Genomic DNA, 54055 nt, shown 5'->3' on the forward strand with positions numbered 1-54055 from the left:
ACGCTACAACATTCACTCCCTGCCGCGTTTCGCTGTGTGCTTTACGCTGCAAGTGGCGCGCATTCTAGGGGTGCTTTGAGAAGTCGTCAACCCCTAGATATAAATTTATTTAAATCAATGACTTCGCCCTGCTTTACGCTGCCACGGAGGCCGCAGCGCGCCTGAGCCTTGACGATTATTTTCTGACGCACATACGCGACGCGGCCCAGTGCTGGCGGCACCTCAAGGCAAAATGCCAGCAATCCGCCCTGCTCAACTGCCAAACAGCTCTATCCGGGCAAAAGCGAAGCCACTACACTCAAACGGCAAACCTTCCTGTATGAGGCGTTAACGGTGACACCACTTCTGATCACCCTGCTTATAGTAGCGGGTATCGCACTCTTGATCGTGATTGGCTACCTGAACAATGTAGTCGAGAGCAACAAGCTGGAACGAGCCCGTCTCAAGATCGAGCTGGCCGACCGCTTGCGTCGTTGTGGCGAAATCACCGAAACCTTCCCCGGCCAGTTGATGACCCCGGCACTCAAGCTGCTGCTGACCCGCCTCGAACTGAACCTGAACCAGCGCCGCCTGGCCCTGGACAAGCATAACCGTGAAATCCAGGCACGCATCAGCGAGCTCCAGGGCCTGATTGCCCTGGGCGATGGCATACCGGTGAACAACCCTCCCGGCCCGATCCAGACCGAAGCCCGCGCCAAGGATGTACGCTTTCTGCTCGAAGCCCTGCACAGCCAGGTGGTGCGCGCCTCCCAGGAAGGCTTCCTGCCGACCAACGAAGCCAAGTACTGGGTAAAGGAAATTCGCCATATCCTGGTGCTGCTGCACATCGAGTTCTTCAACAACCTGGGGCAGCATGCGCTGCAGCAGAACCAGCCGGGGCAGGCCCGCCTGGCGTTCGAACGGGGCGTGCAGTACCTGCGCAAGCAACCTGATCCGGTGCTCTACCGCGAGCAGCTCGACTATATGGACAAACTGCTGGCACGCGCCAACGCCATGGTACTGAGCCAGAACCAGCCAACCGAAGACGAGGTCAACCCACTGACCGAAGGGCTGAAGTCCGACACCGAAGAAGACTGGAAGAAGAAAGTCATCTACGACTGATTGCAACACAACCCATTCGCCAGCAGCCCCCGACAGGAGCCTTGCTGGCGAATGAGCGCAACGCCTCTACCCGCCTCAGCAGTCCGTCGAATCCAGGAAAATCCGCGCCAGACGCTCCAGCCCGGCCTGATCCTGCTCACCAAAGCGTGCAAGTACAGGGCTGTCCAGGTCCAGCACGCCGATCAGCGCACCGTCCTTGACCAGGGGGATCACCAACTCGCTGTTGGAGGCGCTGTCACAGGCAATATGCCCCGGGAAGGCATGCACATCCTCGACACGCTGGGTCTGGCGTGTAGCCGCCGCAGCCCCGCACACTCCGCGCCCGAACGGGATACGTACACACGCAACCTGCCCCTGAAACGGCCCCAGCACCAGCTCTTCACCGCGCGCCAGGTAGAAACCTGCCCAATTCAGGTCTTCGACCTGGCTGTACAGAAAGGCGGAAAGCTGCGCAGCGTTGGCAATGAAATCCCGCTCCCCGTCCAGTAGTGCCTCCAGCTGCGCCGCCAGCAGGTCATAGCCGCACTGGCCGCCCCCCACTGCATTCAAATCGATCATTACTGTTGCTCCAGCAGTTTCAGGCCCACCCAATAGCGGGCAAATTGATAGGCGCACCGGCCATTGCGATTGCCGCGGCCGGTTGCCCAGCGGATCGCGGCCTTGTCCAGCTCTTCATCCCGCGCCCAGACCAGACCTGGCGCCAGCGCCAACTGGGTGATCCAGTGCTCGACCACATCAAGGAAGTGCTCCTGGGTGAACGGGTAGAACGACAGCCACAGACCAAAGCGGTCCGACAGGGCAATCTTGTCCTCGACGGCCTCACTGGGGTGCAGCTCGCCGTCGACCATCTTCCAGTTCTCGTTGTCGCTCTGCTTTTCCGGCACCAGGTGCCGACGGTTGGAGGTGGCATACAGCAGAACGTTGTCCGGCGCCTGCTCGAGGGAGCCGTCCAGCACGCTCTTGAGCACGCGGTAGTCGCCCTCCCCGGCCTCGAACGACAGGTCATCGCAGAACAGCACGAAACGCTGTGGCAGTTTGTGCAGTTGTTCCACCACCCGCGGCAGGTCCGCCAGGTGGTCACGCTCGATCTCGATCAGGCGCAGCCCCTGTGGGGCGTACTCTGCCAGCAAGGCACGCACCAGCGACGACTTGCCGGTGCCGCGCGAGCCCCACAGCAGCGCGTGGTTGGCCGGCATGCCGTCGATGAACTGGCGGGTATTGCGGCCCAGTTGTTCACGCTGCCTGTCGACACCGATCAGGTCGGTCAGGCGCATGTCCAGGCTGACCTCGAGCGGCAGCAGAAAACCGCTGCGCCCTTCGCGCTGCCAACGGGCAGCCAGGCACTGGGTCCAATCGATGCTGGGGCGCAATGCCGGCAGCAGCGGTTCCAGACGCGCCAATACCGATTCGGCGCGCTCCAGGAAAGCATTCAAGCGAGAGTCCACGTTATGTCCTCGACACAGATTCTTGGGAAAGCCTGAATGTGCGACAGTACCTGCCAGCTACCGGGGGTGATCGGCTATGCTTGCGCAGCGCACGGAAAGTGGAACTGGCTCGGGATACATGGATATCAAGTTCACCAATCGCCTGTCTTACAAGCAAGCCCGGCTGACGGTCCTGGTCGGTTTCATCCTGGGAACATTGCTCAGTCTCATCCAGATCGGCATCGATTATGCCAGCGAAGACGCCTCTATCAATCGCGAGATGCAGGCACTGCTGCAAATCAGCCACAACCCTGCCTCGCGCATTGCCTACAACCTCGATGCGGAACTGGCCAACGAACTGACCCTGGGCCTGCTCAAATCCCCCGCCATCACCCGTGCGCGCCTGATCGACAACACCGACAGCGTGTTGTCCGATGTGCAGCGCCCGCGCGAACAAAGCAGCTATCGGATGTTGAGTGATTTTCTCTTCGGCCAGAGCCGGCAGTTCCAGGATCGCCTGATGCTCGACCAGATGCCCAGCGAATACCTCGGCACCCTGTATCTTGAAGTCGACACCTTCGCCTTCGGCAGCCGCTTTCTGAAGCGGGCCGAAGTAACGCTGCTCAACGGGTTCGTGCGCAGCCTGGTGCTGACCGGCATCCTGCTGGCACTGTTCTATTTCATGCTGACCAAGCCGCTGGTGCGGGTGATCAGCGCCCTGAGCAACAGCAATGCACGCGCGCCCAACCAGAACAAGCTGGCCTTCCCGCCCGGTCACGAACAGGACGAGATCGGCGTGCTGGTCAAGGTCGCCAACCAGCAGTTCGTGAGCATGGCCACCGAGATCCAGCAGCGGCGCAACGCCGAAAACCGCCTGACCGACTACCTCAACGAGCTGGAAAACATCGTTTCGGCCCGTACCAACGAACTCAAGTCCAGCAACACCCGCCTGAGCCAGTCCAACGAGGAACTGGAGCAGGCGCGACGCCGAGCGCTGGACATGGCCCAGGCCCGTGCCGCATTCCTGGCCAACATGAGCCACGAGATCCGCACCCCGCTCAATGGTCTGCTGGGCATGATCGCGCTGTCGCTGGACAGCCCGCTCAACGCCGAACAACGCCAGCAGCTGTCCATCGCCCACGACTCGGGCAAGGTACTGGTGGAACTGCTCAACGATATTCTCGACCTGTCCAAGTTCGACGCCGGCCAGCTGGAGCTGGAGCGCATCCCCTTCGACCTCGGCGCCCTGGTGGAAGACACCGCCAACCTGCTGTCGCAGAACGCGGCGCCCAGCGTGGAGCTGACCTGCCTGATCGATCCGCAGTTTCCCAGCAGCGTGCTGGGTGACCCCACGCGGGTGCGCCAGATCGTCAGCAACCTGCTGTCCAACGCGCTCAAGTTCACCCGGTTCGGGCGTGTCGACGTTCGCCTGGGCACCTACCCCGGCGGCGTGCGCCTGGAGGTCTGCGACACGGGCATCGGCATCCCGCTGGAAGCCCAGGTCAGGATCTTTCAGCCTTTCACCCAGGCCGGTGCCGGCATTACCCGCCAGTATGGCGGCACCGGCCTGGGCCTGGCGCTGACCCGCAATCTTTGCGAAGCCATGCAGGGGCGCCTGAGCATTAGTTCGGAAGCTGGCTTCGGCAGCCAGTTCAGTGTCGAGCTGCCGCTGGCCTCCCACACCCCGGCGATTGCACCCGCCCCCCTGCGCGGCAAGGTGGTGGCGATCAGCAGCGCCAGCAGCGGCCTTGCCGAACTGCTGCAGAGCCTGCTGCCACGTTGGGGGCTGACGTACTCGCGCCATGACAGCATCGACAGCCTGGTCGACCTGGAGCCCGACCTGCTGGTCACCGACAACCTGGATGGCCTGTTCGGCCTGCGTCCGTCACTCAAGGCGCCAATCCTGCTGGTGACCGCCTATGGCAACTTCCTGCCGGGGGAAGAAGCCGCCCAGTTGGCACCGCTGCAGCAGCAGGCCCGCCCGCTGGCCCGCAACGCCCTGTACCAGACCTTGCAGCGCATTCTGCAGGGCAGTGACGATGCAGGCCCGGTCGCCCAGGCGGGCACCCAGACCAGCGAGCGTCGTGCCCGCATCCTGCTGGTGGAGGACAACCCGGTGAACCAGCTGGTCGCCAAGGGCATGCTGGGCAAGCTGGGCTGCGAGGTGATCGTGGCCGCCCACGGCGGGGAGGCCCTGGAGCAGTTGGAGCAAGCCGCCTTCGACCTGGTGCTGATGGACTGCAACATGCCGGTGATGGACGGCTACGAGGCCAGCCGGCGCATACGCCAGAGCGGACGCTGGCCCGACCTGCCCATCGTGGCACTTACCGCCAACGCCATGCCCGAGGAGCGCGAACGCTGCCGGGCGGCAGGCATGAACGACTACCTGGCCAAACCCTTTCGCCGCGAAGAGTTGCTGGCGCTGATCGATCACTGGGTGCCGCCAACAGCCCCTGAAACCTAGCGCAGCAGCTTTTCGATATCGCCCGCCAGCGCCTCGGGCTTGGTGCTGGGCGCATAACGGCTCACGGCACCCGACTGCGGATCGACCAGGAACTTGGTGAAATTCCACTTGATCGCCTGCGAACCGAACAGGCCGGGAGCCCTCTGCTTGAGCGCGGCGAACAGGGGATGCGCGCCCGCCCCATTGACCTCGACCTTTCTGAACAGGGGAAAGCTCACGCCAAAGTTGGCTTCACAGAACTGCGATATCGCCAGCTCATCGCCCGGCTCCTGCTTGCCGAACTGGTTGCAGGGAAAGCCCAACACCACCAGGCCGCGCTCGCGATAGCGCTGCCATAGCGACTCCAGGCCCTTGTACTGTGGCGTGAACCCGCACTGGCTGGCGGTATTGACCACCAGCACCGCCCTTGCCGGGTAATCCGCCAGGGTTTTCTGCTCGCCCCGCAGGGTGGTGCAGGGAATATTGAGCAAACTGTTGTCGGCCATGACCGCGTCTCCTGCGTTCGGGTGGGTTACTGTCGCGGCACCAGGTCAAGGCACACCGAGTTGATGCAGTAGCGCAGACCGGTGGGCGGCGGGCCGTCGGGAAACACATGGCCCAGATGGGCATCGCAAGTGGCGCAGGTGACTTCGGTGCGAATCATGCCATGTGAGGTATCGCGGATCTCGACCATCGCGTTGTCGGCGATAGGCTCGTAGAAGCTGGGCCAGCCGCAGCCGGAGTCGAACTTGGCTCTGGAATCGAACAGCGGCTTGTTGCAGCAGATGCAATGGTAGACGCCATCGGTGCGGGTGCTGTTGTACTTGCCGCTGAACGGGCGCTCGGTGCCCTTCAGGCGGCACACGTTGTACTGCTCGGGGTCGAGCATCGCACGCCATTCTTCCAGGGTTTTCTCGATCTTTTCCATCACCAGGCCTCGCTGAATTAAAAACCCCGCACTGCGTCTTTTCGACAACGCGGGTGGCACGTATTATTGCGCCTCATCAGACGTCAGTCTGGCACCCGCGTTACACGCATTTCAAACGTTTTCACAGCGCAATGCGCGGCGATCTTTTCTAATCGGGATCACATCATGCAGGTCAGCAAATCGAACAAGCTCGCCAATGTCTGCTACGACATTCGCGGCCCGGTGCTCAAGCACGCCAAACGCCTGGAGGAGGAAGGCCACCGCATCCTCAAGCTGAACATCGGCAACCCGGCGCCCTTTGGTTTCGAGGCGCCCGACGAGATCCTCCAGGATGTGATCCGCAACCTGCCCACCGCCCAGGGCTACAGCGACTCCAAGGGCCTGTTCAGCGCGCGCAAGGCGGTGATGCAGTACTACCAGCAGAAGCAGGTCGAAGGTGTCGGCATCGAGGACATCTACCTGGGCAACGGCGTGTCCGAGCTGATCGTGATGTCGATGCAGGCCCTGCTCAACAACGGCGACGAGGTGCTGATCCCGGCCCCGGACTACCCGCTGTGGACCGCTGCGGTGAGCCTGGCCGGCGGCAACCCGGTGCACTACCTGTGCGACGAGCAGGCCGACTGGTTCCCCGACCTTGCCGACATCAAGGCCAAGATCACCCCCAACACCAAGGCCATGGTGATCATCAACCCGAACAACCCCACTGGCGCGGTGTACTCGCGCGAGCTGCTGCTGGGCATGCTGGAAATCGCCCGCCAACACAACCTGGTGGTGTTCTCCGACGAGATCTACGACAAGATCCTGTACGACGATGCCGTGCACATCTGCACCGCCTCGCTGGCCCCCGACCTGCTCTGCCTGACCTTCAACGGCCTGTCCAAGTCGTACCGGGTGGCGGGCTTCCGCTCCGGCTGGCTGGCGTTGTCCGGGCCCAAGCAGCACGCCCAGAGCTATATCGAAGGCATCGACATGCTGGCCAACATGCGCCTGTGCGCCAACGTGCCGAGCCAGCACGCCATCCAGACCGCACTGGGCGGCTACCAGAGCATCAATGACCTGGTGCTGCCGCCAGGTCGCCTGCTGGAGCAGCGCAACCGCACCTGGGAGCTGCTCAACGACATTCCAGGGGTCAGCTGCGTCAAGCCGATGGGCGCCCTGTATGCCTTCCCGCGCATCGACCCGAAGGTCTGCCCGATCTTCAACGACGAAAAGTTCGCCCTCGACCTGCTGCTGTCGGAAAAACTGCTGATCGTGCAAGGCACCGCCTTCAACTGGCCGTGGCCCGACCACTTCCGCGTCGTGACCCTGCCACGTGTCGATGACCTGGAGCAGGCGATCGGTCGCATCGGCAATTTCCTCAAGACCTACCAGCAGTAAGCCCGAATGCCTGCCTGCGCCAGCCCTGGCGCAGGCCACGGGCCAACCTCAAGCCTGCCGCTCTGGCTCGCGCACCTGGCATTCTCCGCGCCTGCCCGCACAAGTACACAGTTTGAAATAGTCGCCCGGTTGAATACACGGAGCGCGCACCTTATATACCCCGCATACGCAAGCTTTCTATCCGTCAGGAGAACGTAACAACCATGATGCGCATTTTGCTGTTTGTGGCCACCAACCTTGCGGTCGTGCTGATTGCCAGCATCACCCTGAGCCTGTTCGGCTTCAACGGGTTCATGGCGGCAAACGGGGTTGACCTCAAGCTCGACCAGTTGCTGATTTTCTGCGCTGTGTTCGGCTTTGCCGGCTCGCTGATCTCGCTGTTCATCTCCAAGTGGATGGCGAAGATGAGCACCGGTACCCAGATCATCACCCAGCCGCGCACCCACCATGAGCAATGGCTGCTGCAGACCGTCGAAGAGCTTTCCCGCCAGGCAGGCATCAAGATGCCCGAGGTGGGTGTCTTCCCGGCCTACGAGGCCAACGCCTTCGCTACCGGCTGGAATCGCAACGATGCGCTGGTCGCGGTCAGCCAGGGCCTGCTCGAGCGTTTCTCGCGTGATGAAGTACGCGCCGTGCTGGCCCACGAGATCGGCCACGTCGCCAACGGCGACATGGTGACCCTCGCGCTGGTACAGGGTGTGGTCAACACCTTCGTGATGTTCTTCGCACGCATCATCGGCAACTTCGTCGACAAGGTGATCTTCAAGAACGAAGAAGGCCAGGGCATTGCCTACTACATCGCGACCATCGTTGCCGAACTGGTCCTGGGTATCCTGGCCAGCATCATCGTCATGTGGTTCTCGCGCAAACGCGAGTTCCGCGCCGACGAAGCCGGCGCCCGCCTGGCCGGCACCAACGCGATGATCGGCGCGCTGCAGCGCCTGCGTTCTGAACAGGGCGTGCCTGTGCACATGCCTGACACCCTGAATGCCTTCGGCATCAATGGTGGCCTGAAGCAGGGCCTGGCAGGCCTGCTGATGAGCCACCCGCCGCTGGAAGATCGTATCGAAGCCCTGCGTCGTCGCGGCTAAGCGAGCAGCAGGCAAACAGGAAGGGCGACCCACGGGTCGCCCTTTTTCATTTCAGCGTTGCAGACGGTACACCCGCTCCACCAGCCGATCAGCACCCGCCTTGATGAACCTGGGGCTCTGCGCCAACACGTCGTCCTGCGCGGCGATCGCCAACTGCCAATGCTCGCCGAACAGGCACTCGACCTCTTCATCGGGCACGGCAAAGGGCGGACCGTCAGTGACCGCCTGATCGTAGTCCAGAGTGATCAACAGGCCCTTGCAAGGCGACGGCAGGAGCTGCTGCAGATGCGCCACATACCGCTCGCGCATGGCAGGCGGCAAGGCGATGATCGCGGCACGGTCGTAAAGGCCCGTACAGCCCCGCACGTCACCCGCGGTCAGTGCGAAGAAATCGCCACACCACAACTCGATGCCCTCGCTGCGGTAGACCGTGAAGGCCCCCTGCTGCGAAACCTGCGGCTCCCGCTCATGCTCGGAAAAAAAGTCCTTCACCGCCCGCTCGGACAACTCCACCCCCAGCACGTCGTGGCCTTGCGCGGCCAGCCACGCCATGTCCAGGCTCTTGCCGCACAGCGGCACCAGTACACGGGCACCAGGCGCAATGCCCAGTGCGGGCCAATGCTGCTGCAGATACGGGTTGACCTGCTGCTGGTGAAAGCCGATCAGATCGTTCTCCCAGCGGTTGTGCCAGAACGCGGGCTGCATAACCTTACCTCGATAAATTCGATTAAATACCGCAAAAACTTATATTAGATTTAGATCAATGATCTGCCTGAAGATGGCTGCATATTAACCTTCAGGACCACCCCGATGCTGCCCAGCCTGTTTATCTCCCACGGCTCTCCCATGCTGGCACTGGAACCGGGTGCCAGCGGCCCGGCACTTGCGCGCCTGGCGGCGCAACTGCCGCGCCCCAGAGCGATCGTCGTGATGTCTGCGCACTGGGAAACCACCGAACTGCGCGTGACAAGCAACCCGCACCCACCCACCTGGCACGACTTCGGCGGCTTTCCGGCCGCCTTGTATGCCGTGCAGTACCCTGCCCCCGGCGACCCACAGCTCGCCGAACAGGTAAGGCAACGGCTCAATGAAGCCGGGCTGCCCACAACACTCGACGCCAAGCGGCCTTTCGACCATGGCGCGTGGGTGCCCCTGTCGCTGATGTACCCGGCGGCGGACATACCGGTGGTGCAGGTATCACTGCCCAGCCAGCACGGCCCGGCGTACCAGCAACAGGTAGGCCAGGCACTGGCGGCCCTGCGCGAGGAAGGCGTGCTGCTGATCGGCTCCGGCAGCATTACCCACAACCTGCGCGAACTCGACTGGCATGCCGGCCCCGAGAGCGTAGAGCCCTGGGCACTGGCGTTTCGCGACTGGATGATCGACAAGCTGGCTGCGGGCGACACGCCGGCCCTGCATGACTATCGCCGGCAGGCGCCGTTTGCGGTGCGCAACCACCCGAGCGACGAGCACCTGCTGCCGCTGTACTTTGCCCGCGGCGCGGGCGAGCGGTTCGCGATCGAGCACCAGGGCTTTACCCTGGGAGCACTGGGAATGGATATCTATCGGTTCGACTGAGGCGGCAGCCCTTTCCCCGGCAAGGCCGGCCCTACAGGCGGAACAGGTCGCCCAGGCAAAAAAAATCCCCGAACCAGTCGGGGATTTTTCATTTCACTCGAAGATCAATCTTCGCGATAACGACGCAGCTTCAGCTGCTTGCCGGCAACGCGAGTGTCCTTGAGCTTGGTCAGCAGCTTCTCGAGGCCATCTTCCGGCAGCTCGACCAAGCTGAAGCTGTCGCGCACCTGGATGCGACCGATCGCTTCGCGGGCCAGGCCGCCTTCGTTGAGGATCGCACCCAGCAGGTTCTTGGCCGCGATACCGTCACGCGCACCCAGCGCGGTACGGCAACGTGCACGACCTTCACCCAGTGGCATCGGCGCGCGACGCTCACGCTCGCCACGCTCGGAGCGCTCACCGGCAGGACGATCACCACGCGGGGCCGAAGTCGGCACCAGCGGCTGCTCTTTCTCGACGGCTTCCAGGGTCAGCGCCTGGCCATTGGTGGCCTTGCGCAGCAGGGCCGCGGCCAGGGCACGCGGGCTGCAACCGATGTCGGCAGTCAGGCGGTCGAGCAGATCACCGTGGGTAGCTTCTGCATCGGCAACCAGCGGCGCGAGGCTGTTGGTGAGCTTCTTGATGCGCGCGTCCAGTACGGCCTGGGCGTTGGGCAGACGAACTTCGGCAACCTTCTGGCCAGTCACACGCTCGATCACCTGCAGCATGCGGCGCTCACGCGGGGTGACCAGCAGCAGTGCACGACCTTCGCGACCGGCACGGCCGGTACGGCCGATACGGTGAACGTAGGACTCCGGATCGTACGGCATGTCGACGTTGAACACGTGGGTGATGCGCGGTACGTCCAGACCACGGGCAGCGACGTCGGTAGCGACGACGATGTCCAGGCGACCATCCTTGAGCGAGTCGATGACGCGCTCACGCTGGTTCTGGGCGATGTCACCGTTGAGCGCGGCAGCCTTGTAGCCTTTGGCTTCCAGGGCGCTGGCCAGGTCCAGGGTGGCTTGCTTGGTACGTACGAAGGCGATCAGTGCATCGAACTCTTCGACTTCCAGCAGGCGCAGTACCGCCGAGACCTTCTGGTCGGCGTGGACCATCAGGTGTGCCTGCTCGATGGCAGTCACGGTCTGGGTCTTGGTCTGGATCTTGACGTGTTTCGGGTCACGCAGGTGACGCTCGGCGATCGCACGGATCGACTGCGGCAGGGTGGCCGAGAACAGTACGGTCTGGCGGGTTTCCGGCATGGCCTTGAAGATGACTTCCAGGTCGTCCATGAAGCCCAGCTTGAGCATTTCGTCAGCTTCGTCGAGCACCAGGTGATTGACGGTAGCCAGCACCTTCTCGTCGCGACGCAGGTGGTCGCACAGACGGCCAGGGGTAGCGACGACGATCTGCGCGCCGTTACGGATTGCTTTGAGTTGTGGGCCCATCGGGGCACCACCGTATACCGCTACCACGGTAACGCCCGGCATCTGCTTGGCGTAGGTTTCGAATGCGGTAGCTACTTGCAGCGCCAACTCACGGGTTGGCGCCAGGATCAGGGCTTGCGGCTCGCGCTTGCTCGGGTCGATGCGGTGCAGGATTGGCAGAGCGAAGGCAGCGGTTTTACCGGTACCTGTCTGCGCCTGACCGATCATGTCATGACCGGCAAGAATAATCGGGATCGATTGCTGCTGAATGGCCGATGGCTCTTCGTAGCCAGTGGCGATAACGGCGGCAACAATACTTGGATGAAGATCGAGAGCGGCGAAGCCGCCGGTTTCCTGGGTCATGGGTCTGCCTCTAAGTGCATCCGCAAAGACCCATGCTCCAAAGCTGCACATGCCTTGTAAGACCCGAAGGTCACCCTGGCAGCTTTGTCGGCGGGGATTTGCGAAAACGATTGAAGAAAAAAAGGAACGTCAAGGCAGAGTCCGCGGTGCGGACGCGCAGCCGAAGCTGGCTTCGGGGAATTGCACTACCTGAACGAGGTCCGGTAAAAGACCGGCGCGTACTATACCTGATTTCCTGCATCGCGTGAGACTTTTTTACAGGGAAGAGAAGCCCGGAGGCCTCGAATCGACAGCCCTTGCCGATGATCGAGGCCCACGCGTCTGTTGGCGGCGCGGCCGGAGCTGAAACGTTTTATTCAAGATGCCGGTCGGATCACCTCGATCAGGCGCTGCAGGGAGTAACCCAGGCGCGGTTCAAGAGCCCGGGCGCGCGCGGTGAGCGCCTCCCGGTCGAGGGTCTGGTCGAGGTCGGCGGGCACCAGCAGGATGACGTTGCCCTCCTTCACCGGCAGCTCCCAGTAATGGCGGTGATACAGCCCGCGCAACAGCGCAGCGCCCAGCGGCTTGCCGTCATCGGTGGCCCACTGGTTGATGACCAGCCAGCCGCCGGGGTTAAGGCGCTTCTGGCAGTCTTCGAGAAACTTCCAGGCCAGGTGGCCGACGCCGGGCCCGTGGTCGGTGTAGAGGTCGACGAAGATCAGGTCGGCAGGCTCGGCCGTCTCCAGCAGCTCGACCGCATCACCCACGCGGATGTAAAGGCGCGGATCATCGTCCAGCCCCAGGTACTCGATGGCCAGGCGCGGCACCTCGGGACGCAGCTCGATGGCCTCCACGTCCTCCAGGGGCAGGAACTTCAGGCAGGCCTGGGTCAGGGTACCGGCACCCAGGCCGAGAAACAGCGCACTTTCAGGCTCGCAGTGGCACAGCGCGCCCACCAGCATGGCGCGGGTATAGTCGTACTCCAGCCAGCTCGGGTCGGCAGTGAATACGCAGCTCTGCTCGATGGCCTCGCCAAACTCGAGAAAGCGGTAGTCCTCGACTTCCAGCACGCTGATGGTGCCGAACTCGTCGTGCACCTGCGCCAGCAGCCGCTCTACCCGTTCCTCTGTCATGCTCTCTCCCGACACCTGCATGTGCCCAAGCAAAAACGACCATTGTCCGTCAATACAGGCGATGCAACAAGGCAGGGTCCAGGTGTTAGCATGTTCACAGCCCTTTTCCGATAGAAACCGAGCCTGTGATGAGCCAACCCTGGAGTCCCGATAGCTGGCGTGCCCTGCCGATCCAGCAGCAACCGCACTACCCCGATGCAGCGCACCTGCTCAAGGTCGAGCAGACCCTGGCCAGCTACCCGCCGCTGGTGTTCGCCGGCGAGGCGCGCGAGCTGCGCCGCCAGTTCGCCGAAGTGACCGAAGGCCGTGCCTTCCTGCTGCAGGGCGGCGATTGCGCCGAAAGCTTTGCCGAGTTCTCGGCAGCGAAAATCCGCGACACCTTCAAGGTGCTGCTGCAGATGGCCATCGTCATGACCTTTGCCGCCGGCTGCCCGGTGGTCAAGGTGGGGCGCATGGCCGGGCAGTTCGCCAAGCCGCGCTCGTCCAATGACGAAACCATCGGCGAGGTGACCCTGCCGGCCTACCGGGGCGACATCGTCAACGGCATCGGCTTCGACCCTGCCAGCCGCGTGCCCGACCCGGAGCGCCTGCTGCAGGCCTATCACCAGTCCACCGCCAGCCTCAACCTGCTGCGCGCCTTCGCCCAGGGTGGTTTCGCCGACCTGCACCAGGTGCACAAGTGGAACCTGGACTTCATCGCCAACTCGGCGCTGGCCGAAAAGTACAGCCAGCTGGCCGACCGCATCGACGAAACCCTGGCCTTCATGCGCGCCTGCGGCATGGACAGCTCGCCGCAACTGCGCGAAACCAGCTTTTTCACCGCGCACGAGGCGTTGCTGCTCAACTACGAGGAAGCCTTCGTGCGGCGCGACAGCCTGACCGGCGACTACTTCGACTGCTCGGCGCACATGCTCTGGATCGGTGATCGCACCCGTCAGCTGGACGGCGCCCACGTGGAGTTCCTGCGCGGGGTGAACAACCCGATCGGGGTCAAGGTGGGCCCGAGCATGAACACCGAGGAGCTGATCCGCCTGATCGACATCCTCAATCCGGCCAACGACCCGGGCCGGCTCAACCTGATCGTGCGCATGGGGGCCAACAAGGTCGGCGAGCACCTGCCGGGGCTTATCCGCAGCGTCGAGCGCGAGGGGCGCAAGGTACTGTGGAGCTCCGACCCGATGCACGGCAATACCATCAAGGCCAGCAGCGGCTACAAGACCCGCGATTTCGCGCAGATCCTGGGCGAGGTCAAGCAGTTCTTCCAGGTGCACCAGGCCGAAGGCAGCCATGCCGGTGGCATTCACATCGAGATGACCGGTCAGAACGTCACCGAATGCATCGGCGGCGCCCGGCCGATCACCGAAGACGCGCTGTCGGACCGTTACCACACCCACTGCGACCCGCGCATGAACGCCGACCAGTCGCTGGAGCTGGCGTTCCTGATCGCCGAAACGCTCAAGCAGGTACGGCGCTGACACCTGCACGGCCCTCGACGGCCGTGCCGGCTCGACCCGCGGCGGGCTTCAGACCCTGAAGCCCAGCATCAACGCGCACACCACCAGAAACACACAGAACAACGAGCGCAGGACCTTTTCCGGTAGCGCATGGGCCAGCTTCACGCCCCAGCTGATACTCAGCAAGCCGCCCAGTGCCAGTGCGATGCCCATGTTCCAGTCCACATGCTGGTGCAGCCCGTAGGTCAGCAGCGTGACCGAGGTACTGGGCGCCGCCAGTGCCAGCGACAGGCCCTGGGCAACCACCTGGGTGGTGCCGAACACACTGGTCAGCACCGGTGTGGCGACCACCGCGCCCCCTACCCCGAACAGCCCGCCGACCACACCGGCACCCCCGCCCAGCACACCCAGCCAGGGCCAGGGCTGGCGCAACTCGGTCGAAGGCGGCGCGTTGCGAGTGAACATGCGCACCAGGTTCCACACCGTCAGCGCCACCAGAAACACCACGAAGCCGACGCGCATGGCCTGTGCATCCAACCCCACCGCCCAGATCGAGCCGAGCCAGGCGAACACGAAGCCGGCCAGCGACAAGGGCAATGCATGACGCAGCTCGATGCGATTGCGCTGGTGATAGCGCCACAGCGCCAGCAACACGTTCGGCACCACCATCACCAGCGCGGTGCCCTGGGCCAGTTGCTGGTCAAGGCCGAACAGCACGCCCAGCACGGGGATCGCGATCAGGCCGCCGCCGATCCCGAACAGCCCGCCCAGGGTACCCAGCCCTGCTCCCAATACGATGTACATCAACCACTCGACCATGCTCGCCTCTCTGCTCTGCAATAGCGCCATGCTACCGATGGCGGGCTAGCGGGGAAACGCACAGCAACGCACAATGGCTGTGCCCAACTCGCACAAGCAATCACCATGACCCCGGACGCCCTCACCCAACACCTGAGCCTGTTTCTCGATGTGCTCGAAAGCGGCAGCTTTTCCGCCGCGGCGCGGCGCCACCCGCTGACCCCTTCGGCGGTGGCCCGACGCATCGATACCCTGGAGGCCGCCGTGGGCAGCCGCCTGTTCGTGCGCAGCACCCATGCGGTACGCCCCACGCCCGCCGGCAATGCATTCGCCGAACGCGCCCGGCGTATCGTCGAAGAGCTGCGTCTGGCCCGCGCCGAGGCCGTGTCGCTGAGCAATGCACCGGAGGGCCTGATCCGCATCGATGCGCCTTCGGCGTTCGGCCGCCGCCACCTGGCACCGGCCATCGCCGATTTTCTGGTGGCGTACCCGGGCCTGGACGTGCAACTGCGCCTGATCGACAGCTTCGTCGACCTGCAGGGCGCGCACCTGGGCGAAGTCGACCTGGTGCTGCGTGCAGGCCCTCTGGCCGATACCCGGCTGGTGGCAACACCGCTGGCGTACATGGTGCGCATTGCCTGCGCCAGCCCCGCCTACCTGCAGGCCCGCGGCGTGCCTGCCAGCCCCTGCGACCTGCCAGAGCACGACGGGCTGGACTGGGATGGCCTGGCCCCACCCTTCGCCTGGCGCTTCGCGGTGGACGGGCAGATGCGTCTGCTGCGCCCCTCGCGCATGCGCATGAGCGCCAACAACGCCGAGACCCTGCTGTTCGGCGCCCTGGCGGGCCTGGGCATCGCGCACCTGCCCACCTGGCTGATCAGCGAGTACCTGCTGCGCGGCGACCTGCTGCCGCTGTTCTGCGAGAACGGGCTGCCCCCGGCCGAAACCAGCGGTGTCTATGCATTGCGCCTTGAACATGAAACGAACTCTCGCAGCCGTTTGCTGCTCGAATTCCTCAAGAGCCGCTTCAGCCCCATCCCTCCCTGGGACCTGGCACTGCAGAGCGAGCTGCGCTGGCAATAGCGCGCATAGCATGCGCGCCACCATTTCATGGACCAGATAGAAAGGAGCCGCATGAACGCCACCTCCAAAGCGCCCGTTTACGATGAGCTGCTGCTCGACAATCAGGTGTGCTTCGCCCTGCACTCCACGTCACTGCTCATGACCAAGGTGTACAAGCCACTGCTGCAGGCACTGGGCCTGACCTACCCGCAGTACCTGGCCATGCTGGTGCTATGGGAGCAGGACGGGCTGACCGTCGGCGAAATCAGCCATCGCCTGCTGACCGACCCCGGCTCGCTCACGCCCTTGCTCAAGCGCCTGGAAGCCGAGGGCCTGCTCAAGCGCACCCGCAGCCGCGAGGACGAGCGCGTGGTGATCGTGCAACTGACTGCCCAGGGGCGTGCCCTGCAAGCGCAGGCACGCTCGATACCGCCGTGCATCCTGGGCGCCAGCGGCCACTCGCTGGAGCGCCTGCAACGCTTGCAGGCCGAGCTGCTGGCGCTGCGCGACAACCTGCAGAACAGCCTCTGACGGCGCCGCAGCCGCGCAGGCAGGGCATAAAAAAACCCGGCCTTGGCCGGGTTTTCGTGTTCGCGCAGATCGCCAGGTTTAAACCTTGGCGCGGCCCTTGTAGGAGCCACCTTCGCGGGTGTCGATCTCGATCCAGTCACCGATCTCGATGAAGTCGGCAACCGACAGCTCGGTACCGTTCTTCAGTTTGGCAGGCTTCATGACCTTGCCGGAGGTATCGCCACGGGCGGAACCTTCGGTGTAGTCGACCTGACGCACGATGGTGGTCGGCAGCTCTACGGAAACCAGGCGGTCTTCGAAGAATACGGCTTCGCACACATCGGTCATGCCTTCTTCAACGAAAGGCAGAACGCTTTCGATGTCTTCGGCGTTCAGCTCGTACATGGTGTAGTCGGTGGTGTCCATGAACGTGTAGGTGTCGCCGCTGATGAAGGACAGGGTCGCTTCTTTGCGGTCGAGGATCACGTCGTCCAGCTTGTCGTCGGCGCTGTAGACGGTTTCGGTCTTGTAGCCGGTCAGCAGGTTTTTCAGCTTGGTCTTCATGATCGCGCTGTTACGGCCCGATTTGGTGAATTCAGCTTTCTGAACCAGCCAAGGGTCGTTGTCGATACGGATCACGGTACCGGGTTTCAGCTCTTTACCAGTTTTCATTGCGAGATATCCGAATTTGGATGGATTTACAAAAATCGAGGCCGCATATCATAGCGAATTTCGACAAAACTGTACCAGCGCCGTGGCAAGGTCCGGCTGAGCGGCCTGCGCGGCGCACCAGCGCTCGGCGTGGGCGCTCAGTTCCGGCCAGTGCGCCAGCAGCTCGCGCCACGCCTGGCCCATGTCGCGATCCATGTTCCAGGCCCGCCACAGCGCCACCAGCGCGGCGGCTGCCGGGGCCGACAAGCCCTGGGTGTAATGGTCCAGAAAGGCCTCGAGCTTTTCCCAGTGGGCGTACTCTTCCTGCACATAGATGTGCCACAGCAGTGGCCGCCCGGCCCACTGAGCACGCACGAACGAGTCCTCGCCGCGCACCGCATTGAACTCGCAGCACCACAGCAGCCGATCATAGTCATCCTGGCTGACGAAGGGCAGGATCTGCACCGTCAGCGCCCCACGCTGCGTCACACTGCCCACCCCCAGCCCGCTCTCGCCCAGCCAGGCCTGCACATCCCCCAGGATGCGCCCCTCGGGCACCAGCAGGTGACTGGGGCGGGTGTCGGCGGCCAGCACATCGAGCCAACTGGCCAGGCCCGGGTTCTCATAGGCGAACAACGAGATCAGCCGTGCACCCTCATGCACCCTCACGCCCAGGCCGCGCAGGAATGCCTGACGGGCCTGCGGGTCGTCTTCGAACGCCTTGCGACGCGTCAGCAACGTGGCTTCGCGCAGCAACCCGCCGGTACCGGGCGTGAACCCCGGAAAGAAGAACACCTTGCGCAGGCCATTGGCCTGGGGCGACGGCAGGCCGTGGCAGCCTTCCACCCAGCCCTCGGCGCTCAAGTACTCCAGGTTCAGCCACACTGCCGGCACGGTGCGGTCCTGCATGGCCTGGACATAGGCCGCTGGCAAGTGGCAGCCGAAGGCGCCGATCACCACGTCCGGCACTGCCGTCGGCTGCCAGTCGGCCGGCCACAGACACACCTCGACGCCTTGCTGCCATTGCTGCCGGGCCTGGGCGTCCGCCTCGGGGCACAGGCGCACGAAGGCCGCCAGTTCATCCACCCACAGGCGCACCGCCACGTCGTGTTCGGCCACCAGTTGCCGGGCCAGGCGCCAGGTGACGCCGATGTCGCCATAGTTGTCGACGACGCAACAGAAGATATCCCAGGTCGGTTTCATGGCAGGCACCTCGCGTTGAGCCGGAAACAAAAAGCGCCGATTGTCCGGGTTAATCATTGCAGACAACAGTAGCGAGGCTGAATAAAACCCGCGCTGCATGCGACAATCGCCGCCATTGTCCTGGCCAGGAGGCTGCCATGTCGTACCGTGCGCGTCGCCGTGAACTGAAAATTTCGCAAAACCCGCTGCAACTGATCCTGTGCGTGGCCATCGGCCTGTGGCTGGGCTTCGTTGCCATCATGCTGACCCTGTGGCTGGGCTGGCAGTACCTGCCCGACCTGCGCCAGCCCCTGCACGAGGTGATCGCCCCGCCCGCGCCGGCCCTGGCGCCGCAGCAGTCGCCGGAGCAGAACCGCATGTTCGAGCAGTACAAGCAGATCCTGCACGATCAGGCGGTGCAGCAGGCCGAGGAGCAGGCCCAGGGCAGCCCGCGCAACCTGTCCAACCCCAGATGCCAGTTCTGGCTGCAACAGAACCGTACCGCCCCCACCGAGAAAAGCCGCGCCAATGTCCTTGAGTTCTGCAACTGAGATGAACAAGACCGACCTGCTGGCGCGCATCATCGAGCGCCTGGGCGTCGACCTCGACGTGGCACAACGTGCTGCGCAGACCGCGTATGAGGCGGCCACTGCCGAGGAGAACATCGCCGAGAACAAGTACGACACCCTCGGCCTGGAAGCCTCGTACCTGGCCACCGGGCAGGCCCGGCGCATGGAGGAGATTCGCCAGGCACGGCTGGCGTACCAGCAACTGACCCTGCGCGACTACGACCCCGAGGCCGGCGTGCAACTGAGCAACCTGGTGCTGCTGGCCGACGAACAGGATCGCCAGCAGCGCGTGTTCCTGGGGCCGGAAGCGGCAGGGCTGAAAATCGGCGAAGGGCAGGCGCTGATCACGGTGATCACCCCGCGCTCACCTTTGGGGCAAAGCCTGATGGGCAAGCTCGAGGGCGACGAGGTGGTGCTGGTACTGGGCAATGGGCGCCAGGTCTACGAACTGGTGGAAGTGCTCTGAAGCACTTCGCTGGCTTGCCAGCAAAGAGGCTGCCACGGCTAATGGCTTGCCCTTGCCGCCAGGTTCTGCTCCAGCAACTGGACGAAGGCCCGCGCCGCTGGCGTCGGGGTGGTCGACCAGATCGCGTACAGGTGGCGCACCGGGGCATCGCACACCGGTACTGCGGCTACGCCCTTGAAGCCTGCGGCGATCCTTGCCGGCACCAGCCCCAGGGCCAGGCCACGCTGCACGAACTTCTCGATCAGGCCGATACTGCCCACCTCGAACTGCACCCGATGACGCACCCCTGCGGCGGCAAATGCCTCGTCGGTCTGTCGACGCGCGCCGCTGCCAGCCTGGAAGTCCACCAGAGGCTGGTCTTCCAGTTGCTCCAGCGCCAGACGCCCGATGCCTGCCAGCGGGTGCTGCAGCGGCAGCACCGCCACCAGCTCCTCGGCCGCCAGCAGGCGCGACGCCACCCCCGCCAGCGGCTCCCCCGGCCAGACGCCGATGAACGCCACATCCAGGCGCCGTTCGCGCACATCGGCAATCAGCAGCTCGCTCTTGCCGATCAGCCAGCGAATGTCCACCTGCGGGTACTGCCCGTGAAAACCGGCCAGCAGGTCCACCAGGTCCAGCTCGGTCAGCGAGCTGATCTCGCCGATGGACAAGCGCCCGCGCACTTCGCCACAGGCTGCGGCCACGTCCTCGGCGATGCGCCGGGTGGCCTCCAGCGCCGTGCGTGCGCTGAGCACGAAGGCTTCGCCGGCAGGTGTAAGGCGCACCCGGCGCGAGCTGCGCTCGAACAGCAAGGTGCCCAGTTGCGACTCCAGGCGCGCCACCTGATGACTCAAAGCCGACTGCACCACATGACAACGTTCGGCCGCACGGGTGAAACTACCGGTATCGGCCACCGCCAGCGCGTATTCGATCTGCTTGAGGTTCATCTTTCCATCTGCACAAGAGATTGATGGGATCTAAACGATTCATTGGCGTCATGCTAGCGCATTTTCGATAATGCACTCCCCTTCCCCCCTGACAACGAGACGGTCCATGGCCCCCGCCACAACTCACCTGAGCCGCGCCCTGATTCTGCTGATGGCAACCGCCACCGGCCTGGCCGTGGCCAGCAACTACTATGCGCAGCCCTTGCTGCACAGCATCGCTCAGCATTTCGGCCTGACCACCGCCACCGCCGGCAGCATCGTGATTGCCGCCCAGCTGAGCTACGGCGCCGGCCTGTTGCTGCTCGCGCCGCTGGGTGACCTGTTCGAACAACGCCGCCTGATCGTCAGCATGATCGCCATCGCCACGGTCGGCCTGCTGATCAGCGCCTTCGCCCCCAGCCTGATGTGGCTGCTGATCGGCACCACCCTGACCGGGCTGTTCTCGGTGGTGGCGCAGGTACTGGTGCCGATGGCCGCCGGCCTGAGCGACCCGTCCGAGCGCGGGCGAGTGGTCGGCACGCTGATGAGCGGTCTGCTGCTGGGCATTCTGCTGGCGCGCACCGCTGCCGGGTTCATGGCGACCCTGGGTGACTGGCGCAGCATCTACCTGCTAGCCGCTGCGCTCATGGCCCTGAGCGCCATCGCCCTGGCCAGGGCCCTGCCCGAGCGCCACCAGCACGCCGGGCTCAAGTACCCCGCACTGATCGGTTCGGTGTTCCGCCTGTTCGTGGATGAGCCGGTGCTGCGCCTGCGCTCGTTGCTGGGGCTGCTGTCGTTCTGCCTGTTCGCGCTGTTCTGGACACCCCTGGCGTTTCTGCTGGCAGCCGAGCCTTACCACTACTCCGATGCGGTGATCGGGCTGTTCGGCCTGGCCGGTGCGGCCGGCGCCCTGGCCGCCAACTGGGCCGGGCGCCTGGCCGACCGCGGCAAGGGCTCGCTGGGCACCACCGTGGGGCTGCTGGCCCTGGTGCTGGCCTGGGTACCGCTGGCCTTCGCCCAGGTGTCGCTCGCCGCCCTGCTGATTGGCGTGCTGGTGCTCGACCTGGCGGTACAGCTGGTGCACGTGAGCAACCAGAACGCGGTGATCGCCCTGCGCCCCGAGGCGCGCAACCGACTCAATGCCGGGTACATCACCTGCTACTTCATCGGTGGCGCACTGGGCTCGCTGCTGGGTACGCAGTTGTTCCAGGCCCACGGCTGGAACGGCATCGTGGTGGCGGGGCTGGTGATCGGCGGCGTGGCGCTGGTGGTGTGGCTGTGGGTGGAGCGCCGCTCGGCTCAGGTGAAGGCCGCGTAACGGCGTTCGCCAGCAAGGCTGGCTCCTACCCGCAGGCCCCCTTCAGGTAACATGGCGCCCCGCCTGCCGGCGCGCCTGTTGCTGGCCCTCAAGGAACCTGCGCATGACCCTGCACCACCCTCGCCTGCCCCTGGGGCTGCTGAGCCTCGGCCTGGCCCTGAGCTCGTCCACCACCCTGGCCGACAGCGGCATCACCCTCGCGCCCCTGAACGTGTCCGATGTGCTCGAGGACGGCTACCAGCCGCGCCAGGCCTCGGTAACCGGCTTTGGCGCGGCGCCGCTGCTCGACACCCCCGCCTCGGTGTCGGTGTTCACCGAACAGTTGCTGCAGGACCGCCAGGTGCGCCTGCTCAGCGAGGTGCTGCAAAGCGATGCCTCGGTCGGCGAGAGCTATGCGCCCATCGGCTACTACGAGAACTTCAACGTGCGCGGCTTCGAACTGGACGCCGCCCACAGCTACACCATCAACGGCCAGACCATCGCCGGCGAGCAGAACGTGGCGCTGGAGAACAAGCAGCAGGTCGAGTTGCTCAAGGGGCTGTCGGGCCTGCAAAGCGGAGTAGCCGAACCCGGCGGGCTGATCAACTATGTGACCAAGCGCCCGCAGGACATCCGTTCGCTCACGGTATCGAGCACGGCCTTGGGCGAGCGCTACATCGCCACCGACCTGGGCGGCTGGTTTGGCAGCGAACGCCAGTTCGGCCTGCGCGCAAACCTGGCCCATGAAGATATCCGCTCCTACGTCGACCATGCCGACGGCCAGCGCGACTTCGCTTCGCTGGCCTTCGACTGGCAAGTGAACCCGGATGCGCTGCTGCAACTGGATGTCGAGTACCAACAGCGCGAGCAGCGCTCGGTGCCCGGCTACCAGTTGCTCGGCGGCAACCGCCTGCCCCACGGCATCGACCCCGATGATCGCCTGGCCTATCAGCACTGGGCCAAGCCGGTGCAGATCGACTCGCTGAACCTGGGCGGTCGCTTCGAATACCGCTTCAGCGACACCTGGACCGGCAGCGTGAGCGCTTCGCGCAGCCGCGTGGTGATCGACGACTACAGCGCGTTCGCCTGGGGCTGCTACGGCGCCGCCAGCTGCGCAGGCTCGAAGGTGCCGAACTACTTCAGCCCCGAGGGCGACTACGACATCTACGACTACCGCAGCCCGGACGATACCCGGCGCACCGACGAGGCACAGGTCACTCTCAACGGCTTGTTTGCCCTGGCGGGCCTGGAGCACGAGCTGACGGTCGGCAGCAGCGCGCAAAGGCGCACTGTCGACCAGCGACCGACGTTCAACGAGTGGATCGGCAGCGGCAACATCTACCAGCCTACGCCGGCACTGGAGCCCTTCGACGGCAGCCCGGGCCACCGCGAACGCCGCCTCGACAGCCGCCAGTACGGCCTGTTCGCCAGCGACCGGATCAGCTTCGACGAACACTGGCAGACGGTACTCGGTGCGCGCGTTGTACGCCTGGACGAGCAGGCCTTTGGTGAAGACGGCAACCTGCGCCGGCATACCCGGCAATATGAACTGCTGCCCAACGCCGCGCTGATCTACAAGCCGCGCGCGGACATTTCGCTGTACGCCAGCTACAGCAAGGGGCTGTCGTCGGGCAATGCCGCGCCGTGGTTCGCGCTCAACAGCCAGGACATCCTGGCCCCCACCACGTCACGCCAGCTCGAACTGGGTATCAAGCGTGAATGGCAGCGCATGAGCCTGAGCGCGGCGCTGTTCCAGCTGCGCCAGGGGTATCAGTATGCCCAGCCGGACGGCAGCGGTGACTTCACCTACGTGCAGCAGGGGCAGCAGAAGAACACTGGCCTGGAGCTGGCGGCCAGCGGCTGGGTAACGTCGAACCTGCAGATCAACGCTAGTGCCGCGGCCATTCGTGCACGGGTCGGCGGCAGCGGCACGCGGGCGTACGACGACCATCAGGCGCTGAACGTGCCGAACCTGCGCGCGGCGCTGCAGGCCGACTACAGCCTCCCGGGTGTACCGGGGTTGGCGCTGCTGGGTGGGGCGCGCTACAGCGCGAGCAAGTATGCCAACCAGGCAGGTACGGTGGCGGTGGGTGGCTATGCGGTGTTCGACATTGGCAGCCGCTATCGCACGCGCATCGGCGGGTATGACACGGTGCTGCGCCTGACAGTGGATAACGTGTTCGATCGGCGCTACTGGAGAGACGCGGGGGAATATCTGGGCGACGGCTACCTGTTTCAGGGCGCGCCGCGAACTGCGCGGGTGTCGGCTGCTGTGAGCTTCTGAGAATGCGTTCGCCGGCAAGGCCGGCTCCTGCACAGGCGTTCGCCTTGCCTGCAGAAGCCAGCCTGGCTGGCGAACAGCGCGCCGCCGATCAGAACGGCTCGCTACCCTCGCGGAACTGCACTTCCAGTATCCCGGCGATTTCGCTCAGGTCGGCCGCCGCGGCCGGGGTGGTGATGAAGCCGCTGTAGCAGTCCTCCAGCGTCGACCAGTTCCACAGCACCAGGCCCTGCTTCTGAAGCTCGGCATGGGCCAGCACCATCAGTTGCGACACGCTGTGGTTTTCCAGGAAGTCTTCATCTTCCGGGTCATCCACGCCAAAGGTCACCTGGGCGTCACGTGCTTCTGCCAGTTGCTGGACGCTTTGCACGAACGACTCGGTGTCCTTCCAGTCGACGTAGAACACCGACTCCCAGTCGGCGATGTCCTTGACCATCCACATCAGTTGCTTGGGATCGTCCTCGAACTCTTCGATGTCATCCTCGTCCAACTCCAGCTCGCGAAACGCCTGAAGATGCTCGGCGGCCATTTCGGGCGTGGGGCTGACAAGAGCAATCAATTGCTCGGCGGCAAGAATCTGCTGTTCGGAAAAGCACTCTGCAAGCATCTGAAACTTCCTTTTCAATGGCCCAACAAAAAGCCCCCGGACTCTTTCAAGTTCGGGGGCTCTTCGCGTATCTGAATATGGCGGTGAAGAAGGGATTCGAACCCTTGATACAGTTTCCTGTATACACACTTTCCAGGCGTGCTCCTTCAGCCACTCGGACACTTCACCGGTTCTCGCCAAGCTGTTCAGCCTGTCGAGGCGCGCTAATGTAGTCGAAAGCACTTTGAATGGCAAAGGTTTTTTTCAGAATATTCATGCGCTTAAGCCAGCAGTGGCAAAGCTGCCAATCTCTGGCGTGGTTCGGCTGTGGTCCATGCACGAAGCCCGTGGTGCCGGGGCCGGCGTGCTGCGCCTGACTCATCGGTCAGCCTTGGTGCTTTACCTGACCGCGGCAGCTGGGTAACGTCAGCCCCACTCCACCTAAAGGAACTCTGTCATGAGTGAGCTGGTTACCTACCAACTGGAAGACGGCATCGCGACGCTGACCCTGAACAACGGCAAGGTCAACGCCATTTCACCGGACGTGATCGCAGCCTTCAACGATGCACTGGACCGTGCCGTGCAGGATCGCGCCGTCGTCATCCTCACCGGCCAGCCGGGCATCCTCTCCGGTGGCTACGACCTCAAGGTGATGACCTCTGGGCCACAGGCCTCCATCGCGCTGGTGACCGCCGGCTCGACGCTCTCCCGGCGCCTGCTGTCGCATCCGTTCCCGGTGATCGTCGCCTGCCCTGGCCACGCCGTGGCCAAGGGTGCATTCCTGCTGCTGTCGGCCGACTACCGCATCGGCGTCGAAGGCCCGTTCCGCATCGGCCTGAATGAAGTGCAGATCGGCATGACCATGCACCACGCCGGCATCGAGCTGGCGCGTGATCGCCTGCGTCGCTCGGCCTTCCACCGCTCGGTCATCAATGCCGAGATGTTCGACCCGGCCAGTGCCGTGGATGCCGGCTTCCTCGACAAGGTGGTGCCGGTGGAGCAGTTGCACGCAACCGCCCTGGCAGCGGCGCAGCAACTCAAGACCATCAACATGAACGCGCACAAGAAGACCAAGCTCAAGGTGCGCAAGGCGCTGCTGGACCTGCTGGACGACGCGATCATTCGCGACCAGGAACACCCGGTCTGATAGCGGGTCGCGCCATTCGCCGGCAAGGCCGGCTCCTGCAGGGGACGCAACCGTTGCAGGAGCCGGCCTTGCCGGCGAAGCTTTAAGTTTGCCCCGGGCTGTGCACAACCGTACACTGCGCCGCGTTTTGTCCGGGGTTAACCACAATGCTGTTTCTGATCCGCATGCCCCTCCTGGGCCTGCATTTTGTTCTGGTAGGCATACTGGGTGTGCTCATCGGCCTGTGTCGGCCTTTCAACCCCGACAACAGCCGCGTGTTCGCGCGCCTGTATGGCTGGCCCGCCACCTGGCTGATGCGCCTGCAGGTACAGGCCGAAGTCGGCCCGCTGTTCGACCAGCCCCCGGGCTGCGTGATCGTGGCCAACCACCAATCCAACCATGACCTGTTCGTGCTCGGTCACGTGGTGCCGCCGCGCACGGTGTGCATCGGCAAGAAGAGCCTCAAATGGATCCCCCTGTTCGGCCAGCTGTTCTGGCTGGGCGGCAATGTGCTGGTCGATCGCAGCAACGCCTACCAGGCCCGACGCGCCATGCAGACCACCACCCGCACCCTGCAGGAACAGGACACCTCGATCTGGGTATTCCCCGAGGGCACGCGCAACGCCGGCGATCGGTTGCTGGCCTTCAAGAAGGGCGCGTTCCACATGGCCATCGAAGCCGGCGTGCCCATCGTGCCGGTGTGCGTGAGCCGCTACGCCAGGCGCCTGAACCTCAACGGCTGGCGCAAGCAGAAGGTGATCATCCGCTCGCTGGCGCCGATCTCCACCACCGGCATGACCCACCAGGATGTTCCCGCCCTGGCCGAGCAGTGCCGCGAACAGATGCAACGCTGCATCGACCTGATGGAAAAAGAATTGCAGGCCAGCCGCGCAGTTGCCGATTTGTCGTAGTCATACCAAGCTAGGGGCATGACAACGGGGGAAAGGCACAACCATGGGTCGAGTCGTAGCGGCAGCGGTCTACAGCGCCGGTAGAAAAGTCACCAACATCAGCCTCGACGAGGGCGCCGAGTGGGCCAGCAAACCGGGGCACTTCGTGTGGATCGGGCTGGAAGAGCCCTCCGCGCAGGAACTGGCCAATCTGCAGCGCCAGTTCAACCTGCATGAACTGGCAATCGAGGATGCGCTGGAAAAGCACAGCCGGCCCAAGCTTGAAACCTTCGGCGATGCCTTGTTCATCGTGACCTATTCGCCGGTACGCCAGGACGGCAGGCTGGAGTTCATCGAAACGCATATCTTTGCCGGCAACGGCTACATCATCACCTGCCGCAACGGCCACTCCAAATCCTATGCCCTGGTACGCCAGCGCTGCGAGGCCCGGCCGCTGCTGCTCGAGCACGGCGAAGACTTCGTGCTGTATGCACTGCTCGACTTCGTCACTGAAAACTACCAGCCGGTGAGCGAGGCGATTCACAGCGAGATCGAAGAGCTGGAAAACAACGTACTCAGCAGTTCGCTGCAGGAAGACGATATCCGCCGCCTGCACGGCCTGCGTCGCGACATCCTGCGCCTGCGCCGCTATGTGGCACCGATGGTCGAGATCAGCGAAGAGCTGCAGCGCCTGGCCTTCCCCTTCATCGACAAGAACATGCGCCCGTATTTTCGCGACGTGCAGATCCACGTGACGCGGCAGATGGAAGACCTGTCGAGCATCCGCGACATCGCCAGCCAGACCATCGAGATCGGCATGCTGCTGGAGTCGTCACGCCAGAGCATCACCCAGCGCAAGTTCGCCGCCTGGGCGGCGATCCTGGCCTTCCCCACCGCCGTGGCGGGCATCTACGGGATGAACTTTCAGAACATGCCGGAGCTGAGCTGGCACTACGGCTACTTCACCGTGCTGGGGGTCATCGCCCTGGGCTGCACGGCACTGTTCGCCAGCTTCAAGCGCTCCGGCTGGCTGTAGGCCTCAGGCCGCGCTGCCCTGTGGCTTGTGCGCGACAAAGCGCATCATCCACTCGGCCACCGTGGTGCCCTGGTGTTGCTGGTCGAGGCTGGCCACGCCCTTGCTGTAGACCTCCGGGCCCAGGTGCTGCTGGCGCAGCTCGAGCAAGGCACGGGAATAGTCGTGGATGAACTCGGGGTGGCCCTGGAAGCACAGCACCTGGTCGCCAATGTGATAGGCGGCATAGGGGCAGAAGTCGCTGGAGGCGATCACCGTGGCGTTTTCGGGCAACTGGGTAACCTGGTCCTGGTGGCTGATCAGCAGGGTCAGTTCCTCCACCTGCGGGCTCATCCACGGCGCCTTGGCCGCCATCACGTAGCGGTGGGTTCCCACCCCCCAGCCCTGGTGCGCGCGCTCGCTGCGCCCGCCCAGCAACAGGGCCAGCAACTGGTGGCCGAAGCATACGCCCAGCAGCTTGTCGCCGCGCTTGTAGCGGTCCAGCAGAAAGGTCTTGAGCCTGGCGATCCACGGGTCGTCGCCAAACGAGTCGGCCTTGCTGCCGGTCACCAGGTAGGCGTCGAACACCTCGTCGTCGTCGGGGTATTCACCGTTCATCACGTTGTACACGCGAAACTCGGCGGCAATCGGCTGATGGGTGAACAGGTGCTCGAACATCCGTCCGTAGCCCTGATACTGATCGACCAGCTCGGGTCGCAGGACATCGGTTTCCAGGATGCAGATGCGTAACGACATAGATTTAGTCCCGAACGACATGAGGCACAAAGTGTCGCTAGAGCCTGCCGCGAATGGCGCTCGGAGGCAAGTGTTCACTCGGACGAACGGTCACACTGCGCAGGCCATGCCCCGGAGCGCACGCACGTGTCTAGCTGAAGGGATGGTCGCCGGATGGCCCTTGGCCTCATAGCCGTAGTGCCTTAGAACCCACCATTTAATACGAAAGCGTTCTAAAACACGGGTGACGTTGGCCCTAATGTTAGTTGTATATCGAAGCAAAGCAGGTCCGATGCGGGGGCAACGCGGACATTTCGACAGCGCTCGCGGGTTATCACGGACCCTGGCCAAGGACGCCACACGGCATTCAGGAATAACAACAAAAAGGCAGACCGCCATGTTCAAGCACTCCAAAGTACGTCAAGCCGGCCTCATCCTCTTCGCCACGACGCTGCTGCTGATCGTGCCCAACCTCACACGACTGTTCGGCTGAAGCCCACCCGTTCTGTAACCAGGCATCATCGCAACGCTGGTGTATCCTGCCGGCCTGAATGGTTGGAGAGCACCCGATGCGTCATTGCCTTGCCCTGATCCTGCTGTTGAGCCTGCCCCTGCACGCCGCACAGCTGACCCTGAACCTGGGCGGCGCCGAGCGCCAGTGGAGCACCGCTCAACTGCTGGCTCACCCGCAGGCGCGGGATATCCGCATCGACGGTGACGTTTCCTACAAGAAGACCATGCACTACCGCGCCGTGCCCATGGTGGCGCTGCTGGAGGGCGTAGCCCCCGGCGATCATCTGCAGGCCGTGGCGCTGGATGGCTTTGCCGCCGAACTGCCCGCTGCCCCGTTGCTCGGCAACGGCCCGGCACGCGCCTGGCTGGCCATCGAGGACCCCGCCCACCCATGGCCAGCCCTGAGCAAGGGCAAAGGCAGCGCCGGGCCCTTCTACCTGGTGTGGACCCAACCGCAGGCAGGCCGGATCAGCCCCGAACAATGGCCTTTCCAGCTTGCCACCATTCGCCGCCTGGCCCCTGTGGCATCGCGCTTCCCGGCACTGCTGCCAGACCCGCAACTGCGTGAAAACGACCCGGTCAACCTGGGCTTTGCCGTGTTTCAGAAAAACTGCCTGGCCTGCCACCGACTCAACGGTGCCGGCGATGCGCAGTTCGGGCCCGACCTGAACCTGCCCTTCAACCCCACCGAGTACTTCCAGCCGGCGTTCTTGCGCCGTTACATCCGCAACCCGCAAAGCCTGCGCCAGTGGCCACAGGCGCGCATGCCCGGCTTTGCCGAAACGGTGATCAGCGACGCAGAACTGGACCAGTTGCTGGGGTACCTGGCGCACATGGCCAGCCGCAAGCGGTCCGGGGTGGAAGTACCCTGAAAATGGATGGGGGCGGCATGGCCGCCCCGCGGATACACAGGTTCAGGCGAGCAGTCGCTCCTGCTTGACGCCCCAGCCCTGTATCTGGCCGCCCAAAGGGGAAACTGCCAGCTCGAAGTCATGCTCGAACTCGCCGATGCCGCCATAGGTGGCGAACATCAGTTTGCTCAACTCCAACTGCCACCCCTCGTCGCTTTCGCGTACCTGGGTGTTGATCGATTCACCACGAAACTTGCCTGCGGCCCTGCGCGCCCGCTCCTCGTCCGGGAACACCGCATAGAACTCGATGGGATGGATCTGGGCAAAATCGAAACCGCCTTCTTTCATGCGGCGTAGAACCGTGCTGCTGATGTCCTCATACGGGCTGCTCATGAATCGTCCTCCTCGTCGCGATGGATAGACTTTCAGTGCATTACGCACTGACCCACCCTGCCAAACGTGGGTGGGCAACTCGAGCGGATGTAGCGGATGCAGCGATGGTTTAAGGGAAAAGGGCCGGCTGGGTAAATAACCCGTGACCCTGGCTGCAGACTAGCGCCAATCACCAGGGTATGCCAGTAGCGCGAGCGCTCAGGGCTGTTCTTTGATTTCCTTGATCTCCACGCCGCTGTCCTGCTTCAGCCATTCGGCAGTGGGCATCGACACGCGGCCCTCGAAATCATTGAGGTCCGCCTTGTCCACGACAGGATAGAGGTGGGCGCGAATCACCCGAGCCGCCTCTTCGATACTGGGCTGCTGCTCGGCGTCAAACGACAGCGAGGTCCTTTCGCCTTTCTGGTCAACAAAGGTAATTACCCACGCTTTCATTGGATTCTCCTCAGTAACGCGACTCAGGGTGAATCAGCCTTACCTTCCGTTGACCCCGCGCCTGAGCGGTTGTTCAGTCGGCCTGCGGCGCAAAACGATGGCCGCCCGGCAGCGCCCGGATGCTTTTCAGGGTCTGCAGCATATCGACGCGGGTGCGCTCGAACGCAAGCTGCGGCTGGGAATGATCATCGAGCACCGTCAGCCCCACGCCAGGCTGGTATCCAGTGGGCGGAGCGTCGCCGTCGAGCGTGAACGTTTCGTAATCCACCGGCTTGTGGTACGCATCATAGGCCTTGTAGCGCGCACCGCGAAGGTTGCCGTCGAGGGCGCCGACAAGCACGCGCAGCGGGCCGAACATGTCGGTCTGGACGAGCGTCGGAAACCGCCTGGAAATCACCTGCTCCAACAGCTTCGGCATGAAATCGGCGTCTTTCCTGATCTCGCGCCCCATGCTCAGGCGGTGCAGCAGGTGCGGGTTGCCCACGGGGTTGAAGCCCAGCGTTATCGAATGATGCGGGGCGCCATCGTCGGCAATGAACCCGAACGGCAGGCAAAAGCCGCGCTGCTGCGGGATTTCGTATTGCTCGCGGGTTCGAAAGGCCGCCAGCAAGGCACGCGCCCTGGGCTCGACACGTTCCAGTGAGACCGGTACGCCGGCAGCGTCCGACCCTGCATGAAATACAAAGCGATAGATGCGCTGGTTACGCCAGAGATGGGCCGTCATCTCACCCGGCACCCAGTCGGCGAACGTATCTGCTATCCCCAGGTCCAGAAAGCGCTCTTGCTCGAACAATGCGTCGGTCGGCCACTTGGCCTGTTCCTCGAGATAAGCTGCGCGTTCAGCCTCCAGTTTGACGGTGGGGCGCCCCGTGGCCGAGAACTCGCGGATCATGTCGTTGAGTACGAACAACTCGGTGCTCACCCAGTTGATTCGCGTAATGGTGTCGTCCAGGGCGCGATGCTGTTCAAGCAACGCGGAATAGTCTTCGTCGTCAGCCTTTTTTGCATCGATCTGGGCTTGCAGCGCGTCGATCTGCGCACGTACCACGCGTGTTTGCGCCGAACCGCGATCAGGCCCGTGGATAAGCTGCAGGCGATCGAAGACATTGCGATCCGTCACGGGGCTGACTTCGATCTTCACCAGGTAGGTCTGCTCGGGTGTCACGCCCTCGCCATACATGATCTGCTGGCCACCCGGGGCGATGGTTGGGCGCACGGGGTCGAAGTCCGGCTTTTGCCAGTAGCCCCCGGCAAGGTGCCAGGCAATCTCCTTGGGCACATCGAACTGCACCCGCCCCATGCACTCGGTACGCCAACCCGGCGGCGTCTGGTAATCCGGCTCACCCAGCGCCGACAGGGGCGCTGCCAGCAACGCCAGCCACATCCAGCTCATGTGTAACGACTTCATGTACGTTTCCTTTTCTGTGCCACTTGCGGTGCGTTCGGCAGGGCCTGCACCTGCCCCAGTATCTCGACGGCTTCTGTCTCCAACAGCTTCAGGCTCAGGCCGTCGCGGCTGTGCAACTGGTCCACCTGCAGGATCATCGAAGGAACGGGCGTGGCGCCCAGGTGCGCTGCGCGCAGCTGGAATGTTTCGCGGCGATCCGTTTCGTGTTCGAGGTACCACTTGGTCAGCGTGGTGGTTTGCAGGATGGTCATCTGCCCCAGCTGGAACTGGCGTTCCGGCAGTTGCTCAAGTACGGGGAAATCAGCGCGATCGAGCGACAGGTCGGCGGCCCGCCGGGCCTCGAACTGCTCGCGCAGCGACTGGCTGGCCACCTGAAGGTCGTAGCGGACCGCCTCCTGGTGCCGCCCGAACCACGCGGCGCGCACCACATAGGGGGCTGTGCCGTCATCGGCCAGAAAGCCGAACGGCAGGCATATACCCGGTTGCCGAGGCACTTCGAAGGCGGCGCGTGGACGCAAGGCGGCGAGCACACGGCGCACATGCGGGTCCAGCCGCTGCAGCACCTGCTCGTTGCTCACTCCACGTTCGATGTAACCGAAGTTGAGCTTGTAGACGCGCGACTGGCGCCACAGCACCACGGTCAACCCATGCTCGTTGTACACCGCATAGCCATCCTCCAGGGCAAAGTCCGGCAGGACTTGCCACTTGAAGCGATCGGAGACGGGGTACCCCGCGTCTTCACGGTTGAGCCGCTCAAGCCGCGCCTGCAGCGTGTCCACTGGCCAGCCCTTGCCCGCGAAGTCGGCGATCATCGCCTCGAGCGACGCCCGCTCACCGGGGATCTTGTCGATGCGCTCGAAGGTGCGCGCTAGTGCCTTGTACCGTTCGTTCAAGGCGTAGTACTCGCTCGGCTTCTGGGCCTTTAGGTACGGGGTCATCAGGTTCCCGATGCGTGTCTGCTCGGCCATGATGTACTCGCCCTGCGCATTGGCCCGGCTCAGGACCAGACGATCCTTGAGGCGGTCGTACAGCTCACGGGTAGTGAGCGGGCTCACATCGATGGTGACCAGGTGCGATTCCCCGGAGAACACCGGCGCGCCATAGTCGGCCTGCCACGTATCGCCACCAGGCATGAAGCGGGCGAACGGCTCGCCCAGGCGAAGACCGCTCATTTGCCACTCCAGGCTGGCCGGTACCACAATGCGCGAGCGCCCTACACATTCCTGAGCCATCTGGGGCGCAGGCGATACGGCATCAGCCACCGCCTGGATCGAATGGCACAGGCAAACCAGCAACACGAACACACGCACGCAAACATCCTTTTTGCGGGACCGCTGTCGGCCCCTCTTGCTGAGGCGCGTGATTTGAGCACCCACAGCCCGAAAAGCCAAGACCCCGGCAAGCCGGGGTCCTGGTCAGTGCAACAGCCCGTGCGTCATTGCGGCGTGCTGTGAGTCACGCCGGCAGTGTTGTCCAGCAGGCTCTTGGTCGCGGTCTGGATGTAGGACTCCAGCTTGCGGCTCAATTGTGCCTGGTCCGGGCTTTCGATCACCTCGGCCTTGAAGTTGGCCCCAAGCTGGTAACGGTACATGCGCGGCGACATGTCCTTGGACTGGATCAGAATGCGATCGCCCTGCACCAGGCCGACGATCTGCTCACTGCCCGATGGCTTGATCATGCCGATGCCTTCATCACCGGCCGGCAGGTTGAGCAGGTCACGCCCCCAGCACTGATGACGGGTTTCGCCCCCCAGTCGGCCCATGATGGTCGGCACGATGTCGACCTGGGTGCCCACGGTGTGGCTGACCGCACCGAACTTTTCCTGGATGCCCGGCGCAATCAGCAGCAGCGGCACGTTGAAGCGGCCCAGGTCCAGCTCGGTGACCTGCTGGGCATTGCCGAAGCCGTGGTCGCCGACGATCACGAACAGGGTTTCCTTGAAGTACGGCTCCTTGCGCGCCTTCTCGAAGAACTGGCCCAGCGCCCAGTCCGAGTAGCGCATGGCGGTCAGGTGCTCGTTCAGGCGGCCCTGGTCGGTCACCGGCTGCACCGGCAGGTCCTTGGGCAACGCATACGGAGTGTGGTTGGACAGGGTCTGCAGCAGGGCATAGAACGGCTTCTTGCCATAGTTGTGCGCAAGCTCCTGTGCGCCGCGGTCGAACATGTCCTGGTCGGACACCCCCCACGTCGGGTCGGAGAACACCGGGTTGACGAAGTCATTGCGGCCGATGAAGGTGGTCATGCCCTGGTTGCCGAAGAACCCGGACTGGTTGTCCCAGGCGAAGTCGCCGTTGTAGACGTACACGTCGTCATAGTCGCGGGCGCTGAGCAGCGCCGGCAGGCCGGACAGCTTGTGGCCGCCTTCCGGCGTCTGCATCAGGTATTCGAAGCCTGGCAGGTTCGGGAAGCAGGCCATGGTGGCGAACATGCCCTGGTGGGTATGGGTGCCGTTGGAGAAGAAACGGTCGAACAGCAGACCTTCCTTGGCCAGCTTGTCGAAGTACGGGGTGATGTTGGTGGTACTGCCCAGCGCGCCCACCGAGTGGCCGGCGAAGCTCTCCATCAGGATTACCACGACGTTCTTGATCGGCAGGCTGTTGGCCGCAGGCGGGGTGAAGTCACGGCGGATCGCCGCACTGTCGGCATCCACCAGCTGGTCGTGCTCGGTCAGGATCATGTCGCGCACGGTCTGCTGGGCCTGGCTCTGGTCGAGGGTAGCCTTCCAGATGTTGCCGCGGTCTTCGCCAAAACGGCTGTGGGCGGCGTCGATCAGGGTCAGGGTGCCGTTAAGGCCCAACTGGTTGACGAAATTGGAGTCGGTAGTGAACGCGTCACCCCAACGCATCGGCGGGCCCTGGCGCAAGGTGCCACGGGCGGCGATCACGGCCACCAGCAGGATCACCACGAATACCGCGCCACGCAGGTACCAGGGCGCCACGCTGCGCAGGCCGGCGACGTTGCTGGAGTACTCGCCGCGCGGGCGGGTAAGACAGTCGATGCCCTTGAACAGCAGGCTCAGCACCCAGGTGCCAAAGGCCCAGGCCAGCAGGTAGCGCACCACCGGAAAACCGTACCAGAGCATGCTCAGAACGGTCTTGGGGTCTTCCTTCACATACTGGAACACCAGGCCGTTGAGGCGCTGGTGAAACTCGCGGTAGAAGTCCATCTCCATCAGGCCGAGGAACATCACCACGCTGGAAGCCAGGGTCAGCCATACGCGAAACAGGCCACGGGCGGCCATGGCGCGAGCGCTGAGGATCGCCAGCAGCAGCGGAATGCTCAGGTACACCACCACGCGCAGGTCGAAGCGCAGGCCGTTGAAAAAGCCTTCAGCGACGGTCGAGAGCGGGGTGTCACCGATCATGTCGCTGTTGTAGAGCAGCAGCGCCAGGCGCACGAGGCTCAGCATCAGCATGATCACCAGGCCGCACAGCAAGGTATAGGCGAGGTGTGATTTGAGCGTTGGTTGCAGCAACGGGCGCGAAGCGGCTCGCTGATGACTCAAGGCATCCGTGTTAGCCATGGACAGGAAGATCCCTAGGGTTCAGATTTTTATGAGGGCCGGGACATTGCGTGGCCCTTGGACGAACGGAAATTCGCGCGCGGATTGTCAGCAATCGAATGTGAAAATTATGTTGAAAACCGCGCCTCGAACAATAGCTCAGTGTTCGGGTATCGTGTGGGCCAGACATGCCCGGAGCCACTCACCATGTACTTTCGCTACCACCCCAGCCCTATCGGCCAGTTGCTGCTGGCCGGTGATGAACAAGGTCTGCACCTGCTGCACATGGACAGCGCCCACCCCTGGCAACTGGCCGAAAGCTGGCAGCCGGCGGGCGCGCAGCTGGATACGGTAGCGCGACAGCTCGATGAGTATTTCGAAGGCCGGCGCCAGCGTTTCGAGCTACCCCTGGCACCACGGGGTACCGAATTTCAACGTGCAGTGTGGTGGGCGCTGCAGCAGATTCCGTATGGCACCACCACCAGCTATGCACAACTGGCGCAGCGCGTCGGGCGGCCGAAGGCGATACGCGCGGTAGGCACGGCCAACGGCGCCAACCCGGTGGCGGTGATCGTGCCGTGCCACCGGGTGATTGGCAGCGACGGCAGCCTGACCGGGTTTTCAGGTGGCCTGGAGCGCAAGCAGCAGTTGTTGCAGCTTGAGGGCGCCTGGTTGATCTGAGCCGCCGCATCGCCGGGAGGCCCACGCCCGAGCCTGGACTGGCGCTACAGCCTAACGTTGCCCCGTGGCCCGGCAATCGCCCAGATGATAAGGCCCAGCACCGGCAGCAGCAGGATCAGCAGGATCCACAGCACCTTGGCCCCGCCACTGGCGCCGCTCTTGATCACGTTGATGATCGCCCAGATATCCAGCGCCAGAATGACCAGCCCCACCAACCCGTTGAACGTCGACCCCATGGTGATACTCCCATGATTGAACCTGCCTTCAGCGTAGCTGGCTATCGGCCCCATAGCGGCGAACCGCTCGTCGCACACGCCGCGCAGTGATTACACTCGATTGATCGACTCCGTACCACAGAGGCCTCCATGCCACCCGCCCAAAGCTCCGCCAACGCCAACCCGACCTCCCTGCGCAGCGCCTGGCTGCACCAGGTTCAGGCCACCCCATGGCTCAGTGCCGGCCTGGCCCTGAGCCTGCTCGCCGTGCTCGGCCTGCTGGTCGCCAGTGCCTGGAACGCGGTGCACGGCGACAACAAGGACAACCTGCACATGGCCCTGCTCGGCGGCCTGGCAGGGTTTGGCGCCACGGCGCTGGGCGCGGTACTGGCGGTGGTGCTGCGCGACGTCAGCGCCCGCTCGCAGGATGTGATGCTCGGCTTCGCCGCCGGCATGATGCTCGCCGCCAGTTCGTTTTCGCTGATTCTGCCGGGCCTGGAGGCTGCGCGTGAAATCACCGGCAACGGGCCTTTCGCGGCCTTGACCGTGGTGGTCGGCATGGGTCTGGGGGTGCTGCTGATGCTGGGCCTGGACCGCTTCACGCCCCATGAGCACGAAAGCACCGGCCCCTGCGGCCCACAGTCGGAACGCATCAACCGGGTGTGGCTGTTCGTGCTGGCGATCACCCTGCACAACCTGCCCGAGGGCATGGCCATCGGCGTGGGCTTTGCCAACGGCGACCTCAACGTGGGCCTGCCGCTGACCACCGCCATCGCCATCCAGGACATTCCCGAAGGCCTGGCCGTGGCACTGGCGTTGCGCGCCACCGGCCTGTCCAACCTCAAGGCTGCGCTGGTAGCGGTCGGCTCGGGGCTGATGGAGCCGATCGGGGCAGTGATCGGCCTGGGCATTTCCACCGGTTTTGCCATCGCCTACCCGGTGAGCATGGGCCTGGCGGCCGGGGCGATGATTTTCGTGGTATCCCACGAGGTGATCCCCGAAACCCACCGCAATGGCCACCAGACCTCGGCCACCCTGGGCCTGATGGGCGGCTTCGCGGTGATGATGTTCCTGGATACCGCGCTGGGCTAGACGTGTACCGCGACCCGCAGCGCCTCCAGGGCAGGCGCCGCGGCGATGCCGACCTCGGCGCACAGCTCCAGCACCCGCGGCACGTCGTTGCCGTACACCAGCACCATCTGCAATTCGTCGTCCAGCAACTGGCTGATGTTGACCAGGGTGTAGCCGCCGTTTTCCTTGTTCATGCTGCCCATCTGCACCTGGATGCGGTTGAGTGCCGTGAGCGGCTCGACCTTGACCAGTTGCTTGGGCTTGATGTTGAAGGCAACGTCCTTGCCGAACGAGTCGGTGATCTGCTGGAACAGGTCACTGTAGGTGTCGGCCTGGAACAGCACGGTATCGGGCAGGCTGCCGATCACCACCCACTCCCCCAGCGGAATCGGGAAGGTGTCGTCGTAGTTGATGTCGGGGTTGGCCGCCAGGAACGCCTGCGGGTCGGCATAGGCCTGCGCCGCTTCATCGGCGATGCGCTCGATTTCGGCGTCCGGAAGGCAGCCGGAGCTGATTTTGCCGATGAGTTCGACCAGTTGGTTTTTCATGCGGGGGCCCTGCGAGGCGAAAAAAGTCGCCAAGGATAGCCGCAAAAGCCCCCTGGCAGTTAGCCGGCCAGCGCCTGCAACTGGGCGACGGTGTCGGGTGCGCCCATGGTTTGCGCGGCAACCAGTGCGGTGGCGCCCTGCGCGTCGCGGTGATTGGGGTTCGCGCCCTTGCCGAGCAGGTAGGTGACGATGGAGGTGCGGTTGAACATCGCGGCCAGCATCAGCGCGGTACGGCCATCGGCAGACGCTCCATCGATCAGCGCGCCCTTCTCCACCAGCAGCTCGATCATCGCCTGGTTGCCCTTGAAAGCGGCACCGGCAATCGGCAACTGGCCCTTGTCATTGGCAATCTGCGGGTCTGCGCCGTGCTCAAGCAGCACCCTCACCGCCTCAAGGTGGCCGTGGTAGCTGGCAAGCATCAGCAGCGTGTCGCCGTTGCCATTGCGAAGGTTGACCGGCAGGCCCTTCTCCAGCAGACGGCCAAGCATGTCGGCGTCCCCCTTGCGCGCCCGATCGAACACTTCTTCGGCAAAGGCTGCGGCTTCATCGTCGTTCATCGGGGTGGGGGTTGGGTGGTCGGTCATCGGGAACCTCCTGGCTGCGGTAGAGCCCAAGTCTTTGTCAGGGAAGGCTTTGGGTCAACCTCGCAAATCCCATGAGGACGACAGAGCAAATCTATTGGCCGCAAGGCACTGCAAAATGCACTGTGCAAATTGCACGACCATGCAGAATGCACGGCACCCATTCTGTACGCCAACTTTAAGTCATTGTTTTATAAGCCTTTTTTAATCAAGGAAAACTGGCACGGTCGCTGCACCTATCACTTCATGTCTGCCACACAACAGTCAGGAGCTGATATGGACCTCATCCAGCAAAAATTCGCCTCGGTATTTTCCGCCTACGACGTCACCACCCAGGCTCGCCCTGATGGCGGTGTACTGCTGACGTTGCGCGCCGCCGACGGCAAACAGGTCAAGCGCTCGATTTCGTATGGCCAACTGCACAGTGCCGAGCAACTGTCGTGGGCGATCAGCGCGATCCGCCGCGACCTGGCCGAGCAGGCCAGCGAGCTGCCGGTGATCTCGATGCTGCAAAGCCAACAGCGGTTCGCACTACCGACCTATCGCTGAATCGCGTAGCGGCCTTTGCTGGCAAGCCAGTGCCCACAGGATCATCTTGGTTCCTGTGAGCGCTGGCTGGCAAGCCAGTGGCCTCGGCGTTATCAATCGTCCAATCGCGCGTAACGCTCGGCCAGCTTCTCCCCCGTGAACTGCGCCACCACCCCTTCAGGCTGATTGAACAGTCGCACCGCCACGAAGTGCGGGTTGTCCCCGCCATCGATCCATACCCGCAACCCCGCCGGCACCACGATCAGATCCCCCTTCTCGCACGCCACCGCATGCACGTACTCCCCTGCCCGCACGCTGACCAGGCTGCGCCCGGCTGCGAAGAAACGCACCAGGTCATCCGAATACACATGTTCGTCCAGCAGTTCGCTCATCGGATCGCCACTGGCGCTGATCACGTCGACGGCGCGGTAACCGCCTTCGTGTTGCAGCCGGTCGATCTGCGCCTGGTAGGCGGCCAGCACACCGGCCTGGCCAGCATCGGCCTGCACAGGCGACTGCGCCGTCCAGCGCTCGAACCTTATTCCCTGCTCGGCCAGTGTCGCGGCGATGTCTTCAAGGTGGGTCAGCACCTTGTTGGGAATGTCCGGGGTGGACTGGTGAAACACGCTCAGGCTGCTCATGGGGCCTTTTCCTCTGTCATTCGAAACGCAATGATAACGGCTGCGACCAGGGCCGCGACGCTGGCAATACTAAAGGTGATGGTGGCGCCCAGGGCGTTCCAGCTGTAGCCCGAATACAGGGCACCCAGCGCACCGCCAGTACCGGCCAGGGCCGCATACAGCGCCTGCCCCTGGCCCTGCTGGCGAGCGCCGAAGCTGCGCTGCACGAAGGCGATGGCGGCCGCGTGAAAACTGCCGAACGTGGCGGCGTGCAGCAACTGGGCGAACAGCAGCACGCCCGGATACTCGGCAAAGGTCCCCAGCAGCCACCAGCGCAAGGCCGCCAGCAAGAGGCTCGCCAACAGCACCCGACGCAACGAGAACCGCGCCAGGATCCAGCTCATGGCCAGGAACATCAGCACCTCGGCCACCACCCCCAGCGCCCACAACATGCCGATGGTGCCGCGGGCATAGCCCAGGCGCTCCAGGTGCAGGGTGAGAAAGGTGTAATACGGGCCGTGACTCAACTGCATCAATGCCACGCACACGTAGAACGCGGCCACGCCAGGGCTGGCCAGTTGCCTGAGAAAGCCGCCACCATCGCTGCGCTCGTGCTGGCCTGGCGGCTGGGCATTGGGCACCCACAGGCTGGCCAGCACGATGCCGGCCATGATCGCCACCAGCGCCACCGGGTAGATGTCCAGGCTCAACCATTCGAACAATCGCCCCAGGGCCACCACGGTGAGGATGAAACCGATCGACCCCCACAGCCGCACCTGGCTGTAGCGGGCAGTCTGACCTTGCAGGTGGGCCAGGGTGATGACCTCGAACTGCGGCAGTACCGCATGCCAGAAGAACGCGTGCAGGGCCATTACCAGCGCCAGCCAGGCGTAGCTCTTGGCCACGAAGATCAACGAGAAGCTGGCCAGGGTGCACAAGGCCCCCAGGCGCACGATCAGCAGGCGCTGGCCGCTGCGATCGCCCAACCAGCCCCACAGGTTCGGTGCCACGCAGCGCATCAGCATGGGGATGGCCACCAACTCGCCGATGCGCGCGCTGGAAAACCCCAGGTGATCGAAATACAGCGCCAGAAACGGCGCTGTCGAACCCAGCAAGGCGAAATAGAACAGGTAGAAGCTGGAAAGCCGCCAGTAGGGAATCGGCGCCACGGCTCAGCGGGCCGTGGCGTCGACGTCGGGCAGGTGCACTACAGCTGGCCCAGCACCGGGGTGGCTACCCGCACATCGGCGTTCTGGCCGCGGTGGCGCAGCAGGTGATCCATCAGCACGATGGCCATCATCGCCTCGGCGATAGGGGTGGCACGGATGCCGACGCAGGGGTCGTGACGGCCCTTGGTGATGACCTCGACCGGGTTGCCATCCACATCGATGGAACGGCCCGGGGTGGTGATGCTGGAGGTCGGCTTGAGTGCCAGGTGCGCAATGATCGGCTGCCCCGAGGAGATGCCCCCCAGGATGCCGCCGGCATTGTTGCTGAGGAACCCTTCGGGGGTGAGTTCGTCACGGTGTTCGGTGCCGCGCTGGGCCACGCTGTCGAAGCCGGCACCGATCTCCACGCCCTTGACCGCGTTGATGCTCATCAGCGCATGGGCCAGCTCGGCGTCGAGGCGGTCGAAGATCGGCTCGCCCAGGCCGGGCATCACGCCTTCGGCGACCACGGTGATCTTGGCACCCACCGAGTCCTGGTCACGGCGCAGCTGGTCCATGTAGGCCTCCAGCTCCGGCACCTTGTCCGGGTCGGGGCTGAAGAAGGCGTTGTGCTCCACCGACTCCCAGGTCTTGAACGGAATTTCGATAGGGCCCAGCTGGCTCATGTAGCCGCGGATGCGGATGCCCTGGGTGGCCAGGTACTTCTTCGCGATGGCACCGGCAGCCACGCGCATTGCGGTTTCACGGGCCGAGCTGCGGCCGCCGCCACGGTAGTCGCGCTCGCCGTACTTGTGGTGATAGGTGTAGTCGGCGTGGGCCGGGCGGAACAGGTCCTTGATCGCCGAGTAGTCCTTGGACTTCTGGTCGGTGTTGCGAATCAGCAGGCCGATGGCGCAGCCGGTGGTACGGCCCTCGAACACGCCAGAGAGAATCTCGACCTCGTCGGGCTCCTGGCGCTGAGTGGTGTGCCGGCTGGTACCGGGCTTGCGCCGGTCCAGGTCGTGCTGAAGATCGGCCAGCGAAAGCTCCAGGCCCGGAGGGCAGCCATCGACAATGGCGACCAGCGCCGGACCATGGCTTTCGCCAGCGGTGGTGACAGTGAACAGCTTGCCGTAGGTATTGCCGGACATGCAGGGCGCTCCGCGTTCAGCCTGATTTTTAACTGGATGGTAACAAGGCCAACCAGTATACGCAGGGTATACCCTTAGATCACCTCCGGGCGCGAACCTAATGCCGCCGGACGAGTCAAAACGCCACCTCCTCGCTAATGGCCTGATGATGCTGCGCACGTTCGCCCTGTTGTTCCTCCTGTTTACCGGCCTGGCACAGGCCGCGGCCCCCACGGTACTGCAACGACCGATCAGCCTGGTGACCGACGACGGCACCCTGCAGGGCAGCCTGCTGTTGCCGCGCAGCGACACGCCGCCACCGGTGGTGCTGATCATCGCCGGCTCCGGCCCCACCGACCGTGACGGCAACAATCCCGCCGGCGGACGTATCGACAACCTCAAGCGCCTGGCCCTGCTGCTGGCCAACAACCGCATTGCCAGCGTGCGCTACGACAAGCGCGGGGTGGCCGCCAGCCGCGCGGCAACCCCCGACGAACGCAACCTCAGCGTCGAGCGCTATGTGGCCGATGCCGTTGCCTGGGGCCATCTGCTCAAGGCCGACCCGCGCTTCGGCCCGCTGATCGTGCTGGGTCACAGCGAGGGCGCACTGATCGCCAGCCTCGCGGCCGAACAGGCCGGCGCCAGCGCGGTAATTTCAGTGGCAGGCAGCGGGCGCCCGGTCGATCAGGTACTGCGCGAGCAACTGGGTGAACGCCTGCCGGCGACCGAGCGGGCCCAGGCCGTACGCCTGATCGAGCAGCTCAAGGCCGGCCAGCCCAGCACCCAGGTACCGCTGCACCTGCGCGACGTGTTTCGCCCCAGCGTGCAGCCGTACCTGATCTCGCTGTTTCGCCAGGACCCGGCCGCCGCCTTCGCCCGCCTCCACTTGCCGGCGTTGATCGTGCAGGGGCGCAACGACGTCCAGGTCGAGGTCAAGGATGCCGAGAGACTGCACGCTGCCAAGCCGGACGCCGAACTGGCACTGATCGACGGCATGAACCACATGCTGCGCATCAGCCCGCGTGAAATGAGCCAGCAGCGCGACAGCTACAACAACCCCGAGCTGCCCCTGGCCAGTGCCCTGGGCGAGCGGATCGTCGAGTTCATTCGTCGATTGCCGGCGGCATGAAGCGAATTGGCGCAAATTGTGTCTCCAGTCTTGCGCAAAGCGGCCGATAAGCCGGTGCAGGCGTCGCCCTTGCGACCCGCCTGCTGTGCACAAAAGGACCGCCGTGATGACTGAAGCCACCCCCCAGGACGCCCCAGACGCGACCGACGAATCGCCAGCCCCGGAAGCGGCTCCGCTGCCCTGGGCGGACGTTGTGCCCGAGCATTTCCAGATGCTGCGCCTGTCCCCGCAGCCCACCGACCGCAACACCGGCGCGCGGCCGCTGCGCTTCGTGCAGTACGGTTATGCCGAACGGCACAACAAGACCCACAGCCTGCTGCGCATGGAAGTGCGCCTGCCTGGGCAGAAGGTGCGCAAGGAGCAGAATCGCCTGGATATCTGGGTGGACCATGAGTTGCACCAGATCAAGATCGGCCCCGACAGTGGCTTGCAGATCGAGCCGGTCAGCCGTGGCCTGGGGCGCTTCCTGTTGTCGCAGGCGGTACACTGGATACAGCGCAAGTGGTCGCACTACCGGGTCGAGGGCATGGCCCTGGCCAACAAGGACGCACTCAACGAAGACACACGCCTGCGCCGCGACCAGGTGCTGCGCAGCCATGGCCTGGAGGTCGAGTACGCCGATGCGCAGCACCTGAAGGGGCGCTGCGTGGAAGTCCAGGCAGGTCAGCTCAAGGGTGGCTGGAATACCGACAAGGTACAGAAGGTAGACATCCTGGATGCTGCGGGCATGCTGCAGCAGGCCGAGCAGAACCTGCAGGAGAAGGAAGCACAACTGCGCGAGCGCGATGAGCGGGTCAACAAGTACCGCCGCGAAGACAGCGGGTTGCGCTTCACCATCACCTGCCTGGTGGCCTTTGCGGTGTTCCAGGCCGGGCTGCTGATCTGGATTGCCACCAACCGCTGAAAGCGTTGCGGGTCAAGCCCGCCCCAACACGGCAATGCGGCCCTGTTGGGGCGGGCTTGACCCGCGACAGGCTTGAAACCGGTATCCCTTACACCCGCGAAGCAAACAGCGCCTGATGCTGCCGGCATTGTTCGGCCGTGAGCATGAACACCCCGTGCCCGCCACGTTCGAACTCCAGCCAGGCGAAATCCACCTCCGGGTACAACTGCTCGACATGCACCTGGCTGTTGCCGACCTCGACGATCAGCAGGCCCTTCTCAGTCAGGTGATCCGCCGCCTCGGCCAGCATGCGCCGTACCAGGTCCAGACCGTCATTGCCGCAGGCCAGGCCCAGCTCCGGCTCGTGGTGGTACTCCTGGGGCATGTCGGCGAAATCCTCGGCATCGACATACGGCGGGTTCGACAGGATCAGGTCGAAACGCTGCCCCGGCAAGCCCTCGAACCCATCGCCCTGCACAGTGAACACACGTTCTTCAAGACCATGGCGCTCGATGTTCTGGTTGGCCACTTCCAACGCCTCGAACGACAGGTCGGCCAGCACCACCTCGGCCTCGGGGAACACGTCGGCGCTGACGATGCCGATGCAGCCGGAACCGGTACACAGGTCGAGAATGCGCGCGGGTTCGGCAGCCAGCCATGGCTCGAAGCGTTTTTCGATCAGTTCGCCGATGGGGGAGCGCGGGATCAGCACGCGCTCGTCGACGATGAACGACATGCCACAGAACCACGCCTCGCCAAGCAGATACGCGGTCGGCACGCGTTCTTCGATACGTCGCTTGAGCAGGCGCTGCAGCTTGACCAGCTCGTCGTCTTCAAGACGGCAATCGAGATAGGCGTCGGCCACTTCCCATGGCAGATGCACCGAACCCAGCACCAGCAGGCGTGCCTCGTCCCAGGCATTGTCGGCGCCATGCCCGAAAAACAGCCCCTGCTCATGAAAACGGCTGACAGCCCAACGGATGTGGTCGCGCAGGGTGCGCAGGCGGGAAGTGATCACGGGCAGACTCCTTTAAAGACGACCGGCAATTCTAACAGCCTGGAACACAAATGGGCCCGCCAATACGCCTCTGGCCGCAATTGTGCTCATGCCTGCAGGCCGCTATCCACGCTGCATGCACGCTAAGCCATTCACATAAGTCGCCAAGCAGGGGACAATAGGTGAAAAGCCCTATCCAAAGGAGCCCCTGATGTCCGTTCCAACGACGATGTTCCACCTCAGCGGTCGCGGTTATCCGCCGGCCAAGCTGAGCAACGCCAGCCTGGTGATTATCGATGCGCAAAAGGAGTACCTGAGCGGGCCCCTGGCGCTGTCGGGCATGGACGAAGCGGTGGCCAACATCGGCAAACTGCTCGAGGCTGCACGCAAGGCCGGCCGGCCCGTGGTGCATGTGCGCCACCTGGGCACCGTGGGTGGCCTGTTCGACCCACAGGGCTCGCGCGGCGAGTGGATTCCGGGCCTGGAGCCGCAGGGCGATGAAGTCGTCATCGAAAAACGCATGCCCAACGCCTTCAAGAACACCACACTGCACGAGACGCTGCAGAAGTACGGCCACCTGGACCTGATCGTGTGCGGCTTCATGAGCCACTCCAGCGTCAGCACCACCGTGCGCCGCGCCAAGGACTACGGCTATCGCTGCACCCTGGTCGAAGACGGCTGCGCCACCCGCGACCTGCCGTTCAAGGACGGCGTGATCCCGGCCGCACAGATCCAGCAGAGCGAAATGGCGATCATGGCCGACAACTTTGCCTGTGTCGCACCCGTCAACAGCCTGATCTGACCACCCGACAGGCAAGTGGAACCACTCTGGGGCGTTCGGGTCCAACCCCGGATACCCTTTGAGGAAAGTCGGAATGAAGTTATCCAGTTTCGACGCCAGGCGCCTGCGTCCCCGCGAACAACGCAACTGGGGCGCACGCCTGGCCACGGCGTTCTCGGCACTGCTGGCGATACTCGGCGTGCTCCTGACCATGGCCGGCGTCGCTGGCCTGCTGGGCCATGCCGAGGCGCTGGGCGAGCTCAACAACAACCGCCCCGGCGCTGCCGTGGTGCTGGGCCTGGGCTTGCTGTCGCTGTACCTGGGCGTCTGGTCCTGGCGCCGCAGCCGGTTGCGCCTGCGCCGTGCCAGGGGGCTGAACCTGTCGCCGCACCTGATGAAGAAACACGATTGACTGCAACCCTGTGGGGAGTCGCGTAAACTGCGCCGCCCAGGCGGAGGCTTACATGCAAGACGACGATTTTTCCCTGTTCAAGAGCCAGATGCACGGCGTCAAGCCGATCCGGCATGATCGTGCCGACACCGGCAAACCCAAGGCCGACCGCAAGCAGCTGGCCAGCCTGCGCCAGGCTGCGACCGTGCGCAGCGACCAAACGGTGATCGACGGCCTGTCCGATCAGTTCGTCATCGACGTGGGCCCGGAAGACGACCTGCACTGGAGCCGCGATGGCGTGCAGGAAAGCCAGATGCGCAAGCTCAAGCTTGGCCAGATCGGTTTCGAAGGCAGCCTGGACCTGCACGGCATGACCGTGGAGAAAGCCCGCGAGACCCTCTGGGCATTCCTGGCAGAGGCCACGCGCTTCGAGGTGCGCTGCGTGCGAGTCACCCACGGCAAGGCGGTGCGGCTCGATGGCAAGCGTCCGATGATCAAGAGCCACGTCAACACCTGGCTGCGCCAGCATGCCCAGGTACTGGGTTTTACCTCGTGCCAGGCGCGTCACGGCGGCACCGGCGCGGTGTATGTCATGCTCAAGCGGACCATGCTTGAAGGGCGTGACGAGTAACGCCGCGCTTGCAGCGCCGTCACAGCCGCCGTACCCTTCGCTTTTGCGATAAATCCCACAGGTAGATCCATGTCCCTGGAACAGCACTACACCGCGATTCTCGGCCAACTCGGCGAGGATGTTTCCCGCGAGGGCCTGCTCGATACGCCCAAGCGGGCTGCGAAGGCCATGAAGTACCTTTGCCGCGGCTACGACCAAACCCTGGAAGAGGTGACCAACGGCGCCTTGTTCAGCTCCGACAACAGCGAAATGGTCCTGGTCAAGGACATCGAGCTGTACTCGCTGTGCGAACACCACATGCTGCCGTTCATTGGCAAGGCGCATGTCGCCTATATCCCGAGCGGCAAGGTGCTGGGCCTGTCCAAGGTGGCGCGCATCGTCGACATGTACGCTCGCCGCCTGCAGATCCAGGAAAACCTCAGCCGCGAGATCGCCGAGGCGGTTCAGCAGGTGACCGGCGCGCTGGGCGTGGCCGTGGTGATCGAAGCCAAGCACATGTGCATGATGATGCGCGGTGTGGAAAAACAGAATTCGTCGATGATCACCTCGGTGATGCTCGGCGCCTTCCGCGACAATGCTGCCACCCGCAGCGAGTTCCTCAGCCTGATCAAGTAATCGGCCGAGGTTCTGCGAGCCGACCTGCCCAGGTCGGCTTTTTTCATTGTGAGGAGTTGCCATGATCGTCAAAGCACTGCGGGTTGGCCTTGGCCAGCTGATCGTCTTCCTCGACTGGGTCAGCCGCCCGAGCAAGCTCAAGCGTGATGCGGCCGCCCAGGCGAATGTCGAGCAGCAGGCCAAGGGGCTGAGCCTGTATCAGTTTCACGCTTGCCCCTTCTGCGTGAAGACCCGCCGCACACTGCACCGCCTGAACGTGCCGGTGGCACTGCGTGACGCGAAGAACAACGAACAGGATCGCCAGGCCCTGCTGGAGCAAGGCGGCAAGATCAAGGTGCCGTGCCTGCGCATCGAGGAAGACGGCAAGACCACCTGGATGTACGAGTCCAAGGTGATCATCGACTACCTGAACCAGCGGTTCTCGGCGGTCTGATAGCGCTTGGCCGGCAGGGCTGCTCCCTGCCGGCAAAACACCATCAATCGATCATGGGCACATGCCGCTCATGCGAGGCCACGCGTTCCAGCCAGGCGCGAATCTTCGGGTAATCATCCAGCAGGAAGCCAGCTTCGTGGGCCACATGGGTGTAGGCATACAACGCCACATCGGCAATCGAGTACTTGTCACCGACCAGGTAGGGCGTTTCCTGCAACTGTTTCTCCATCACCTTCAGCGCCTTGTGCCCGCCCTTCTGCAACGACTTGTATTCATCGACGCGATCTTCGGGCATGCCCAGGTAGAACTGGATGAAACGTGCCACGGCAATGTAGGGCTCATGGCTGTACTGCTCGAAGAACTGCCACTGCAGCACTTGCGTACGTAAACGCGGTTCACTCGGCAGGAACAGGCTACCTTCGGCGAGGTAGTTAAGAATGGCGTTGGACTCCCACAGATAACTGCCGTCCTCCAACTCCAGCACCGGCACTTTGCCGTTAGGGTTCTTGACCAGAAACTCAGGGCGCTCGGTCTCGCCATTGAGGATGTTCACGGGACACCATATGTACGGAATATCAAGCAAGTGCAACATCAGCTTGACCTTGTAGCAGTTGCCCGACTGGTAATCCCCGTAGACCTTGTACATTGTTCCCCCCTCTCCAAAGCTGAAACGAAACCGCCGTCCATAGTTGGCGACTGTACGGTTAAATGCAATGGTTGCTGTATGGCAAAACTCGCCCTATCGCAGCGTAGTCTGAAAAACCCGCTTACACCCGCACAAGGATTACTGCATGCCTGACGCCACCTCTGCGCCAATGCGTCCGCTGGCCGACACCTCCCCCTCGGCGGTGGTCGCCGGTTTCATTGCCATGCTCACGGGCTATACCAGCTCGCTGGTGCTGATGTTCCAGGCGGGCCAGGCGGCCGGCCTGACCACCGCGCAGATTTCCTCGTGGATCTGGGCGCTGTCGATCGGCATGGCGGTATGCAGCATTGGCCTTTCACTGCGATATCGCACGCCCATCACGGTCGCCTGGTCGACCCCCGGCGCAGCCTTGCTCATCACCAGCCTTGGCGGCGTGAGCTATGGCGAGGCAATCGGCGCCTACATCACCTGCGCCGTACTGGTGGTGATCTGCGGGCTCACCGGCAGTTTCGAACGCCTGGTACGGCGCATTCCGGCATCGCTGGCCGCGGCCCTGCTTGCCGGCATTCTGTTCAAGATCGGCAGCGAGATCTTTGTTGCCGCCCAGCATCGGACCGCCCTGGTACTGGGGATGTTCTTCAGCTACCTGCTGATCAAGCGGTTGTCGCCGCGCTATGCGGTACTGACCGCGCTGGTGGTGGGCACCGCGATCGCCGCAGTGATGGGGTTGCTGGACTTCAGCGGCTTCCACCTGGAGGTGGCGACACCGGTATGGACCACGCCGTCGTTCTCGCTGGCCGCGACCATCAGCATCGGCATCCCGCTGTTCGTGGTGGCGATGACTTCACAGAACATGCCGGGTGTGGCGGTGCTGCGTGCGGACGGGTACCAGGTACCTGCCTCGCCGCTGATTTCAGTGACGGGCCTGGCCTCGCTGCTGCTGGCCCCGTTCGGCTCGCACGGCATCAACCTGGCGGCCATCAGCGCCGCGATCTGTACCGGGCCGCATGCCCATGAAGACCCGAGCAAGCGGTACACCGCGGCGGTCTGGTGCGGGATTTTCTATGGCATTGCCGGCGTGTTCGGCGCCACCCTGGCGGCACTGTTCGCCGCGTTGCCCAAGGAGCTGGTGCTGTCGATTGCCGCACTGGCGCTGTTCGGCTCGATCATGAACGGCCTGACGGTCGCGATGAGCGAGGCCAGGGAGCGCGAGGCGGCCTTGATCACATTCATGGTCACGGCCTCGGGCTTTACCCTGTTCTCGATCGGCTCGGCGTTCTGGGGGATTGTGGCGGGGGTACTGACGCTGATGATCCTGAACTGGCGCAAGCCTGCCTGATCGACACGGGAGGGCCTGGCCCTCCCCTGCCCCACCCGCTAGATAGCGGTGGCACCACCATCGATTGCCAGAGCCTGGCCAGTGGTGAATGCCGCACCGTCGCTGCACAGGTACAGGACCGCTGCAGCGACTTCCTCGACCTTGCCCACGCGGCCGACCGGGTGCATGGCGGCGGCGTATTCAGCCTTGCGTGGATCGGCCTCGTAGGCACGGCGGAACATGTCGGTGTCGATCACCGCCGGGCACACCGCATTCACCCGGATCAGTTTCTTGGCGTACTCGATGGCGGCCGACTTGGTGAGCCCGATCACGGCATGCTTGGATGCGCTGTAGATACTCATCTTGGGCGCAGCCCCCAGGCCGGCGACCGATGCGGTGTTGACGATCGCACCGCCGCCCTGGGCGAGCATCAGCGGCAACTGGTGCTTCATGCACAGCCACACGCCCTTGACGTTGACGCCCATGATCGCATCGAACTCGGCTTCGCTGCCGTCGGCCAGGCGCCCCTGCTCGATTTCTATACCGGCATTGTTGAAGGCGTAGTCCAGACGACCGTATGCCTCGACAGTGCGCGCCATCAACTGCTGCACGTCCTGCTCGCGGGTAACGTTGCAAGGTACGAACAGTGCCTGGCCGCCGGCGGCCTGAATCAACCCGACCGTGTGTTCGCCACCGGCGACGTCCAGGTCTGCCACCACGACCTTCAGGCCTTGTGCGGCGAATGCCAGCGCCGTGGCCCGGCCGATGCCGGCGCCGGCCCCGGTGACCAGGGCAACCTGGCCGGAAAAAGTCATGCTCATCGATAACTCCCGCAACGTAGTGAGGACAATGGCGGGAGTCTAGTCATCGGCGGTGGCTCCTGGGCAGCATCATCAGGCACGCAGTGAACACACCATCGAACCGGGTGATTTTAGCTGCTAGGCTCAATCATCCAGATGGATCAATCACCATTCGCCACAAGGCTGGACCTTGCCGATTTGCCGATGCAGGCCTATCAACAGGGTTTGCCTTCCAGAGAGAACCTTGCCATGACTGACAGGACCAACCGCCGATTCCTGCTTGCCAAGCGCCCCACCGGGGCAGTGACACGTGATGACTTTACCTTTGAAACCGTGCCTGTGAGCGAGCCTGTCGAGGGACAGGTAGTGGTGAAGAACCTGTACCTGTCGCTGGACCCGGCCATGCGCGGGTGGATGAACGAGGGCAAGTCCTACATTGCGCCTGTAGGTATCGGCGAGGTCATGCGAGCACTGGGTGTCGGTGAAGTGGTGGCGTCCAGGCACCCTGACTATGCCGTGGGTGATACGGTGAGCGGAGCCCTTGGTGTACAGGATTACTTCATTGGCGAGCCCAAGGGCCTGCATAAGGTCGACCCTAGGCTGGTACCGTTGCCACGCTATCTCTCCGCCCTGGGCATGACCGGAATGACGGCCTACTTTGCCCTGCTGGAAGTGGGTGAGCCCAAGACGGGCGAAACCGTGGTGATCTCGGGTGCAGCGGGAGCGGTCGGCAGCATTGCCGGGCAGATCGCCAAGCTCAAGGGCTGTCGTGTGGTCGGGATTGCCGGCGGCGAGCAGAAATGCCGCTACCTGGTCGATGAACTGGGCTTTGACGGGGTTATCGACTACAAGGCCGAAGACGTACTGGAGGGACTCAAGCGCGAGTGCCCAAAAGGGGTGGATGTGTACTTCGACAACGTCGGCGGGGACATCCTCGATGCAGTGCTCAGTCGCCTGAATTTCAAGGCGCGGGTGGTGATCTGTGGTGCCATCAGCCAGTACAACAACAAGCAGGCGGTCAAGGGCCCGGCCAACTACCTGTCGCTGCTGGTAAACCGCGCGCGCATGGAAGGTTTCGTAGTGATGGACCATGTGGCCAAGTACGGCACCGCAGGCAACGAAATTGCCGGCTGGCTGGCCAGCGGCAAGCTTAAGAGCAAGGAGGATGTTGTCGAGGGGCTGGAGACCTTTCCCGAAGCGCTGCTGAAGCTGTTCAGCGGGGAAAACTTTGGCAAGCTGGTGTTGAAGGTATAAGAGGAACGACTTCGCCAGCAAGGCCGGCTCCTCCTTGTAGGAGCCAGCCTTGCTGGCGAAAAACCGGGTCGCTTAGCCGCGAATTTCGGCTACCACTGCAGACAGCGCTTGAGCAGGGTCAGCCGCCTGACTGATCGGGCGACCGATTACCAGGTAGTCGGAGCCGGCGTCCAGCGCCTGGCGCGGGGTAAGGATACGACGCTGATCGTCCAGGGCGCTGCCGGCAGGACGAATGCCCGGAGTCACCAGCTGCAACGACGGGTGCGCGGCCTTCAGGGCCGGGGCTTCCAGGGCGGAGCACACCAGGCCGTCCATGCCGGCCTTCTCGGCCAGGGCGGCCAGTCGCAGCACCTGCTCCTGCGGCTCGATGTCCAGGCCAATACCGGCGAGGTCTTCACGCTCCATGCTGGTCAGCACGGTCACACCGATCAACAGCGGCTGTGGCCCGCTGCGCTGGTCCAGCACGTCGCGACAGGCCGCCATCATGCGCAGGCCGCCAGAGCAGTGCACGTTGACCATCCACACGCCCATTTCGGCTGCGGCCTTCACGGCCATGGCGGTGGTGTTGGGGATATCGTGGAACTTGAGGTCCAGGAACACTTCGAAGCCCTTTTCACACAGGGTTTCAACGATGCCCGACGCACTGCTGGTGAACAGCTCCTTGCCGACCTTGACCCGACACAGCGCGGGGTCCAGCTGATCGGCCAGTTTCAGGGCGGCGTCACGGGTAGGGAAATCCAGGGCGACGATGATAGGCGTCTGACAGGCGGACATGGGCAGGCTCTCTGGGCAAGTCGAAATCGGCGCGCATTGTAGCCGATGCGCAGTGCCAATGGGGGCCGGTGATCGCGAATTCGCCCCCAGGTGGTGGGCCTCTTATACTTGAACCATCGACGCTCGTGTCGAGTCCAACATCACAGAGGCGGCGCCATTCGCCGTCGATAAGGAGAAGCTCATGCCCTGGTATGCCTGGTTGATCTTGCTGGTTGCCATCGGCTCGATTGTCGGTGGCTTGATGATGCTGCGTGATACGGCGAAGAAGCTGCCCTTGACCGAAGAGCAACTCAAGCGCGTGCATGAGCGCAATGCCGAAGCCGATGCCAAGGACGCGCAAGACCGATAAGCGTGGCGCTTCCCCGCCTTCTGCAGGCGCCGGCATTGCCGGCGATGGGCCCATGCCATTTGATGATAAAAACGGATCGAGCATTGCCCGACCCGCCCCTCCTCAGGTCACTTGACCGCCAGTTTGTCCCGGTTGCGCTCGATCAGCGCCTGGCCGATCCCCTTCACCTCCAGCAACTCATCCACTGACTCGAACGCGCCGTTGGCTTCGCGGTAGGCCACGATCGCTTCAGCCTTGGCCTTGCCGATACCTGCGAGCGACGACTGCAGTGTCGCCGCATCGGCAGTGTTCAGGTTGACGGTGGTTGAGGCGAGCGCTGCGCTGACTGTAGTGACTGGCAAGTCGCCCGCGGCCTTGGTGGCCGCCGCAAACGACGGCAGCGAGAACGCGCTGAGCAGCGCGAGCAGCAGAGAAACAAGAAAGGTATTGCGCATAACGGTGGCACTCCTTGGTGTGTGAGCTTGCTAAGGCAGCGATTCCTTGGCTGCCTGTAAAACCTAGCGGCTCAAGAACAACTGATCCACAGTCAAGGTCAAAAGGATTCAAACAAGATGTGAAAGAAATGTAAAAATGTGTAGGAAATGTTACCGTTTTGGCCGTCGAAAAACTCTTACACGGGATGTGCAGCGGTGCGCGAAGGGAAGAACAAGCTGGTTGATGGATTTCCGTTTACATTCAAGCATCATCGCTCGACAGTTCATCTGAACGCGCCTGTGAGCACTGCGCTGGCGGCAACGCTTACGCTGTTGCTTGGCCAGGAACGCCCGTCAAACCGGACAAGCGCGCCACTATCTACAGGCGATAGCCCATTGTTTGCCAAGCGCCAAGCGATTGAGACCCTCCCAAAGAGGATCCGCTTTACGCGCGGTACCCGCAAAAGCTGTGGCATGTTCGACTGGCCAATCGAAGAGCTGATAAACACTGCGGAAGCGCACCGCCGCGGCGCGAGTGTGCCCGGCGTGGTTGGCTATGGGTATACCAGGTCACGCATGGGGTTGATGAATGACTTCATCATCATCACAGAACTGTTGCAGAACTACACAGACGGCTATCAGTGGATACTCGCCAAGCCTGAAGAAG

The 54055-nt window shown here is 63.6% G+C and carries 59 protein-coding genes, 1 tRNA gene and 1 pseudogene (1 of these 61 only partly in view); 30 read left to right on the forward strand and 31 right to left on the reverse strand.

Translation table 11 applies throughout. From position 1 onward, the window contains the following. Positions 1 to 333 precede the first annotated feature (333 nt). Positions 334 to 1101, forward strand: a complete 768-nt coding sequence (locus DN388_RS00400) for a hypothetical protein (protein WP_043862749.1) — start codon at positions 334 to 336, stop codon at positions 1099 to 1101. A gap of 75 nt (positions 1102 to 1176) precedes the next feature. On the opposite strand, the gene DN388_RS00405 is transcribed toward DN388_RS00400, so the two are convergent. Beyond that, complete coding sequence (locus DN388_RS00405) at positions 1177 to 1659, reverse strand: GAF domain-containing protein (RefSeq protein ID WP_054915824.1); 483 nt, start codon at positions 1657 to 1659, stop codon at positions 1177 to 1179. Further along, positions 1659 to 2546 carry an ATP-binding protein gene (locus DN388_RS00410; RefSeq protein WP_058541064.1) on the reverse strand — a complete coding sequence of 296 codons (888 nt, stop codon included), beginning with the start codon at positions 2544 to 2546 and terminating at the stop codon, positions 1659 to 1661. The genes DN388_RS00405 and DN388_RS00410 overlap by 1 nt, the downstream gene beginning before the upstream one ends. 76 nt (positions 2547 to 2622) lie before the next feature. Between DN388_RS00410 and DN388_RS00415 the strand changes: the two genes are divergently transcribed. Further along, complete coding sequence (locus DN388_RS00415) at positions 2623 to 4989, forward strand: response regulator (RefSeq protein WP_081315148.1); 2367 nt, start codon at positions 2623 to 2625, stop codon at positions 4987 to 4989. On the opposite strand, the gene DN388_RS00420 is transcribed toward DN388_RS00415, so the two are convergent. After that, complete coding sequence (locus DN388_RS00420; RefSeq protein ID WP_043862745.1) at positions 4986 to 5474, reverse strand: glutathione peroxidase; 489 nt, start codon at positions 5472 to 5474, stop codon at positions 4986 to 4988. The genes DN388_RS00415 and DN388_RS00420 overlap by 4 nt on opposite strands. 26 nt (positions 5475 to 5500) lie before the next feature. Next, positions 5501 to 5896 (reverse strand): peptide-methionine (R)-S-oxide reductase MsrB, encoded by a 396-nt coding sequence (gene msrB / locus DN388_RS00425; protein ID WP_043862744.1) that lies wholly within the window; start codon positions 5894 to 5896, stop codon positions 5501 to 5503. Positions 5897 to 6061: 165 nt separating this feature from the next. Between msrB and DN388_RS00430 the strand changes: the two genes are divergently transcribed. Together DN388_RS00430 and htpX are read left to right on the forward strand one after the other, a co-directional pair. Next, the gene (locus DN388_RS00430) at positions 6062 to 7273 is read left to right on the forward strand and encodes a pyridoxal phosphate-dependent aminotransferase (protein WP_043862743.1); all 1212 of its coding nucleotides are present in this window, start codon (positions 6062 to 6064) and stop codon (positions 7271 to 7273) included. Positions 7274 to 7476: 203 nt separating this feature from the next. Continuing rightward, a complete protein-coding gene (gene htpX, locus DN388_RS00435; RefSeq protein WP_043862742.1) occupies positions 7477 to 8364 on the forward strand; it encodes a protease HtpX in 888 nt (295 codons plus the stop codon). 51 nt (positions 8365 to 8415) lie between these two features. On the opposite strand, the gene DN388_RS00440 is transcribed toward htpX, so the two are convergent. Continuing rightward, positions 8416 to 9069: a thiopurine S-methyltransferase gene (locus DN388_RS00440; protein ID WP_254996307.1), complete on the reverse strand. Its 654-nt coding sequence runs from the start codon at positions 9067 to 9069 to the stop codon at positions 8416 to 8418. Between the two features lie 105 nt (positions 9070 to 9174). Here DN388_RS00440 and DN388_RS00445 point away from each other — a divergent pair, with 105 nt between their 5' ends. Beyond that, positions 9175 to 9942, forward strand: coding sequence for a class III extradiol ring-cleavage dioxygenase (locus tag DN388_RS00445; protein WP_054915826.1), 768 nt, complete (start codon positions 9175 to 9177; stop codon positions 9940 to 9942). A gap of 104 nt (positions 9943 to 10046) precedes the next feature. On the opposite strand, the pseudogene DN388_RS00450 reads toward DN388_RS00445, so the two are convergent. Next, positions 10047 to 11748, reverse strand: a pseudogene (locus tag DN388_RS00450) (DEAD/DEAH box helicase). 322 nt (positions 11749 to 12070) lie between these two features. Continuing rightward, the gene (locus DN388_RS00455) at positions 12071 to 12826 is read right to left on the reverse strand and encodes a spermidine synthase (RefSeq protein WP_043862738.1); all 756 of its coding nucleotides are present in this window, start codon (positions 12824 to 12826) and stop codon (positions 12071 to 12073) included. A 128-nt stretch (positions 12827 to 12954) separates the two neighbouring features. Between DN388_RS00455 and DN388_RS00460 the strand changes: the two genes are divergently transcribed. After that, positions 12955 to 14301, forward strand: coding sequence for a class II 3-deoxy-7-phosphoheptulonate synthase (locus DN388_RS00460; RefSeq protein ID WP_054915827.1), 1347 nt, complete (start codon positions 12955 to 12957; stop codon positions 14299 to 14301). Positions 14302 to 14349: 48 nt separating this feature from the next. On the opposite strand, the gene DN388_RS00465 is transcribed toward DN388_RS00460, so the two are convergent. Continuing rightward, positions 14350 to 15099, reverse strand: coding sequence for a sulfite exporter TauE/SafE family protein (locus tag DN388_RS00465; protein ID WP_043862736.1), 750 nt, complete (start codon positions 15097 to 15099; stop codon positions 14350 to 14352). A 105-nt stretch (positions 15100 to 15204) separates the two neighbouring features. Here DN388_RS00465 and DN388_RS00470 point away from each other — a divergent pair, with 105 nt between their 5' ends. Further along, positions 15205 to 16161: a LysR family transcriptional regulator gene (locus DN388_RS00470; protein WP_054915829.1), complete on the forward strand. Its 957-nt coding sequence runs from the start codon at positions 15205 to 15207 to the stop codon at positions 16159 to 16161. Between the two features lie 51 nt (positions 16162 to 16212). After that, positions 16213 to 16671, forward strand: a complete 459-nt coding sequence (locus DN388_RS00475; RefSeq protein WP_043862734.1) for a MarR family winged helix-turn-helix transcriptional regulator — start codon at positions 16213 to 16215, stop codon at positions 16669 to 16671. A 78-nt stretch (positions 16672 to 16749) separates the two neighbouring features. Here the strand turns inward: DN388_RS00475 and DN388_RS00480 are convergent, their stop codons facing one another. After that, a complete protein-coding gene (locus tag DN388_RS00480; protein WP_043862733.1) occupies positions 16750 to 17322 on the reverse strand; it encodes an elongation factor P in 573 nt (190 codons plus the stop codon). A 48-nt stretch (positions 17323 to 17370) separates the two neighbouring features. Continuing rightward, positions 17371 to 18504: an elongation factor P maturation arginine rhamnosyltransferase EarP gene (earP, locus tag DN388_RS00485; protein WP_043862732.1), complete on the reverse strand. Its 1134-nt coding sequence runs from the start codon at positions 18502 to 18504 to the stop codon at positions 17371 to 17373. Between the two features lie 137 nt (positions 18505 to 18641). Here earP and DN388_RS00490 point away from each other — a divergent pair, with 137 nt between their 5' ends. Both DN388_RS00490 and DN388_RS00495 read left to right on the forward strand, forming a co-directional pair. Beyond that, positions 18642 to 19034 (forward strand): hypothetical protein, encoded by a 393-nt coding sequence (locus DN388_RS00490; protein WP_058541059.1) that lies wholly within the window; start codon positions 18642 to 18644, stop codon positions 19032 to 19034. A gap of 1 nt (position 19035) precedes the next feature. Further along, a complete protein-coding gene (locus DN388_RS00495; RefSeq protein ID WP_043862730.1) occupies positions 19036 to 19518 on the forward strand; it encodes a GreA/GreB family elongation factor in 483 nt (160 codons plus the stop codon). A gap of 38 nt (positions 19519 to 19556) precedes the next feature. Here the strand turns inward: DN388_RS00495 and DN388_RS00500 are convergent, their stop codons facing one another. Then, positions 19557 to 20444: a LysR family transcriptional regulator gene (locus DN388_RS00500; RefSeq protein ID WP_054915830.1), complete on the reverse strand. Its 888-nt coding sequence runs from the start codon at positions 20442 to 20444 to the stop codon at positions 19557 to 19559. Between the two features lie 106 nt (positions 20445 to 20550). Here DN388_RS00500 and DN388_RS00505 point away from each other — a divergent pair, with 106 nt between their 5' ends. Together DN388_RS00505 and DN388_RS00510 are read left to right on the forward strand one after the other, a co-directional pair. Further along, positions 20551 to 21741, forward strand: coding sequence for an MFS transporter (locus tag DN388_RS00505; protein ID WP_043862728.1), 1191 nt, complete (start codon positions 20551 to 20553; stop codon positions 21739 to 21741). A 103-nt stretch (positions 21742 to 21844) separates the two neighbouring features. Then, the gene (locus DN388_RS00510; protein WP_104572088.1) at positions 21845 to 24004 is read left to right on the forward strand and encodes a TonB-dependent siderophore receptor; all 2160 of its coding nucleotides are present in this window, start codon (positions 21845 to 21847) and stop codon (positions 24002 to 24004) included. Between the two features lie 88 nt (positions 24005 to 24092). On the opposite strand, the gene DN388_RS00515 is transcribed toward DN388_RS00510, so the two are convergent. The 3 genes from DN388_RS00515 to DN388_RS00525 form a co-directional block, all read right to left on the reverse strand. Further along, positions 24093 to 24608 (reverse strand): hypothetical protein, encoded by a 516-nt coding sequence (locus DN388_RS00515; RefSeq protein WP_043862726.1) that lies wholly within the window; start codon positions 24606 to 24608, stop codon positions 24093 to 24095. Between the two features lie 78 nt (positions 24609 to 24686). Continuing rightward, positions 24687 to 24776, reverse strand: a tRNA-Ser gene (locus DN388_RS00520). Beyond that, complete coding sequence (locus tag DN388_RS00525) at positions 24772 to 24969, reverse strand: hypothetical protein (RefSeq protein ID WP_143516616.1); 198 nt, start codon at positions 24967 to 24969, stop codon at positions 24772 to 24774. Before DN388_RS00525 ends, DN388_RS00520 begins: the two co-directional genes overlap by 5 nt. Before the next feature lie 75 nt (positions 24970 to 25044). Here DN388_RS00525 and DN388_RS00530 point away from each other — a divergent pair, with 75 nt between their 5' ends. From DN388_RS00530 to DN388_RS00540, 3 genes are all read left to right on the forward strand, one after another. Then, entirely contained in the window at positions 25045 to 25734 is a 690-nt protein-coding gene (locus DN388_RS00530) for a crotonase/enoyl-CoA hydratase family protein (RefSeq protein WP_043862725.1), read from the forward strand. Positions 25735 to 25880: 146 nt separating this feature from the next. Then, positions 25881 to 26624 (forward strand): 1-acyl-sn-glycerol-3-phosphate acyltransferase, encoded by a 744-nt coding sequence (locus DN388_RS00535; RefSeq protein ID WP_043862724.1) that lies wholly within the window; start codon positions 25881 to 25883, stop codon positions 26622 to 26624. A gap of 43 nt (positions 26625 to 26667) precedes the next feature. Continuing rightward, positions 26668 to 27639, forward strand: coding sequence for a magnesium and cobalt transport protein CorA (locus DN388_RS00540; protein WP_043862723.1), 972 nt, complete (start codon positions 26668 to 26670; stop codon positions 27637 to 27639). Between the two features lie 3 nt (positions 27640 to 27642). Here DN388_RS00540 and DN388_RS00545 read toward each other — a convergent pair whose 3' ends face one another. Next, the gene (locus DN388_RS00545) at positions 27643 to 28371 is read right to left on the reverse strand and encodes an amidotransferase (RefSeq protein ID WP_043862722.1); all 729 of its coding nucleotides are present in this window, start codon (positions 28369 to 28371) and stop codon (positions 27643 to 27645) included. Between the two features lie 548 nt (positions 28372 to 28919). Here DN388_RS00545 and DN388_RS00550 point away from each other — a divergent pair. Next, positions 28920 to 29735 (forward strand): cytochrome c, encoded by an 816-nt coding sequence (locus DN388_RS00550; RefSeq protein ID WP_254996319.1) that lies wholly within the window; start codon positions 28920 to 28922, stop codon positions 29733 to 29735. A gap of 42 nt (positions 29736 to 29777) precedes the next feature. On the opposite strand, the gene DN388_RS00555 is transcribed toward DN388_RS00550, so the two are convergent. The 5 genes from DN388_RS00555 to DN388_RS00575 all read right to left on the reverse strand — a co-directional run bounded on the left by DN388_RS00555 (position 29778) and on the right by DN388_RS00575 (position 35473). Beyond that, positions 29778 to 30107: a ribonuclease E inhibitor RraB gene (locus DN388_RS00555; RefSeq protein ID WP_043862720.1), complete on the reverse strand. Its 330-nt coding sequence runs from the start codon at positions 30105 to 30107 to the stop codon at positions 29778 to 29780. A gap of 198 nt (positions 30108 to 30305) precedes the next feature. Next, positions 30306 to 30542 (reverse strand): hypothetical protein, encoded by a 237-nt coding sequence (locus DN388_RS00560; RefSeq protein ID WP_043862719.1) that lies wholly within the window; start codon positions 30540 to 30542, stop codon positions 30306 to 30308. A gap of 73 nt (positions 30543 to 30615) precedes the next feature. Beyond that, complete coding sequence (locus DN388_RS00565) at positions 30616 to 31950, reverse strand: T6SS immunity protein Tli4 family protein (protein WP_254996320.1); 1335 nt, start codon at positions 31948 to 31950, stop codon at positions 30616 to 30618. Further along, positions 31947 to 33122, reverse strand: a complete 1176-nt coding sequence (locus tag DN388_RS00570; RefSeq protein WP_254996323.1) for a hypothetical protein — start codon at positions 33120 to 33122, stop codon at positions 31947 to 31949. Before DN388_RS00570 ends, DN388_RS00565 begins: the two co-directional genes overlap by 4 nt. A 263-nt stretch (positions 33123 to 33385) precedes the next feature. Then, entirely contained in the window at positions 33386 to 35473 is a 2088-nt protein-coding gene (locus tag DN388_RS00575) for an LTA synthase family protein (protein ID WP_254996324.1), read from the reverse strand. 186 nt (positions 35474 to 35659) lie between these two features. On the opposite strand from DN388_RS00575, the gene DN388_RS00580 reads away from it, so the two are divergent. Further along, positions 35660 to 36133 (forward strand): methylated-DNA--[protein]-cysteine S-methyltransferase, encoded by a 474-nt coding sequence (locus tag DN388_RS00580; protein ID WP_054915836.1) that lies wholly within the window; start codon positions 35660 to 35662, stop codon positions 36131 to 36133. Between the two features lie 44 nt (positions 36134 to 36177). Here DN388_RS00580 and DN388_RS00585 read toward each other — a convergent pair whose 3' ends face one another. Further along, positions 36178 to 36369: a PLDc N-terminal domain-containing protein gene (locus DN388_RS00585; RefSeq protein WP_043862715.1), complete on the reverse strand. Its 192-nt coding sequence runs from the start codon at positions 36367 to 36369 to the stop codon at positions 36178 to 36180. Between the two features lie 129 nt (positions 36370 to 36498). Between DN388_RS00585 and DN388_RS00590 the strand changes: the two genes are divergently transcribed. Beyond that, positions 36499 to 37440: a ZIP family metal transporter gene (locus DN388_RS00590; protein WP_043862714.1), complete on the forward strand. Its 942-nt coding sequence runs from the start codon at positions 36499 to 36501 to the stop codon at positions 37438 to 37440. On the opposite strand, the gene DN388_RS00595 is transcribed toward DN388_RS00590, so the two are convergent. Together DN388_RS00595 and DN388_RS00600 are read right to left on the reverse strand one after the other, a co-directional pair. Then, on the reverse strand, positions 37437 to 37967 hold the full coding sequence (locus DN388_RS00595; protein ID WP_043862713.1) for a hypothetical protein: 531 nt from the start codon (positions 37965 to 37967) through the stop codon (positions 37437 to 37439). The genes DN388_RS00590 and DN388_RS00595 overlap by 4 nt on opposite strands. Before the next feature lie 59 nt (positions 37968 to 38026). Next, a complete protein-coding gene (locus tag DN388_RS00600) occupies positions 38027 to 38551 on the reverse strand; it encodes an ankyrin repeat domain-containing protein (protein WP_054915837.1) in 525 nt (174 codons plus the stop codon). A gap of 273 nt (positions 38552 to 38824) precedes the next feature. On the opposite strand from DN388_RS00600, the gene DN388_RS00605 reads away from it, so the two are divergent. Then, positions 38825 to 39097, forward strand: a complete 273-nt coding sequence (locus DN388_RS00605) for a DUF3509 domain-containing protein (RefSeq protein ID WP_043862711.1) — start codon at positions 38825 to 38827, stop codon at positions 39095 to 39097. A gap of 92 nt (positions 39098 to 39189) precedes the next feature. Here the strand turns inward: DN388_RS00605 and DN388_RS00610 are convergent, their stop codons facing one another. From DN388_RS00610 to aroC, 3 genes are read right to left on the reverse strand one after another with little or no spacing between them, the layout of a single operon-like run. Beyond that, entirely contained in the window at positions 39190 to 39717 is a 528-nt protein-coding gene (locus tag DN388_RS00610; protein ID WP_254996330.1) for an acireductone dioxygenase, read from the reverse strand. After that, a complete protein-coding gene (locus DN388_RS00615) occupies positions 39714 to 40865 on the reverse strand; it encodes an MFS transporter (RefSeq protein ID WP_043862709.1) in 1152 nt (383 codons plus the stop codon). Before DN388_RS00615 ends, DN388_RS00610 begins: the two co-directional genes overlap by 4 nt. 38 nt (positions 40866 to 40903) lie before the next feature. Next, entirely contained in the window at positions 40904 to 41995 is a 1092-nt protein-coding gene (aroC, locus tag DN388_RS00620) for a chorismate synthase (RefSeq protein ID WP_043862708.1), read from the reverse strand. A gap of 145 nt (positions 41996 to 42140) precedes the next feature. On the opposite strand from aroC, the gene DN388_RS00625 reads away from it, so the two are divergent. Beyond that, positions 42141 to 43103, forward strand: coding sequence for an alpha/beta hydrolase (locus DN388_RS00625; protein WP_213606081.1), 963 nt, complete (start codon positions 42141 to 42143; stop codon positions 43101 to 43103). 106 nt (positions 43104 to 43209) lie between these two features. Next, positions 43210 to 44007: a hypothetical protein gene (locus tag DN388_RS00630; RefSeq protein WP_254996343.1), complete on the forward strand. Its 798-nt coding sequence runs from the start codon at positions 43210 to 43212 to the stop codon at positions 44005 to 44007. An 88-nt stretch (positions 44008 to 44095) separates the two neighbouring features. Here DN388_RS00630 and prmB read toward each other — a convergent pair whose 3' ends face one another. Further along, a complete protein-coding gene (gene prmB / locus DN388_RS00635) occupies positions 44096 to 45004 on the reverse strand; it encodes a 50S ribosomal protein L3 N(5)-glutamine methyltransferase (RefSeq protein WP_054915841.1) in 909 nt (302 codons plus the stop codon). A 190-nt stretch (positions 45005 to 45194) separates the two neighbouring features. Here prmB and DN388_RS00640 point away from each other — a divergent pair, with 190 nt between their 5' ends. The 5 genes from DN388_RS00640 (at position 45195) to DN388_RS00660 (ending at position 47834) form a co-directional block, all read left to right on the forward strand. Beyond that, the gene (locus DN388_RS00640; protein WP_054915842.1) at positions 45195 to 45785 is read left to right on the forward strand and encodes a cysteine hydrolase family protein; all 591 of its coding nucleotides are present in this window, start codon (positions 45195 to 45197) and stop codon (positions 45783 to 45785) included. 73 nt (positions 45786 to 45858) lie between these two features. Continuing rightward, positions 45859 to 46176, forward strand: a complete 318-nt coding sequence (locus tag DN388_RS00645; protein WP_043862703.1) for a hypothetical protein — start codon at positions 45859 to 45861, stop codon at positions 46174 to 46176. 52 nt (positions 46177 to 46228) lie between these two features. Next, entirely contained in the window at positions 46229 to 46786 is a 558-nt protein-coding gene (locus DN388_RS00650) for a Smr/MutS family protein (protein ID WP_043862702.1), read from the forward strand. Positions 46787 to 46855: 69 nt separating this feature from the next. Then, positions 46856 to 47401 carry a GTP cyclohydrolase I FolE gene (gene folE, locus DN388_RS00655; RefSeq protein ID WP_054915843.1) on the forward strand — a complete coding sequence of 182 codons (546 nt, stop codon included), beginning with the start codon at positions 46856 to 46858 and terminating at the stop codon, positions 47399 to 47401. Between the two features lie 61 nt (positions 47402 to 47462). After that, positions 47463 to 47834, forward strand: a complete 372-nt coding sequence (locus DN388_RS00660; RefSeq protein WP_043862700.1) for a glutathione S-transferase N-terminal domain-containing protein — start codon at positions 47463 to 47465, stop codon at positions 47832 to 47834. Positions 47835 to 47877: 43 nt separating this feature from the next. On the opposite strand, the gene DN388_RS00665 is transcribed toward DN388_RS00660, so the two are convergent. Next, complete coding sequence (locus tag DN388_RS00665) at positions 47878 to 48480, reverse strand: glutathione S-transferase family protein (protein WP_100634492.1); 603 nt, start codon at positions 48478 to 48480, stop codon at positions 47878 to 47880. Between the two features lie 145 nt (positions 48481 to 48625). On the opposite strand from DN388_RS00665, the gene DN388_RS00670 reads away from it, so the two are divergent. Next, positions 48626 to 49819 carry a benzoate/H(+) symporter BenE family transporter gene (locus tag DN388_RS00670; RefSeq protein WP_078479755.1) on the forward strand — a complete coding sequence of 398 codons (1194 nt, stop codon included), beginning with the start codon at positions 48626 to 48628 and terminating at the stop codon, positions 49817 to 49819. Positions 49820 to 49857: 38 nt separating this feature from the next. Here DN388_RS00670 and DN388_RS00675 read toward each other — a convergent pair whose 3' ends face one another. Then, positions 49858 to 50619, reverse strand: coding sequence for an SDR family oxidoreductase (locus DN388_RS00675; RefSeq protein WP_054915845.1), 762 nt, complete (start codon positions 50617 to 50619; stop codon positions 49858 to 49860). A 228-nt stretch (positions 50620 to 50847) separates the two neighbouring features. Between DN388_RS00675 and DN388_RS00680 the strand changes: the two genes are divergently transcribed. Then, positions 50848 to 51852, forward strand: coding sequence for an NADP-dependent oxidoreductase (locus tag DN388_RS00680; protein WP_054915846.1), 1005 nt, complete (start codon positions 50848 to 50850; stop codon positions 51850 to 51852). Positions 51853 to 51924: 72 nt separating this feature from the next. Here the strand turns inward: DN388_RS00680 and pyrF are convergent, their stop codons facing one another. Further along, positions 51925 to 52626, reverse strand: a complete 702-nt coding sequence (gene pyrF, locus DN388_RS00685) for an orotidine-5'-phosphate decarboxylase (protein WP_043862695.1) — start codon at positions 52624 to 52626, stop codon at positions 51925 to 51927. Between the two features lie 181 nt (positions 52627 to 52807). Between pyrF and DN388_RS00690 the strand changes: the two genes are divergently transcribed. After that, on the forward strand, positions 52808 to 52975 hold the full coding sequence (locus DN388_RS00690; protein WP_078479756.1) for a DUF2897 family protein: 168 nt from the start codon (positions 52808 to 52810) through the stop codon (positions 52973 to 52975). A gap of 107 nt (positions 52976 to 53082) precedes the next feature. Here DN388_RS00690 and DN388_RS00695 read toward each other — a convergent pair whose 3' ends face one another. After that, the gene (locus DN388_RS00695; RefSeq protein WP_043862694.1) at positions 53083 to 53409 is read right to left on the reverse strand and encodes a helix-hairpin-helix domain-containing protein; all 327 of its coding nucleotides are present in this window, start codon (positions 53407 to 53409) and stop codon (positions 53083 to 53085) included. 147 nt (positions 53410 to 53556) lie between these two features. On the opposite strand from DN388_RS00695, the gene DN388_RS00700 reads away from it, so the two are divergent. Continuing rightward, a protein-coding gene (locus tag DN388_RS00700; protein ID WP_254996352.1) for a hypothetical protein crosses the window boundary here: on the forward strand, positions 53557 to 54055 show its 5' portion. The gene runs 389 nt beyond the window's last position; the window shows 499 of its 888 coding nt (coding positions 1-499); its start codon is at positions 53557 to 53559; the stop codon falls past the right edge of the window.

The sequence above is a fragment of the Pseudomonas sp. S12(2018) genome (assembly GCF_024355235.1).
In the GTDB taxonomy this organism is placed as follows: Bacteria; Pseudomonadota; Gammaproteobacteria; order Pseudomonadales; family Pseudomonadaceae; genus Aquipseudomonas; species Aquipseudomonas palmensis.

Bases quoted from the DNA above. Each gene is read 5' to 3' on its own strand.
- DN388_RS00405 (WP_054915824.1), bottom strand. From the start codon at position 1,659: ATGATCGATTTGAATGCAGTGGGGGGCGGCCAGTGCGGCTATGACCTG.
- DN388_RS00415 (WP_081315148.1), top strand. From the start codon at position 2,623: ATGCTTGCGCAGCGCACGGAAAGTGGAACTGGCTCGGGATACATGGAT.
- DN388_RS00420 (WP_043862745.1), bottom strand. From the start codon at position 5,474: ATGGCCGACAACAGTTTGCTCAATATTCCCTGCACCACCCTGCGGGGC.
- msrB (WP_043862744.1), bottom strand. From the start codon at position 5,896: ATGGAAAAGATCGAGAAAACCCTGGAAGAATGGCGTGCGATGCTCGAC.
- DN388_RS00430 (WP_043862743.1), top strand. From the start codon at position 6,062: ATGCAGGTCAGCAAATCGAACAAGCTCGCCAATGTCTGCTACGACATT.
- htpX (WP_043862742.1), top strand. From the start codon at position 7,477: ATGATGCGCATTTTGCTGTTTGTGGCCACCAACCTTGCGGTCGTGCTG.
- DN388_RS00440 (WP_254996307.1), bottom strand. From the start codon at position 9,069: ATGCAGCCCGCGTTCTGGCACAACCGCTGGGAGAACGATCTGATCGGC.
- DN388_RS00445 (WP_054915826.1), top strand. From the start codon at position 9,175: ATGCTGCCCAGCCTGTTTATCTCCCACGGCTCTCCCATGCTGGCACTG.
- DN388_RS00455 (WP_043862738.1), bottom strand. From the start codon at position 12,826: ATGACAGAGGAACGGGTAGAGCGGCTGCTGGCGCAGGTGCACGACGAG.
- DN388_RS00460 (WP_054915827.1), top strand. From the start codon at position 12,955: ATGAGCCAACCCTGGAGTCCCGATAGCTGGCGTGCCCTGCCGATCCAG.
- DN388_RS00465 (WP_043862736.1), bottom strand. From the start codon at position 15,099: ATGGTCGAGTGGTTGATGTACATCGTATTGGGAGCAGGGCTGGGTACC.
- DN388_RS00470 (WP_054915829.1), top strand. From the start codon at position 15,205: ATGACCCCGGACGCCCTCACCCAACACCTGAGCCTGTTTCTCGATGTG.
- DN388_RS00475 (WP_043862734.1), top strand. From the start codon at position 16,213: ATGAACGCCACCTCCAAAGCGCCCGTTTACGATGAGCTGCTGCTCGAC.
- DN388_RS00480 (WP_043862733.1), bottom strand. From the start codon at position 17,322: ATGAAAACTGGTAAAGAGCTGAAACCCGGTACCGTGATCCGTATCGAC.
- earP (WP_043862732.1), bottom strand. From the start codon at position 18,504: ATGAAACCGACCTGGGATATCTTCTGTTGCGTCGTCGACAACTATGGC.
- DN388_RS00490 (WP_058541059.1), top strand. From the start codon at position 18,642: ATGTCGTACCGTGCGCGTCGCCGTGAACTGAAAATTTCGCAAAACCCG.
- DN388_RS00495 (WP_043862730.1), top strand. From the start codon at position 19,036: ATGAACAAGACCGACCTGCTGGCGCGCATCATCGAGCGCCTGGGCGTC.
- DN388_RS00500 (WP_054915830.1), bottom strand. From the start codon at position 20,444: ATGAACCTCAAGCAGATCGAATACGCGCTGGCGGTGGCCGATACCGGT.
- DN388_RS00505 (WP_043862728.1), top strand. From the start codon at position 20,551: ATGGCCCCCGCCACAACTCACCTGAGCCGCGCCCTGATTCTGCTGATG.
- DN388_RS00510 (WP_104572088.1), top strand. From the start codon at position 21,845: ATGACCCTGCACCACCCTCGCCTGCCCCTGGGGCTGCTGAGCCTCGGC.
- DN388_RS00515 (WP_043862726.1), bottom strand. From the start codon at position 24,608: ATGCTTGCAGAGTGCTTTTCCGAACAGCAGATTCTTGCCGCCGAGCAA.
- DN388_RS00525 (WP_143516616.1), bottom strand. From the start codon at position 24,969: ATGAGTCAGGCGCAGCACGCCGGCCCCGGCACCACGGGCTTCGTGCAT.
- DN388_RS00530 (WP_043862725.1), top strand. From the start codon at position 25,045: ATGAGTGAGCTGGTTACCTACCAACTGGAAGACGGCATCGCGACGCTG.
- DN388_RS00535 (WP_043862724.1), top strand. From the start codon at position 25,881: ATGCTGTTTCTGATCCGCATGCCCCTCCTGGGCCTGCATTTTGTTCTG.
- DN388_RS00540 (WP_043862723.1), top strand. From the start codon at position 26,668: ATGGGTCGAGTCGTAGCGGCAGCGGTCTACAGCGCCGGTAGAAAAGTC.
- DN388_RS00545 (WP_043862722.1), bottom strand. From the start codon at position 28,371: ATGTCGTTACGCATCTGCATCCTGGAAACCGATGTCCTGCGACCCGAG.
- DN388_RS00550 (WP_254996319.1), top strand. From the start codon at position 28,920: ATGCGTCATTGCCTTGCCCTGATCCTGCTGTTGAGCCTGCCCCTGCAC.
- DN388_RS00555 (WP_043862720.1), bottom strand. From the start codon at position 30,107: ATGAGCAGCCCGTATGAGGACATCAGCAGCACGGTTCTACGCCGCATG.
- DN388_RS00560 (WP_043862719.1), bottom strand. From the start codon at position 30,542: ATGAAAGCGTGGGTAATTACCTTTGTTGACCAGAAAGGCGAAAGGACC.
- DN388_RS00565 (WP_254996320.1), bottom strand. From the start codon at position 31,950: ATGAAGTCGTTACACATGAGCTGGATGTGGCTGGCGTTGCTGGCAGCG.
- DN388_RS00570 (WP_254996323.1), bottom strand. From the start codon at position 33,122: ATGAGCGGTCTTCGCCTGGGCGAGCCGTTCGCCCGCTTCATGCCTGGT.
- DN388_RS00575 (WP_254996324.1), bottom strand. From the start codon at position 35,473: ATGGCTAACACGGATGCCTTGAGTCATCAGCGAGCCGCTTCGCGCCCG.
- DN388_RS00580 (WP_054915836.1), top strand. From the start codon at position 35,660: ATGTACTTTCGCTACCACCCCAGCCCTATCGGCCAGTTGCTGCTGGCC.
- DN388_RS00585 (WP_043862715.1), bottom strand. From the start codon at position 36,369: ATGGGGTCGACGTTCAACGGGTTGGTGGGGCTGGTCATTCTGGCGCTG.
- DN388_RS00590 (WP_043862714.1), top strand. From the start codon at position 36,499: ATGCCACCCGCCCAAAGCTCCGCCAACGCCAACCCGACCTCCCTGCGC.
- DN388_RS00595 (WP_043862713.1), bottom strand. From the start codon at position 37,967: ATGAAAAACCAACTGGTCGAACTCATCGGCAAAATCAGCTCCGGCTGC.
- DN388_RS00600 (WP_054915837.1), bottom strand. From the start codon at position 38,551: ATGACCGACCACCCAACCCCCACCCCGATGAACGACGATGAAGCCGCA.
- DN388_RS00605 (WP_043862711.1), top strand. From the start codon at position 38,825: ATGGACCTCATCCAGCAAAAATTCGCCTCGGTATTTTCCGCCTACGAC.
- DN388_RS00610 (WP_254996330.1), bottom strand. From the start codon at position 39,717: ATGAGCAGCCTGAGCGTGTTTCACCAGTCCACCCCGGACATTCCCAAC.
- aroC (WP_043862708.1), bottom strand. From the start codon at position 41,995: ATGTCCGGCAATACCTACGGCAAGCTGTTCACTGTCACCACCGCTGGC.
- DN388_RS00625 (WP_213606081.1), top strand. From the start codon at position 42,141: ATGATGCTGCGCACGTTCGCCCTGTTGTTCCTCCTGTTTACCGGCCTG.
- DN388_RS00630 (WP_254996343.1), top strand. From the start codon at position 43,210: ATGACTGAAGCCACCCCCCAGGACGCCCCAGACGCGACCGACGAATCG.
- DN388_RS00640 (WP_054915842.1), top strand. From the start codon at position 45,195: ATGTCCGTTCCAACGACGATGTTCCACCTCAGCGGTCGCGGTTATCCG.
- DN388_RS00645 (WP_043862703.1), top strand. From the start codon at position 45,859: ATGAAGTTATCCAGTTTCGACGCCAGGCGCCTGCGTCCCCGCGAACAA.
- DN388_RS00650 (WP_043862702.1), top strand. From the start codon at position 46,229: ATGCAAGACGACGATTTTTCCCTGTTCAAGAGCCAGATGCACGGCGTC.
- folE (WP_054915843.1), top strand. From the start codon at position 46,856: ATGTCCCTGGAACAGCACTACACCGCGATTCTCGGCCAACTCGGCGAG.
- DN388_RS00660 (WP_043862700.1), top strand. From the start codon at position 47,463: ATGATCGTCAAAGCACTGCGGGTTGGCCTTGGCCAGCTGATCGTCTTC.
- DN388_RS00665 (WP_100634492.1), bottom strand. From the start codon at position 48,480: ATGTACAAGGTCTACGGGGATTACCAGTCGGGCAACTGCTACAAGGTC.
- DN388_RS00670 (WP_078479755.1), top strand. From the start codon at position 48,626: ATGCCTGACGCCACCTCTGCGCCAATGCGTCCGCTGGCCGACACCTCC.
- DN388_RS00675 (WP_054915845.1), bottom strand. From the start codon at position 50,619: ATGAGCATGACTTTTTCCGGCCAGGTTGCCCTGGTCACCGGGGCCGGC.
- DN388_RS00680 (WP_054915846.1), top strand. From the start codon at position 50,848: ATGACTGACAGGACCAACCGCCGATTCCTGCTTGCCAAGCGCCCCACC.
- pyrF (WP_043862695.1), bottom strand. From the start codon at position 52,626: ATGTCCGCCTGTCAGACGCCTATCATCGTCGCCCTGGATTTCCCTACC.
- DN388_RS00690 (WP_078479756.1), top strand. From the start codon at position 52,808: ATGCCCTGGTATGCCTGGTTGATCTTGCTGGTTGCCATCGGCTCGATT.
- DN388_RS00695 (WP_043862694.1), bottom strand. From the start codon at position 53,409: ATGCGCAATACCTTTCTTGTTTCTCTGCTGCTCGCGCTGCTCAGCGCG.